The organism is Streptomyces sp. NPDC058291, assembly GCF_042880855.1.
GTDB lineage: Bacteria > Actinomycetota > Actinomycetes > Streptomycetales > Streptomycetaceae > Streptomyces.
In genome coordinates, this window is the sequence record NZ_JBHVYK010000043.1 from 14,260 (window position 1) to 62,704 (window position 48,445).

A 48,445-nucleotide genomic window follows, 5' to 3' on the forward strand; every position below is an offset into this window, starting at 1 on the left:
CCGTCGAGCAGGGGCGCCGCCAGGTCACAGGCGTGGGGGTGGTCCCCCCCCCCCCCGGAGGCGAGTGCGCGGCGGCCGCCCGACCAGACCGGGGGGGGGGGCGCCGCCCCGCCCCCCCCCCGCCGCCGGGTGCCAACGGCGGGCGGTGCGTGCGAGTCACCAGGTGTGCGCGACGTCCACCACGAGGTGGTCGGCCTGGCGCAGCACCCGGAAGGGCAGATGAGCGCGCACGCCGAGTCCGAACTGCGTGACGCCCTCGAAGCTTCCGGCGTAGCGGGTGTCGCGGAAGGTGCGGTACCCGGTGAGGTTCACCCCCGGCAGGGGCTGGGCGACCCGGCCCGGGTAGGTGGAGGCGCCGGTGTCGACGTTGTAGGCGGGGGCGTTGACGCGGACCTCCAGGATCGCGCCGCCGCCGACGGGGATGGGGCGGCCCGAGCCGTCCTGGTAGAGCTGGTCGACGTACCCGACGGAGAAGCCGAGTCGGCTTGCGCTCGCGCCGGGGACGTCGATGACGAACCGGTCGTAGCAGTCGTGGCGGCCGGTGCGCACGTTCGTCACCGGCGTGGTCGTGGCGGCGAGATACGTCTCGCCCAGGCTGCCCCAGCCGGTGGGGCAGACGACGGCGGCGGTGCGTGCGGCGGCGGCCGGTGCGGCCACGGCGGGAGCCACGGACGCGCCGAGCGTGGCGGTGAGAAGGGCGGTGGTCGCCCAGACGGTGCTGCTTCGCATCATGGTGGTCTCCCCCGAGGGGTGTGCGTGTCGGACATCTACTGAGACAACCGGAACGCCCCATAGGTTGCACGGGTTTCCGCCTCGGTGGCCCCGAACGTGTCCGCAGCCCCGGTCGGGGACAACGGATGTCCGGGGCTGCGCACCGCGCCCGGCACGGACGCCTTCTCCTGAGACGACGGTGCGCCGCTACCGGGACGCCGGGGCGACGGAGCTGGTGTTCTCGAACACGGAGGGCGCTGAGGCCGGCGCTGAGGCGCTGCGGGCGGTGGGTCGAAGAACTTGCGCAGGCAGGCGACGGCGGTGTCGCCGTCGCCGGTCATCGCGTAGAGGGAGGCCGCTCCGGTGTAGCTGTAACCGCGGTGGGCGCCGGTCAGCGCGTGCCAGTGCTCGACCGACTTGATGATCAGCTCGCGGTTCTCGGGCTGGTCCCAGTTGACCAGGTACAGCGGATACACCATCAGCAGGTGCGATCGACGACTCGCTCGTCCTGACGGCCGCCGACCGCGGCCCGGCCGCCGGCTCCTTCAAGAACGGCGTCTACCAGCACGGTTCCGGCCGCGCAGAGGCCCGCTTCCGGAACCTCCGCTACTGGACGCGGTGACCGGGAGCACGCCCGTGCGGCGGCCGGGCCCGCCGCTCAGACGTTGCGGCGGTACTGGCCGCCCACCTCGAAGAAGGCGTCGGTGATCTGCTGGAGCGAGCAGACCCGGGCGGCGTCCATGAGGACGGCGAAGACGTTGCGGTCGTTCACCGCCGCGTCCTTCAGGGCGGCCAGCGCCGCGTGCGCCTCGTCCCGGTGACCGGTCTGGAAGTTCCGCACGCGCTCCAGCTGCGAGACCTTCTCCTCCTCGGTCGCGCGCGCCAGTTCGATGACGCCGGGCTCGGCGGTCTCGGCGTGCGGGTTGCGGAAGGTGTTGACGCCGACGATGGGCAGCGTGCCGTCGTGCTTGCGCTGCTCGTAGAGCATCGACTCGTCCTGGATGCGCCCGCGTTGGTAGCCGGTCTCCATCGCGCCGAGGACGCCGCCGCGCTCGCTGATGCGCTCGAACTCCTGCAGGACGGCCTCCTCCACCAGGTCGGTGAGCTCGTCGATGACGAACGAGCCCTGCAGCGGGTTCTCGTTCATCGCCAGGCCCCACTCCCGGTTGATGATCAGCTGGATGGCCAGGGCCCGGCGCACCGACTCCTCGGTGGGCGTGGTCACCGCCTCGTCGTAGGCGTTGGTGTGCAGGCTGTTGCAGTTGTCGTAGATCGCGATGAGCGCCTGGAGGCTGGTGCGGATGTCGTTGAAGTCCATCTCCTGGGCGTGCAGGGAGCGTCCGGAGGTCTGGACGTGGTACTTCAGCTTCTGGCTGCGCTCGTTCGCGCCGTACTTCTCCTTCATCGCGACGGCCCAGACGCGGCGGGCCACCCGGCCGAGGACGGAGTACTCCGGATCCATGCCGTTGGAGAAGAAGAAGGACAGGTTGGGCGCGAAGTCGTCGATGTGCATGCCCCGGGCGAGATAGGCCTCCACATAGGTGAAGCCGTTGGCCAGGGTGAAGGCGAGCTGGCTGATGGGGTTCGCGCCGGCCTCGGCGATGTGGTAGCCGGAGATCGACACCGAGTAGAAGTTGCGGACCTTCTGCGCGATGAACCACTCCTGGATGTCGGCCATCATCCGCAGGCTGAACTCGGTGGAGAACAGGCACGTGTTCTGGCCCTGGTCCTCCTTGAGGATGTCGGCCTGGACCGTGCCGCGCACGCTCGCCAGCGCGCGCGCCCGCAGCTCGGCCGCCTCCTCGGGGGTGGGGGCGCGGCCCTCGGCGGCCCGGAAGGCGTCGACCTGCTGGTCGATGACGGTGTTGAGGAAGAACGCCAGGACGGTCGGGGCGGGGCCGTTGATGGTCATGGAGACGGAGGTCGTGGGCGCGACGAGGTCGAAGCCGTCGTAGAGCGCCTTCATGTCGTCCAGGGTGGCCACCGAGACGCCGGAGGTTCCGACCTTGCCGTAGATGTCGGGTCGTTCGTCGGGGTCGCGGCCGTAGAGGGTGACCGAGTCGAACGCGGTGGACAGACGGGTGGCGGGCTGGCCCTCGGAGAGCAGCTTGAAGCGCCGGTTGGTGCGGAACGGGTCGCCCTCGCCGGCGAACATGCGCGCCGGGTCCTCGCCGTCGCGCTTGAAGGGGAACACGCCGGCGGTGAAGGGGAAGCGGCCGGGCAGGTTCTCCCGGCGCCAGAACCGCACCAGCTCCCCGTGGTCGGTGAAGCGGGGCAGCGCCACGCGCGGGATCTTGTTCCCCGACAGGGACTCGCGGGTCAGCTTGGTGCGGATCTCCTTGTCCCGGACCTTCACCACCTGCTCGTCCCCCGAATAGGACGCCACGACGGCCGGCCACTCGTCGATCTGCTCGCCGATCCGGTGCGGGAGTTCCCCGCGGGCGGTCGCGAGGAGCTCGCGCACACCGGAGGCGTCGGCGCCGGCCGCGGCCAGCTCGGCGCCGACCGTCTCCAGGCGCTGCACCCGGCGAGCCGCCTCGGCCAGCCGGTCGGTCTCGGCGTGATAGGCGCGGATGCTGTCGGTGATCTCGGCGAGGTAGCGCACCCGGTCCGCCGGCACGACCTGCCGGATCCCGGAGGAGTGGCGCACGTCGACCGGCGCGAGCGTGCCCTCCGACAGCGGCAGGCCCTTCTCCGCCAGCGCTGCCTTGAGGTGCTGGTGGAGCGCGGTGACCCCGTCGTCGTTGAAGGTGGCCGCCGAAGTGCCGAACACCGGCATGTCCTCCGGCCGCATGCCGAACGCCTCGCGGTTGCGCACCAGTTGACGGCCCACGTCGCGCATCGCGTCCTTGGCGCCGCGCCGTTCGAACTTGTTGATCGCCACGACGTCGGCGAAGTCGAGCATGTCGATCTTCTCCAGCTGCGAGGCGGCGCCGAACTCCGGCGTCATCACGTACAGCGAGGTGTCGACGAACGGCACGATCGCCGCGTCGCCCTGGCCGATGCCCGGGGTCTCGACGATCACCAGGTCGAACCCGGCCGCCTTGACCACGTCGATCACGTCGGACAGGTGCTCCGGCAGCTCATGGCTGCCGCGGGTGGCCAGGCTGCGGAAGAACACCCGGTTGCCGTCCAGGGAGTTCATCCGGATCCGGTCGCCGAGCAGCGCGCCGCCGCCGCGCCGGCGGGTCGGGTCGACGGCGATCACCGCGATGCGCAGCTTGTCCTGCTGGTCGACCCGGAACCGGCGCACCAGTTCGTCCGTCAGCGACGACTTGCCCGAGCCGCCGGTGCCGGTGATGCCCAGCACCGGGGTGGTCCGCCCCGCCGCGGTGGCCCGCACCCGCTGCATGAACTCCGGCGACAGCTTGCCGAGCTCCGCGCCGGTGATCGCGCGGGCGACGGCGAACCGGTCGCCGGCGAGCACACCGGCCGCGTCGGCCGGCTTGGCGTCCCACAGGTCGAAGTCGCAGTCCCGCACCACCGAGTTGACCATGCCGGCCAGGCCCATCCGCTGCCCGTCCTCCGGCGAGAAGATCGTCACCCCGTTGCCGCGCAGCCGGGTGATCTCGGCGGGGACGATGACGCCGCCCCCGCCGCCCACCACTCGCACGTGGTCGGCCCCCCGCGCGCGCAGCGACTCGACCAGGTACTCGAAGTACTCCACGTGTCCGCCCTGGTAGGACGAGACGGCCACGCCGTGGGCGTCCTCCTCCAGCGCCGCGTCGACGACCTCCTGGACCGAGCGGTTGTGCCCGAGGTGGATCACCTCCGCGCCCTGGGACTGGAAGATCCGCCGCATGATGTTGATCGATGCGTCATGACCGTCGAACAGGGCCGAAGCCGTGACCAGACGGACGGGGTGCACGGGACGGTGCAGGTCGCTCATGGGGCCTTCCCAGGACAGATCACGGTAACGCCGACTGAGAAAATAGTAGGACGTCCTAGTAAATGTGGCGAGTGCGGTGTGATCAGAAGCACAGAGAGGGGAGCGGCAGAGGGGCGGGAGCGCAGACAGCGCAGGGAGCGAAGGGCGGGAGCGGGCGGGACGGAGATGCCCGCCGCCGGGGGCGGTCGAACGACGCCCCCGGGCTCCGGCCTCGGCCGGCCGGGGTGGCGGCCCCGCCGGCCGGGCGGCTCGGAGCTCTCGGATCGGAGCAAGCCGGACTCACGGATCAGGGCGAGCCCGACTCCCGGATCAGAGCTGGCCGGACGCCGAGATGGTGACCTTCGCCGAGGGGGCGCCGCTGCCGGAGCCGAGCGCCTCGATCTTCTTGACCAGGGCCATGCTGTCCTCGTCGGCGACCTCGCCGAACACCACGTGCTTGCCGTCGAGCCAGCCGGTCACGACCGTGGTGATGAAGAACTGCGAGCCGTTGGTGTTCGGGCCCGCGTTGGCCATGGACAGCAGACCGGGACGGTCGTGCTTGAGCTGGAAGTTCTCGTCGGCGAACTTCTCGCCGTAGATGCTCTTGCCGCCGGTGCCGTTGCCCCGGGTGAAGTCGCCGCCCTGGAGCATGAAGGCGGGGATGACCCGGTGGAAGGAGGAGCCGGCGTAGCCGAAGCCCTTCTCGCCGGTGGCCAGCGCGCGGAAGTTCTCCGCCGTCTTGGGCACGACGTCCTCGAACAGGTTGAAGTTGATGCGGCCCGCGGGCTCGTCGTTGATGGTGATGTCGAAGTAAACCTTGATCGTCATACCTCTATCCTGCACGGTCCCCTGCGTGCTGTCGCACCGCGGGGTCCCGTGTCGCCGGCCGACGGCTCCGCCGACGCGCCGCGGACGGGGACACGAGCGGGCCGCGCACCGCGCTGAGCTGCGCGGACGCGGCGGAGGCGGTCAGTCGACCGGCCAGGTGTGCGCCGGGGCGTTGAGATGCATGTAGTCGATGTACTGCCGCGTCATCCGCCGCAGCGCCTCGTGTCGGCCGACGTGGGCGGCGGCGGTGATGCGGTGGAACGTCTCCTTCTGCCAGACGGCGCCGTTACGGCCCGTGACGCAACGTTGCTCGATGACGCCGAGCAACGGCTCCCGCCAGGCCGCGTCCATGCCGGCGCGCTCCAGCCCCTGGTGCGCCAGCGGCAACAGGCGCCGCAGGACGAGCTCGGACACCGGCACCTCGCCCATACCGGGCCAGTACAGCCGCGCCTCGATGCCGTGCCGGGCCGCCGCGTGCAGGTTGTCCTCGGCGGCCTGGAAGGACATGCGCGACCACACCGGCCGTTCCTCCTCCACCAGGGCGCGGGTCATCCCGTAGTAGAAGGCGCCGTTGGCGAGGGTGTCGGCGACGGTCGGGCCGGCCGGCAGACAGCGGTTCTCCACCCTGACGTGCGGCCGGTCGTTCGCGACGGCGTACACCGGGCGGTTCCAGCGGTAGATCGTGCCGTTGTGCAGGGTCAGCTCCGCGAGTTCGGGAACGTCCCCCGCGGCCAGCGTCTCGCGCGGATCCTGCTCGTCGCACAGGGGCAGCAGGGCCGGGAAGTAGCGCAGGTTCTCCTCGAAGAGATCGAAGACGCTGGTGATCCACCGCTCCCCGAACCACACCCGGGGGCGTACGCCCTGCACCTTGATCTCCTGGGGTCGGGTGTCGGTGGCCTGCTCGAACAGCGGGACGCGGGTCTCGTGCCACAGCTCCCGGCCGAACAGGAACGGCGAGTTGGCCGCCAGCGCCACCTGCACGCCGGCGATCGCCTGTGCCGCGTTCCAGTAGGCGGCGAACTCGTCGGGGGAGACCTGGAGATGGAACTGGGTGCTGGTGCACGCGGCCTCGGGGGTGATCGTGTCCGCGTAGGTGCTCAGCCGGTCCACGCCGTCCAGTTCGAGGCGCAGGTCCTCACCCCGGGCGGCGAAGACCTGGTCGTTGAGCAGCCGGTAGCGGGCGTTCTCCGACAGCGCCCCCTCGCCCACGTCCTGCTGCCGCAGGGTGGGCAGGATCCCGATCATGATCAGATGCGCCCCGACCGAGCCGGCGCGCTCTTCGGCGTGATTGAGCGCGGCCCGGATCTCGGACTCCCAGGCGTCCGGCCCGCCCTGGGTCAGGCGGCGCGGCGGAACGTTGATCTCCAGATTGAAGCGGCCCAGCTCGGTGGACCATGCCGGGTCCGCGATCGCCTCCAGGACGTCGGTGTTGCGCATCGCCGGCTCGGCCTCGTCGTCGACGAGGTTCAGCTCGATCTCCAGACCCACCTGCGGCCGCTCGGACTCGAACCGCGACTCGCGCAGCATCTGCGCGAACACGTCGAGGTTCTCCTGCATCTTGATCCGGTACCGGCGGCGGTCCTCGCGGGTGAAGACCAGCGCCGGGACATCTCGTCCCATCGGCCCTCCCGGCTCGCCCGGCGGGGACGCCTCCCGCCTCCAGCGTCGCACCACCGGCCGGCCCTCACCACGCGGGACGCACCCCCGCACGCGGGCGGGAGCGGCCGCGGTCGTCTCAGCCGGGACCGGACGACGGGCCGGTCAGGCGCCGCACCTTCCGCTCGGCGTCCCGGGCCTCCTGCTCGGCCCGGGACACCGCGTCCGCGGCCGCCCGGCGGCCCCGTTCGGCTTCCTGGCGCGCCTGATCCGCCCGGCCGAGGTCCTCGTCCCGGTGACGGAGGTCCTGCTCCGCCTGGCGCAGCCGCCGCTCGGCCGTCGCCTGCCGCTCCCGCGCCCGGTCCTCCCGGTCCTGGGCGCGCCGCAGGTCCGTCTCGGCGTTCGCGTGCTCCGCGCGCAGCTCACCTAGCCTGCGGTCGGCGGCCTCGGCCGCCCGGCGGGCCTCGTCCGCCTGCTCCTGCCGGCGTCGGCGCCGTTCGGCGAGTTCGTCCTCCGCCCGCGACCGCGACGCCTTCGACGGTTTCGGCGGCTTCGGCGAAGGCGACGAACGCGTCGACCGCGGCGGCGGGTGTGCGGCCGCCGCTCCGGCCGGCTCACCGGTCCTCGAGCCGGCGGCGGAGGGGAAGTCCGTCGGCGGGGTCAGGGCGTTTTCCAGGCGGCCCGCGGCCCACCGGTCCGCCGCGTCCTGGTCGGCGAGCACGGCGCGCAGCGTCGCTTCCACGTCCTGCCGTGCCGCGTCCGAGAGCCGGTGCCCGGCCTCGCCGGCCAGCTCGGCGGCCTGCCGGGACAGTGCCGAGACGATGCTCCGGCGCTGCTCGGTCAGCTCCCTGATCCCCTGAGCGTCCAGGGTCCCGTAGGCCTGGCGCAGCGCCCGCCCCAGCTCCAGGAACCGCCTGCTCTCCTGTTGCCGCGCGTGCAGCAGCAGGTTCGCCGCCCAGGCCGCGAGCGTGGGGCGCCGGGCGGCATGGATCCGACGGGCGTCCTGCGCGCGTCCGTCGGTCCGGGCCGCGGCGGCCAGCTCCTCACGTCGGGGAACGAAGGCGGACGGCGGCGTGGCGTAGAGCTCGTCGAGGGCCTCCTCCACGTCGTGCGCCTCGCCGGGCCGCACTCCCTTGCGCGCCATGATCGTCAGCTTCCACCCGGCGGGACCGCCGCGCACCTCGGGCGGCCGGGGCAGCGGTCGGCCGGGCGGTCCAGGTTCTGCTGGACGCCGTCGAAGACGTCCGGAGGCCGCCGCTCGCTTCCCGGTCGTGCTCATGCGGTCCAGTCGACCGGACGACCCGCTTCGATCGTGGCGGCGTCGGAGAGCCGCAGCAACGCACTGCCTGCTCGGGGCCCAGGACCACGCAGTCCCCCCGTACGACGGGGACCGACCTCGGGCGACGCCCCCGGCGCCGCGGCCCGCCGCTCAGCGCATGCGTCGTCGCCCGAGCGGGAGCAGACTGAGGGGATGGCTGGCATGTACACCAAACAGCAGGCGGGCGACGCGCCCGCCGGCCGGGGTGCTCCCTCGCAGTCAGTGGCGCTCGCGGCCATGATGTTCGCGGTGGCGATGACGTTCATCGACCAGACCATCGTGGCGATCGCGGCGCCGGACATCGTCGACGAACTCGGCCTGTCCGCGTCCGGCATGCAGTGGGTCGTCAACGCCTATCTGCTGTCCCTGGCCGCGTTCTTCGCGCTCGGGGGACGCCTGGCCGACCTGTTCGGCCCCCGGCGCGTCGTCGTGGCGGGCACCGCGGTGTTCGTGGTCTCGTCCGTGCTGTGCGGCTGCGTCCCCCGGGGCGACTTCGCCCTGAGCTGGCTCATCGTCTTCCGGGCGACCCAAGGGCTGGGCGCGGCCCTGTTGTTCCCCGCCGCGCTCGCGGTGGTCGTCGCGGTGTTCCCGGTGGAACGGCGCGGGCGCGCGCTGGCCCTGTTCTTCGGCGTCACCGGGGCCCTGACGGCCGTCGGGCCGCTGCTCGGCGGCTGGCTCACCGACTGGACCTGGCGGGCGATCTTCTGGGTCAACGTGCCCGTGGCCGTCGTCGCGCTGATCCTGACCGCGCTCGCCCACGTGTCCGACCGCCGCCGCGACGAGCGTCTGGACGTGCCCGGCGCGGCGCTCATCGCGCTCGGCATGGGCGCGAGCGTGCTGGGTTTCCAGCAGGCCTCGGCGTGGGGCTGGGACAGCGTGTTCACCTGGATCTGCATCGTGGGCGGTCTCGGCGTGCTGTGGCTGTTCTGTCGTTACGAGCTGCGCACCGCCCATCCGCTGGTCAAGCTCGCGGTCTTCCGCGACCGCGCCTTCGTGGTGGACGGGCTCGTGCTGTTCTTCGCCATGCTCGCCTTCGTCCCGCTGTTCTTCTTCGCCTCCGTCTATGCCCAGGTGTCCCTGAGCGCCTCGCCCAACCAGGCCGCCCTGTACCTGCTGTACTTCTTCGTGGGCTTCGCGCTCGCCTCGCAGTGGGGCGGGCGGATCCTGGACAAACGCGGCGCCCGGCCGACCTTGAAGCTGGGCTGCGTGGTCGGCGCCGTCGGCTTCGCGCTCTGGGCGGGGAAGCTGACCGACCTGTCCATGCACGACCAGTGGCCCTATGCGGCCCTCGCGGGGGCCGGCATCGGCTTCATCCTCGCGCCCGCCTCCACGGACGCCGTCAACCGGGCGATCGACGCCTCCTACGGGGAGGTCACCGGCATCACCCAGACGATCCGCAACTACGCCGCCAGCGTCGGGCTGGCCCTGTTCGGCACGGTGCTGACGCACTCGATGACCGACAACGTCAGGAACACGCTCGAATCGCGCGGGGTGCCGTCCGCGGCGGCGGGCGACGCGGCGAAGAGCGTCGCGGAGTCGGTGACCGGCAGCGCCGACGGCCGGCAGCTCAGCGGTGACGGCGCGGTGGCACGGACGCTACGGGAGTCGATGTCCTCGATCCGCATGGACTTCGCCGAGGCCAACCAGTGGGTGTTCTACGCAATGGCCGTCGCTCTGGGCGTCGGCTACCTGTGCGCGCTCCGGCATCCCGGCGGTACGGGGATCGCCGACGAGCCGGCGAAGGAGCCACTCGCTCGCGGCTGAGGCCGACGGCCGGGACGGGCCGGGGCAGCGGACGCACGATCATGGGTGCGGTCGCACGACCACGGGCCCCGCACCCGCTCGGCCGCGTCCGTACGAGTGGCTTCCGCCCGTCGGCGAACCGACCGGGGGCCGACCGGCGTTGGGCAGAACCCACTCGTCATCACCGGAAAGGCCCTTCGATGCGACGTACCGCCCTCCTGGCCGTCTGCGCGCTGGTCAGCGCCGCAGCCATGGGATTCTTCACCACCAGCGCCCTGCGCAGCCGTTGACGGAGCCGACGCACGGGCCGGGGCGGCGGCATTCCCGCTTCCCCGGCCCGGCGCGGGGCCCGGCCGTGCGGGCCGACGGACCGCTCGTGACCCCGAAGACCGGCCGTCGACGCCAGGCGGGCGCGGCGCCGGGCAGGCGCGGCGCCGCGGGCCGTCGACGCCCGGCGGGCGCGGCACCGCGCCTCCCACACCCGCCGCTCGAGGCCCGTCTCAGGCCCGCCCGTCTCAGGCCCGCGTCGGCACGGGGCGTCGGAGCAGGTAGGCGGCCGCGGTCGAGACCAGAACGGCCATGCACGCGATGAACACCAGCCCCGCGCCCTCCAGGCCGAGCGGCTCCGCCAGCAGGCCCACGCCGATCACCGGCAAAGAGATGCCCGTGTACGCCACCACGAAGAGCGCCGAGATCACCGCCGCGCGCCGCTCCGGTGGGGATGCCTCGGCCACCGCGGACAGCGCCCCGCGGAACGCCAGGCCCTGTCCGGCTCCGCCGACGAGCGCGCTCAGCACCACCAGCGGCAGCAGCTCCCACCGCAGCGCGCCCGCGAGCAGCGCCAGCCCGGCCAGCAGCGCGGCGCAGCCCAGGGGCAGCGAACGCCGCACCCCGACCCGGCCGACGGCCGACTGGCCGCCCGTCGAGGCGAAGAACGCCAGCGCGACGATCAGACCGCTCACGGCGTGGTTGCGCACGTCGAGGGACTGGGCGAGGAAGGCGGGGCTGACCGAGGTGAACACGCCGAACAGGGCGAACCCCACGAAGGAGGCGGTCGCCGCCGGGCCGAACACCGGGCGCACCTGCGCGGGCAGAGCCGGTCGCCGCGGCCGTACGCCGCTCACCGGTGCACGGTCGGGCACCGTCTCCGGCAGGCGCGCCACGACGGCGACCGAGCAGGCCACCAGGGCGAGGTGCACCGCGAACGGCAGATACAGCGGCCAGGGGGCGTACTGGGCGAGCAGCCCGGCGAGCAGCGGACCGCAGCCCAGTCCGCCCATGTTGGCGGCCGTCGCCACCAGCGTGGCCCGGGAGGCTCCGCCGCGGGGCGCCAGGTCCATCACGTAAGCCGTGGCCGCCCCCGTGAACAGCCCGGCGGACAGGCCCGACAGCAGCCGGCCCGCGTACAGCCAGCCCAGCCCGGTGGCGCACAGGAAGCAGACGGCGCTCGCCGCGGCGCAGCCCAGACCCCACAACAGCACCGTCCGTCGGCCCACCGTGTCCGAGGCGTTGCCCGCCAGCAGCAGGACGCCGATGACGCCGAAGGCGTACACCGCGTACACGACGGTGACCGTCAGCTCCGAGAAGCCGAACTTGTCCTGGTAGAGACCGTACAGCGGGGTCGGCAACGTGGTGCCGGCCATGCACACGGCGAACACCGCTCCGGCGAGCAGACAGGGAAGCCATCCTCGGCCGTCACGGTCCATGGCGGCGACAGTAGTGCCGCGCCTGCCGCGCGGCGGGCCCGTGCGGACGGCGAGTCGCCGCACGGGACCATGGCCGGCCGCCGCTCAGCCGGTGTGGACCTTGCCGTGCTCGACGACGTAGTGCGCCGGCTCGGAGCAGCCCAGGGACGGGGTGAGCAGCAGGCTCACCGCGATCGGCGCGGGCTCGGCGGCTGAGGTCGAGAACCGGCAGACGGCGCCGCTGCCCGTGAGCGGATACCAGAACCAGCCGTCCACGTCGCCCACCGTCACGCGGTCCGACTCCTTCCAGGCGGCGCCGGTGTGCGTGTACACCTGCAGCCGTACCGACGCGGCGTACTCGTCGTCGGTCGAGCGCAGGGCGGTCAGGGTCACCTTGTAGTCGGAACCGAGGACGGACGAGGCGATCAGGCGGGTCTGCGGGGCCGCGGCCGGCGCGGCCGACGCGGTCGAGACGTCGGCGTCTGCGGCGCCGAGGGTGGCCGTCGCGAGCGTGAGGAGGGCGGCGGCCGCCAGGGCGCGGCGGGCTCGGATGCGAGCGAGACTCATTGGTTCCCCCGTTGGAACGAGTCGGGACAAAGAGCGGTGGTCATCCGCTTTCAGTGACAAAGACACGCAACACGCCCCTTCGGTTGCAGGGGATCGCACCGGAACTCCGGGATGTGACCGCCTCCATTGCACCGAGCTCCCCGACCCGTCAGTCTCGGGCTTCGCACGTTCTTCCGAAGAACTGTTATCCGTCGCTCCCGAGGAGATCCCCGATGCGACGGACAGCAACGTTCGGATTCGACGACAGGGAAGCTGCAATGGGTGAACGGCACACGGTGGACACGACGGCGCTGGTGACCGCCGCGCGCGCGGGCGACCAGGCGGCTCAGGACGCGCTCGTCGGCGAGTACCTCCCGCTCGTCTACAACATCGTGGGCCGGGCCCTGAACGGTTCGGTGGACGTGGACGACGTCGTGCAGGACACCATGCTGCGCGCGCTCGACTCGCTCGGCACGCTGCGGGACCCGGCGAGCTTCCGCTCCTGGCTGGTGGCCATCGCGATGAACCAGGTCCGGGCGCACTGGAACCGGCAGCAGCCGGCCCGGGCCGCCGCCGAGGAGGCCGACGAGGTCGCCGATCCGGGCGCCGACTTCGTCGACCTGACCATCGTGCGACTGCAGCTGTCCGGCCAGCGGCAGGAGACCGCCCGCGCCACGCGCTGGCTGGAGCCGGACGACCGGGGGCTGCTGGCCCTGTGGTGGCTGGAGTGCGCCGGAGAACTGACCCGGACCGAGATCGCCGAGGCGCTCGCCCTGACGCCGCAGCACACGGCCGTCCGCGTCCAGCGGATGAAGGCCCGGCTGGACGCGGCCCGCGTGGTCGTGCGGGCGGTGGACGCGCAGCCGCCGTGCCCGCAGCTGCGCGGCGAGCTCGCCGGCTGGGACGGCCGGCCCTCGGCGCTGTGGCGCAAGCGCATAGCCCGGCACGCGCGCGGGTGCGCACAGTGCTCCGGGCTGTGGAGCGGACTGGTGCCCGCGGAGGGGCTGCTCGCGGGCCTCGCGCTGGTCGCGGCGTCGCCCGCGCTGCTCGCGCGGACGCGCTCGGCCGCCGACACCGTCGCCCTGGCCGGCTCGGCCTCCGCCCTCCCCGACGGCGGACAGGACGTCACCGCCCGGCCGGGCTCGCGCCGTTCGACGGACGGACGGACCGCCTCCCGCACCGCGGCCCGGCGCAGGCGGCGCACCCGGCGACGGGCGGTCGGCGGTGCGATCGTGGCCGCCTGCGTGGCGGGCGGCGGCATCTTCTACTTCGGCCTGCGGCCGCGGGACGGGGCGCAGGACAGCACCGCCGTGCGGCCGGTGGACGACGCGCTCGTCTCCGCCCGGCCCGTCCCCGGCGCCCCCGGCGAGACCTCCCCGTCGCCGTCCCCGTCCCCGACGGCGTCCGCGTCGCCGTCGCCGTCGCCGTCGCCCAAGGCCAGTGCCTCGCCCAGCCCCCGCAGGAGCGCCACCGCGTCCGCGTCTCCCGCGGCGAAGCCGGCCGGTTCGCGGCCGTCCCCCTCCCGGACGGCGACCGTGCGCTCCGCCGGGTCCGATCGCTCGGCCCAGGTGATCGAGCTGGTCAACCAGGAGCGGGCGGCGGCCGGCTGCGGGCCCCTCACCGAGGATCCCCTGTTGCGCAAGGCCGCCCAGGGCCACTCCGACGACATGGCCGCGCGCGGCTACTTCGACCACACCGACCCCGACGGCGCCGACCCCGGGCAGCGGATCACGGCCGCGGGCTACCGCTGGTCCACGTACGGGGAGAACATCGCCATGGGCCAGCAGACGGCCCGGTCGGTGATGACGTCCTGGATGAACAGCCCCGGCCACCGCGCCAACATCCTCAACTGCGACTTCAAGAACATCGGCGTGGGGATCCACGACGGAGCGGGCGGCCCGTGGTGGACCCAGAACTTCGGGGCCAAGCTGTGAGCGCGCGGACTGCCGCACGGTCCGGGCGGTCCGTGCGGTCCGGGCGGGCCGCAGTCGGGCGCCGGGACGTCGCGCGCCGGTAGGGGGTCGGCGTCCGTCGGGCAGGGGCGAGGAAAGTCGGTCTCCGTCGGGCGGGACGGGACGCGTCGCCGATCCGCAGGATCCTTCCCCGTCCGGCTGAGGCGCGGTCCCGACAGGACGGCCTGCCCGGCAGTGCAGGCCCGCCGGCGGTCAACCGCCCGGGGTCAGGTGGGACCCCGGGTCCGTGAGGCGTCCGCTGTTCGCCCGGTCGGTCAACAGGCGGCGTACGGCGGGTGCGGGCATACGGACGACCAGGGGCTCCGGCAGCGTCACCTCCTGCACGGCCGTCGACCCCCGGCCCGACACCCGGTCGGCCACCCGTGCCACGACCCGTACGTCCAGCGTGAACTGCACCAGCACCGCAGGGAACTTGGGCTTGTGCAGCGGCATCGAGCCGGCGGCGTTGGCGGCCGTGTCCGTGGCGCCGCCGGAGCCGTCCACCGCCCCGAGGAACTGGTTCATGCGGAACTCGTCGGCGTTGAGCACGCCCGCGCCGAACAGGCCGCGCGCCGACTTCCCGTGCTCGTTCGCCTGCTGCCCGTCGCCGCCGGTCGGGCGCGGTGCGTCCGGCCCGCTCTGCGTGACCGTCTCGAACGTCATGTTGTCGCCCACGCCCAGCACCCGGCCGTCCCGCAGCCGGGCGTGCAGCGAGGCGTGCAGGTCCTGCCCCGACACGCCGGACGCGTGCACCGGCGGGAGATCCACGCCCGCGGCGGACAGCAACGGCAGCGCCGCGATCAGCCATTCCGTGGAGACGGCCTCCCGCAGCAGATGGAAGGCCGCCTGGCCGCCGGTGCGCAAACGTGCGCCACCGCCCGCCCGCCGCACCGCGTCGTCCACGGCCTGCTGCACCCTCTGCGTACCCTGAAACCCGTTGACCTGCGCCTCCATCGGCAACCGCACCCCGCGCTCCCGCCAGAGGCCGAGCCGGTCCGCGCCGCCCTCGCCGACGTCGACCCCGCGCCGGCCGACCTGCCGGGGCGGCACGGGAGCGAGCCGCGCGAGAGCGCGCAGGTCCGCGGTGAGCACACGGTGGGTGAGGCTGAGGCCCTCCAGCTCGGCCAGGGCCACCCGTCGGTCGCCGTCGAAGATCTCCAGCCTCGCCGCCACGGGGACGGTCATCCGGGCCGACGGCGCGGCCGACGCCTCGGCGACGGTCTTCACACCCGTCTGGGCTCGCCCGACGCTCACCGAGCGTCGAGAGCCGTTCGCCGACACGCCCAGGCCGGCGGCCGCGCCGGCGCTCTTCAACTGCCCCGCGCCGCCTTCGGGTCTGCCGGAACCGGCCAGCACGCCCTCCACGCCACGCGTGTCGCTCTCGTCGTGGGCGGCGGCCTGCTGGGCCGCGGCTGAGGTGATGTACTCCATGTCGCGGCCGTCGGAGGCGGTCCCCGCATACCTGCCCCGACCGGTTCGGCGGACGCTGAAGACCGCCCGGTGCGGCCGCCTGCGACCGTCGAACAGCTCGACGCCCACGCCGCCGTCCATCGCGCTCGACAGCAGACCCGCCGAACCGTCCCGGTCGAGCACCCGCAACAGCCGCTGCACGTTGTCGTTGCGGTCCGTCAGCCGGGTGCGCGGAAGCAGGTCGTCGGCGAGGGGCGCGCCGAGCCTGCCGCGGATCGTCTCCAGCAGCGGCACGAAGTCGGGCAGGTCCTCGATCATGCCGAAGCCCAGCGGCAGTCTGCGGGCCGATCCGGGCACAGGGACCGGCGACCCGCTCTGCGCGGCGCCCCGGGGACTCCTGGCGGCGTTCCCCCGACTCGCCGCGGTCTCCTGTGCGACCGCATGGGTTCCTGCCGTCCGGGAGGGCCGACCGCTTGCCCGGTCGGCCGTCCCGCCGCCCGATGCGGTGGCCGCGTCCTCGCGCCGCTCCTCGCCGGGCACCGTCAGTCCCGCCGCCCGCACCTGGTCCGCGGTGAGCCATACGGCGACGGCCGCCGGCACCGTACGGCCGCCGCGCGTCACGTACGGGCCGCCGCCGGTCACCGTGACCTCGGCGACCATCCGCACCACCAGATCGCACTGGACGAGATGGAGCGGGCTCTTGCGGGACGTGTGGGCGTTGCGTTCGACGGTGCCCACGAGCGTGTGCGCCGTGGTGTCGCCGACGGCCAGGGCGCGCCCGGCCGCGACTCCCTCGGCGACCCGCCACTCGGATCCGTTCTCCGCGCCCGTCAACCCGCCCTGCACCGTGGTCCCATGGCTCCTGCCCTGCTGACCGGTGACCTGGTGGCCGCCCAGGACGAACGTCTCGGTGCCCGCCCCGGTGCCCTGGTGCACGATCCGCGGGGCGGTCAGCGCGAACCGGACGCCGACCGCGCCGTTCAGCTCGGCCAGCCGCCGCGCGTACCGCAGGTCGCTCACCACCCAGCCGGCCGACACGGCCTGCCGCAGCGCCGCCTTCACGGCCTGAGGACTGAGCCGCTCCTCGATCGCGAGCCGGGGCGCGAGCCCTTCCGTCTCCAGCGCCCGGTCCCTGCGCGGCCGTCCCCCGGGGTCCCGCCGGTCCCGCGCCGCGGCCCGTGCCAGCAGGTCGAACGCCAGGTCCCGCACCGGTTGCCCGTCCCCGGCGGTCTCCACCAGCGTCCAGTCGCGCAGACCCCCGCCGCCCAGCTGCGCGGGGGCCAGACCGGCCAGATCGCCGATTCCCGCCGCACCGAAGTCGGCGCGCCCGGGGTGGTGCCGCGCCCGGCGGGAGGCCGTGCCGGTGTCCAGCCGCTGCTTGCCGGCGTCGTCCAGGGTGAACGGGGTCGGGGTGAGCAACCGCACGTCCTGCGCGTCGAGCGGCAGCGTCCCGATGTGCTCGGCCGTCGGCGCGTCCCGGCCGGGCGCGCCCGGCGTGAGCGAGCGGGCCGCCTTGCGCTGACGGCTCGTCATGGTGACGCCCACGCTCAGACTCAGCGCCCCGCCGAACACGCTCGCGTTCTCCGAGCCGTTGGTGAGGACGTCCGTGCGCAGGGTCGGACCGGCCTGTCCGCGCCGGGTCGTCGTACGGCCCTTCTCGGCGCGCGCCGACAGGGTCAGCGCGCCGGGGATCAACCGGAACTGGCCGAGCGCCATTCCGGCCACGGTCCGCGAACTGGCGCGTCCGCTCTGCACGCTGCCGGCGACGCTCGCGTGGGAGCGCACCAGCCAGTCCTCGGTGTCGCCGAGGTAGCCGGTCTCCCGCAGCGCACCGGTCACCCTCAGCTGGACGTCGTGCGTGTGGAAGCGGGACTTGCGGCGCATCCGCACCCGGATGCCCGACGACAGCAACTGGTCCTTGTTGACGCGCAGATTGGTCTCCGACAAAACGGTGACCAGCTCGCGGTAGTTGCGGCGCTGGACCTCGGCTTCCTCCGGGCCGGGCTCGCGCCCGCGCTCCTCGTCGCCGAAGGCGGGCAGGTACCCGGCCAGCCGGGGGTCGGTCGCGAACAGCTGACGCACGGCCCGCATCATGGGCGCCGTGTCCAGCCGGCTGATCGCCACGCTGGACCCCGCCGCGCCGAAGGGCAGATGCCGTACGAGATGCTCGGGGGCCGGACGCTCGTCCCCCTGTTCCCCGCCTGCCGCCCGATCCTCACCGTTCCTGTGCTCGTCCCCCTGGTCCCGGTTCCCCGGCATCCCCGGCGTCCGGCTCGTCCCCTTGCCCTCGGCGTCCGCCGCGGGCCGCAGCGGCCGTTTCACGAACTCGCCCGCCGTCACGCCGTCCGGCAACGGCAGCCCCAACTCCCGCGCCTCGTCTGCGCGCAGCGTGATCCAGACCCGCATGGAGTGGTGCGCCGTGCGGCCGCCGCCCCGGGCCCGGGTCAGGGGCGAGCCGGGGCCGCTGCCCTCGACGGTGAACAGGACCGTGCCCAGATAGAGCACCTTCTCGCCGCGGACCTCCGCGCCCTGCCGGGCGGCCACCGTCTGCTCGGCCACGCTGAACCGCGTCTGGCGCGCGCCGACGACCGGCATCACCGTGCCGCGTACGGCCGCGGCGTTGCCGAGGACGCCGAACCCCGCCGCCGGGCCGACGCCGAAGGCTCCGCCGCGGCCCTTGCCGGCGGTGTTCGTCACCGCGTGCTGGGTCTGCTGGTGGGTGCGCAGCTGCGTCTTGCCGGTGCTCCAGCCGGGAGCCAGCTCGGTGATCGCGGCGCGCATCCGGTAGGTGCCCGAGGTGGTGCCGTCCCGGCTGGTCAGATCTTCGCCGACCACACCCTCGCGCAGCAGCCGGGGCAGGTCCTCCAGCACCGTCGCGGTGGCGGTGGCCTCGTAGAGCCTGGCCCGGCCGGGAGCGCCGGGCCAGGTCAGCGACGGGTGCAGCGCCGAGGCGACCGCGTCGAAGAGCCCGCCGCCGCCCTGGTGCGGGGCACCGGTGTCCGCGACGGCCAGCGGGGCCGTCGAGTCGGCCAGGGACACCGCCCGTGCGGTCGCGGCCGTCACCGGACGCGGTGGCGGGGACGCGCCGGCGGCGACCGGCACCAGATGCTCCACCGGCACCCGCATGGTGAGGGCGCCCGTTCCGCTGAAGCGCTGCGCGGCACGCGCGCCGTCCTCGCTGACGCGCACGTCGTAGCGCACCCGGCGCGGCACCTCGACCGACCCCTTGTCGCTGCGCAACACCCGGGGCTCGGCGACGGTGCGCTGGGTTCGGGAGTCCCGTGACGACTGGAACGGCTGGGCGTTGACCGTGGCCGCCGCTCCCACCCAGACGCCGGGCGCCACCGGGGCCAGGCCGAACGCGGTGAACGTCGCTCCCTTGGACGCGGAGGATCCCGCGCTGTGGGCCACGGCGGTGGCGCTCTGGTGCTGCACGTCCACCTTGGTGGCGGCGCCCTCCGCGTCGAGGCCCGCGGGGGAGAAGACGGGGGGCCGGTCGTCGTCGGCGGGGGCGAGGGCCACGGTCACGTCGTAGCGGTCCGTGCCCCGCACCCCGGTGACGGCGAAGGCCCGGCCGCGCCCGTAGAACGACTCGGGCCGCCCGGCGAGTTCTACGCCGATCTCGGCGACCGCGCCGTCCCGCCGGCCGATCCGCTCGGCGAGGGCGTCCGTGACGAACTCGTGGCCGGTGAGGCCGTACGCCGTCGACAGTCCGGCCGCCTCCAGGTACCGCAGGTACGGCGGGAGTTCGAGAGCGTCCTCGTCGACCTCGGCGACGGCGGCCAACGCCGGCCGGGCCCCGCGGCCGGTCACGGGGAGGCCGGTCCCGAGGGCGAGGGAGCCGCCCGCCCGGCCGGCCGGACCGGCCCCTCTCAGGGCCGCGACGGTGGCCGCGTTGCCCGCGCTCCGCTGCAACCCCAGCAGTGGATGCGGCCCGGTGCCGGGTCCGGCCGCTCGGGGCGTCCGGATCGCCAGGGGGGAGCGCTCCGGGGCACTGCCGTGGCGGTCGTCGCCCGCCTGCTGTCGTTCTCGCACGCGCGTCAGCCTAGGGAGGGCCCGGCGGCCCGGCGGGCGGTGCGCGAAGTGTTCAACTCCCGTACTTCCCGGCGTCGTCGGACCCTCGACGGCGGCCTCGGGACCTTCAGCGGAAGTCGAGGTCGGTCCGCTCGAACACGCAGTGCACGCCGTCCGCCGTGGCGTCGAGCTTCTCGGGCTCGCCGTCGGTCACGCCCCGGAACTTCTGGCAGGGCACGGTCTTGCGGCCGGGGTCGCCCAGCACGGTGACGCCGCTGAGCCGTGCGGTGTCGCCGAAGTTGCTGTTGATCCCCACCAGTTCCCCGCCGGGGGCGGTGGCCGTGACGTTCTCCAGCACCACGTCGCGCCGGAACTGCCGCGCGCAGTTGCCGCAGGAGCGGACCAGTTTGCCGAAGTCGGCCGCCTCGAAGTTCCGCACGGTCAGCGTGCCGGCCCCGTTGAACTGGAACACCTTGTCCGCCGCCCGGGCGGCGCCGCCGCCGGTGACGAGGTACGCGGCGTCGGCGGACTCGCCGAGGAAGGTGGCGGCGTCCTCGCCGACGTCCTCCCAGAACACGTTGTCCAAGGTGCAGCTGCCCAGACAGTGGACGCCGTCGGCGGCGGGCGAGCCGAGGATGACGTTCTTCAGGACGGCGCCGTCGGCGAGTTCGAACAGCGGGCCCTGGCCCTCCTCCTGACCGTCCCCGGCCAGTGCACCCGCTCCCGTGAAGCGGGTCCGCGCCCCGTCGAAGACGCCGGTGACCCGCCGGGTGGCAGTGAGCTGCTCCTCGCCGGCCGCCTGCGGCGCGCCGAGGGTGCGGACGGCCGCCGACGTGCTGCCGGTCTCCGGCAGGTCGGTCGCGAGAGCGGCCTGCGCCGCGATCGCGAGGCTGAGGACGCCGGCCGCGACCGCGGCGATCAGCGGGGTTCTGTTCTGAGACCTGCGGTGCCCGGAGTGGGGAGTGCGAGCTGTCACGTGATCACCGCGCCTTTCCGAAAGCAGTACAGGACTGCATACGGGCACGGCGCCGAGGGTGTTCACGGGCACGGGCACGGGCGGGCCGGAGCCCGGCGGGGCCGGGCGGGGCCGGGCGGGGCCGGGCGACCCCGGGCCCCGAGAGCTGTCCTCGGGGAGGAGGGCCGGGGCGTCCCGGACGGGTGCGCCGTCCCCGGGCCGTGCGAGCCGTGGTCCGGCGTCACACGGGGTGGGCGGCGGCGCGGTCAGTAGGTGTGCAGGGTGAGTCCGTAACGGCTGAGGATCTCGTTCACCGGCTGGAACCACGTCTCTCCGCCGGAGGAGCAGTTGCCCCAGCCGCCGGAGGTGACGCCCTGTGCCTGGTCCCCGCTGATGAACGAGCCGCCGGAGTCGCCTCCTTCGGCGCAGACGCTCGTCTTCGTCATCTGGTGCACCGCGCCCTGGCTGTAGTTGACGGTCTCGTTCTTCGCGAGCACCGTGCCGCAGTGCCAGTGGGTGGTCGACCCGGAGCGGCAGACGGAGGAGCCCACCGGTGCTTCCGCGGAGCCGCGCACCAGCTGGTCGGGGACCGTGCCCCAGCCGAGCACGACCGGCACCGTCCACCAGCCGCTGCCCACGCTGACCCAGGCGTAGTCGTTGTCGGGGAACGACGAGCCGCGGAACTCGCCGACGTAGGAGCCGTCCCAGCCGCGGACGCCCGCGCCGGCGCCGCCGCAGTGGCCGGCGGTGACGAACCCGCCGTAGACGGAGAAGCCGATGGAACAGCGCACGTTGCCGGTGTAGTAGGGGTCGCCGCCGACCGTGCCGGCCGCGAACGTGCGCGGGAGCGCGGCGACGGTCTCGACCGTGACGGGAGCGCTGGTGCGGGCCTGCGCGAGGAACCGCCGGACATCGTTGTCGCCGCGCCGGTCGCGGAGGACCGTGACCACGACGCTGTTCGCCGCCGGATCCACGTGCCAACTCGCCACCCCGGCCGGGGCCGGGAGCCGGTCGAGGCGTGACTTCGCGGCGTCCAGTGTCCGCGCGCTGTGCTCGACGACGCGGACCAGCGCTCCCGCGGAGCCGATCGCCGCGCGGGTGGCCTGGGAGGCCTGCGGGGTGACGGCCACCGTCAGACGGCCGTCGGCGGGGTCGAACCAGGACCCGGCGAAGGCGGTGCCCGCCGTGCGGCGCACCCGGGGGTCGAGCGCGGCGGCGGTCCGCTCGGCCCGCAGCCGGGCGCTCGCCTGACGCTCGGTGAGCCCGAACTGCTGTCGCATGGCCCGCAGCAGCCCGGGGGAGGCGTCGCCGGCGGCGGCAGCGGCGGCCGAGGCGGAGGAGTCGGCGGCGGACGGAGTCGACGCCCCGCCGCTCGCCGCGGCGGGGGAGACGCCCGCGCCGACGAGGCCGCCCAGGGTCAGCAGGGTGGCCAGACAGAGGCGTTCGAGTCCTGTGCGTCTCATGGGGGTTGCCCTTTCGTTCCAGGAGTGGGGTGGAACAGGGGTGGCGCCGATCCGTGAGAGCGCTCTCAGGTGGGGCGCGGCAGAGCCTAATCCGTCGCGAGTGTCAGGTCTATGCCAATGCGGTGCCGGGTTTCGCGCGGCCGCCCGTCCGCCGCCTCGTCGCCGAGCAGGTGTGCGCGGCCGCCCCGTACCCTTTCCGGGTGCCGTCCTCCCCCTCCCGCCTGCAACGCGTCGCCGTCCTCGTGCTCGAAGGAGCCAAGCCGCTCGACGTCGGCATCCCCGCGCAGGTGTTCTCGACCCGCGCGAGCATGCCGTACGAGGTCCGGGTGTGCGGCGCGGCGCCCGGTCTGGTGACGGGCGGCGACGGCCTGTCGTACCACGTGGCCCATGGTCTGGAGGCGCTGGCCTGGGCCGACGTCGTCTTCATCCCGGGCTACCGCCACCCCGACCGCGACGACCCGCCGCGGGCGGTCGTCGAGGCCCTGCGCGCCGCCCATGAACGCGGCGCACGGCTGGCCGCCATCTCCACCGGGGCCTTCGCCCTCGCCGCGACGGGACTGCTCGACGGCAGACGTGCCACGACCCACTGGCACTACACGCGGGCGCTGGCGACCAGGCACCCGCACGTCCGGGTCGACGAGAACGTCCTGTTCGTCGACGAGGGCAGCGTGCTGACCTCGGCCGGCGCCGCCTCGGGCATCGACCTGTGCCTGCACGTCCTGCGGCGCGACCTCGGCGTGGCCGCCTCCAACCACGCGGCAAGGCGGCTGGTCGCGGCCCCCTACCGCAGCGGCGGCCAGGCGCAGTACGTGCCGCGCAGCGTGCCGGAGCCGCTCGGCGAACGCTTCGCCGCCACCCGCGAGTGGGCGCTGCACCACCTCGACGAGCCCCTCACCCTGGAGACCCTGGCCCGGCACGCGGCCGTCTCGGAGCGCACCTTGTCGCGGCGCTTCGTCGAGGACACCGGCTACACACCCATGCAGTGGGTGATGCGCGCCCGCATCGACCGGGCGCGTGAGCTGCTGGAGCGCTCCGAGCGCGGCGTCGAGCAGATCGCGGGCGACGTCGGCCTCGGCACCGGGGCGAACCTGCGGATGCACTTCCAGCAGATCCTCGGCACCACGCCGAGCGAGTACCGGCGCACCTTCACCCGCGGCGAGTAGCCCGGCCCGGCCCCGTGGATTCGCCCCGACGGGCGGTCCGGTGAGCCGCCCGGCACGTGCCTGGCGAGATCCTTGCGAACCATGGCGCTCACGCCCGGGTCGCCGACGGACGCCGCGCGCGAGGCTGGTGGCGAACCGAAGGGACATCACTCATGACTCGCATCGCCATCAACGGATTCGGCCGCATCGGACGCAACGTGCTGCGCGCGCTCCTGGAACGCGACAGCGACCTGGAGATCGTCGCCGTCAACGACCTCACCGAGCCGACCGCGCTCGCGCAGCTGCTCGCCTTCGACTCGACGTCCGGCCGGCTGGGCCGCCCGGTCAGCGTCGACGGCGACGTCCTCGTCGTCGACGGCCGCCGGATCAAGGTCCTCGCCGAGCGGGAGCCGGCGCAGCTGCCGTGGGCGGCGCTGGAGGTCGACATCGTGCTGGAGGCGACCGGCCGGTTCACCTCGGCCAAGGCCGCCCGCGCCCACCTCGACGCGGGTGCGCGCAAGGTGCTCGTCAGCGCCCCCTCGGACGGCGCCGACGTCACGCTCGCGTACGGCGTCAACACCGACGCCTACGACCCCGAGCTGCACACGGTCGTCTCGAACGCGTCCTGCACCACCAACGCGCTCGCCCCGCTGGCCGCCGTCCTGGACGACCTCGCCGGCATCGAGCACGGCTTCATGACGACCGTGCACGCCTACACGCAGGAGCAGAACCTGCAGGACGGCCCGCACCGCGACCCGCGCCGCGCTCGCGCCGCCGGCGTCAACATCGTGCCGACCACGACCGGCGCCGCCAAGGCGATCGGGCTGGTGCTGCCCGGCCTCGACGGCAAGCTGTCCGGCGACTCGATCCGGGTGCCCGTCCCGGTCGGCTCGATCGTGGAGCTCAACACGACCGTCGCGCGCGAGGTGAGCCGTGACGACGTGCTGGCGGCGTACCGCACCGCCGCCGAGGGCCCGCTGGCCGGCGTCCTCGAATACTCGGAGGACCCGCTCGTGTCGTCCGACATCACGGGCAACCCGGCCTCGTCGATCTTCGACTCGGCGCTCACCCGCGTCGAGGGCCGCCACGTCAAGGTCGTCGCCTGGTACGACAACGAGTGGGGCTTCTCCCACCGCGTGATCGACACGCTCGAACTCCTCGCCGCCCGCTGACCGACGCCGGGCCCGGCCGGCCGGACTCGTCGTTCACGAGGGCCGGACGGCCGCCGAGGACGGGATCGGCCGGGCCTTCCGGTGGGCGGCGCCGGCCCGCAGGTCCGCCGCCGGCGCGTCGAGCCACACCTCCATGTCGCTCAGGAGCGGCAGGACCTGCGGCGCGGCCCCGCGGTCGTCGAGGGACGGCGGCGGCGTCAGCCGGACCCGGACGCCGCCCGGCGGGAAGCCGGCCGCGCGGCCGGACGGGAGGGCGCGTGGTCAGTGGTCGAGGAGCGTCTGGCGGGGTGTGCGCAGGTAGACCTCGCGGTACAGCGCGGCGAAGCGGCCCGGGTGGAAGAAGCCCCAGCGGGCCGCGATCTCGGTGACCGTCGTCTCGGTGTCGCGGTCGGCGGCCAGCAGCTCCCGGTGGGCGTGGGAGAGCCGCACGCGGCGGAGATGGGCGAGCGGAGTGCTGTCCAGGTGCCGGCGGAAGGCGTACTGGAGGGCGCGGACGGTGACGTGCCCGGCCGCGGCGATGTCGGCGACGGTGATCGGCTGGTCGGCGTGGTCGTCGATGTAGGCCAGCGCCCGGCGCAGCGCGTCGGGGTGCGCGTCGCGGCGGTCGGCCGCCGTGGGGTCCGTCAGCGCCGTGTTGGGGAACGTGCTCAGCACGCTCGCGGCCAGGTGCTGGGCGGCGGTCGACACCACCAGCGGCTGGTCCGCCATGGCCGGCTCGGTCAGGACGTGGTCGCGGACGTAGCCGATCGCCTCGCGCAGCTGCCGAGCCGCGGCGGGCGAGTGCGGCCGGTGTCCGGTCAGCCTGACCGGCTGCGTCGCGGCGGGCGCGGCGGTGGCGGCCACCTGGTCGAGCAGCGCGGGGTCCAGCATGGTGATGTTGTAGCGGGCGCCGCAGACCCGGCCGGCGTAGGACAGCGTCGGCGGCGCGAAGGACACCACGTCCCCGGGGCCGAAGGAGTCCTCGACCCCCTGGTAGGCGTGATCGCGGATCGTGCCCTCGTGGACCACGCACAGGCAGATCCGGTTCAGCGGGGTGACGGCGTAGCTCATGTCGAAGTCGAGGTCGAGTTCGTCGACGGTGATCGGGCCGAGGCCGCTGCGGCTGATCCGTGCCCGGCTCGCCTCCGGGGTGCTGCTGCCGATGCGCATCTTCGCGTAGGCGCGGCTGAGGAAGTCCTCCGTCCGGTCCAGGTCGTCGCTGTCGAAGGTCAGCGTGTGCATGCCCCCGGATCTCCTCACGCTGCGACGATGTTCCTCGACTCGGACCACGTCTGCCCCGGATCTCCTCCACGAAGCCGGTCCGGCCCGAATACGACCGGATCTTCTTTCGTTGTGCGGACGGCCGCCCCCCGTTTCTTTCGTTTCCGGGATCGCGGCGGGCCGTCCGGTCGCGCAGAGTGGTCGGGACTGCGCCGTGCTCCTGCTGTGTGCCGGCGGTTCTCGTGGGCGTAGGGAGGAGAAGCGACCTCACATGGCGGACAGTGACGAACTCGCACAGAAGGTCGCCGCCCTCGAGCGAGAGGTGGCGCAGCTCCGCGAGGCCCTGGCCTCGCGCGCCGAGATCGACCAGGCGATGGGCGTGGTGGCGGCGGTGTGCCGGCTGAGTCCGGAGCACAGCTGGGACGTGCTCCGGCAGGTCTCCCAGCACACCAACGTCAAACTGCGCGAGATCGCCCAGCACGTCATGCGCTGGGTGGTCACCGGCCGTCTGCCCGACGAGATCCGCCCGGCGATGCGCGCCGCGGTGCTCAGGACCCGCCACCGGTCCCGGCGCGGCGCCGCGCACGGACTCGGATCCGACCTCGAGCGGGGCGCCGAGCGCGACCGCGGCGTCGAACTCGACCGCGACCCGGAGTCCGCCGTTCAGCCGACCGCCGCCCAGGAGGCCTGAGCCGGCCTCGCGGTGACCCGCCCCTGCCGGGGCGCGATCGTGCGGGGACGGCCGCACTCTGACATCCTCGACGCTCGGCGGGATCCCGTTGCGCGACGGGCCGACGGTCCGGCCGGGCGATGAGCGGGGAGAGCGGGGGAACAGTGGGCGAACGAGAGGCCGTCGCCGCGGCCCGGACGGCGTTGACGGTGCGGCGCCGGCCCCCGGCGTCGGCGGGGGCCGCGGTGCTGGTCCTGCACGGGGGCCGCGAACACGGGCGCGAGCCGGCCCGGTCCTGGCACCCGGCGGCCCTGCGGATGCGTCCGGTGCTGCGGGCGGCCCTGGCCGCGACCGACCGCCGGGACGTGCTGCTCGGCGAGGTGCGCTTCCGCTACCGGGGCTGGAACGCGACCGCCGACCCGGTGGCCGACACCGTGCGCGCCCTCGACGAACTGCGTGCCCTGGCGGGTGAGCTGCCCGTGATCCTGGTGGGGCACTCGATGGGGGGCCGGGCGGCGCTGCGGGCGGCCGCCGACCCGTCGGTGCGCGCGGTGGTGGCCCTGGCGCCGTGGTGTCCGCCCGGCGAGCCCGTCGATCATCTCCGCGGCACGCGCGTGGTGGTCCTGCACGGCGACCGCGACCGGGTGACCGACCCCGGGGAGTCCGCCCGGTACGTGCGCCGGGCGCGGCGGGCGCAGGCGCGGGCCGGTCTCGTCCTCGTGCGCGGGGGCGACCACGCGATGCTGCGCCGCGGCGGCGACTGGCACCGCGCAACCGCCTCCGTCGTCGCCCAACTGCTGCGCTTCGGGCCGACGTTGACGGGGCTCGCCGGGGAGGCCTGCGCCTCGGAGGACCCGCTGCGGTGGTGAACCGGGCCGCGTTGCCGCCGCCGCGCGGGCCGTTCGCGGGCCCTCGGTGTCGGCGCTCGCCGCCCCATCGGGGACAATACGATGATGTCGTCGCCCGAGGCTGAGTTGCCGAGCCGTCAGGCGGCGTCCCGCAAACGCCGGTTCGCCCCGTCGGATCGTCGGCCGTGTCCCCAGTCCGTCTCGCCGCGTCGGCCCGTCCGACCGTCCACGAAAGCAGAGCCTCCCCGGTGATTTCCGTTTTCGACGACACGCCCATCTACCACCGCCTCGTCACCGAGCGCGGCGACGTGCCCGCCGATGTGCGCGGCGAGGCCGAGCGCATCAAGCGCGATCTGGACCGGGTCATGAGCGCCCCGTCCTCCTTCGCCCAGGGCGGGCTGCCCGCGCAGCGGTCGTTCTTCTCCTGAGGGGCGGCCGGGCGGGTCGCCCCGTCCGCTCATTCGGCGGCGGCGACGCCCACGCCGACCGCGATGAACAGCCATCCCGTCCCGCGCTCCCAGCGACGCCGCCAGGCAGGGCGCGCCAGCAGCGACCGCAGCCGCGTGGCGACCCGCACCAGCAGCAGCCAGTAGACGACGCCGACGGCGATGTCGAGGCCGCCGAGCAGGAAGATCCGCTCGGTGGGCGAGCCGCCGTGGCGGGTGAACTGGGGCAGGACGCTGAGGAAGAACAGCGCCGCCTTGGGATTGAGGACGTTCGTCAGGAACCCCTGCGCGAAGCTGCCGCGAAGACTGCCGACGACGTCCGCCGACGGGCCGGGATCCGAGCCCCGCTCCGCACCGCGTTCCGCGCCCTGGTGAGCGCCACGTTGCGTGCCGCGTTCCGTGCCGTGTTCCGCGTGGGCTTGCGCGCCGGACCGGGGCGCCGCCGTGTCCGACGCGTCGTGGTCGCCGCCGCTGCGCCGGCTGTCCAGGAGTACCCGGACGCCCAGATACGCGAGATAGGCCGCCCCCGCCAGTTTGACGGCGGTGAAGGCGAACGCCGACCCGGCGGCGAGCACCGACAGGCCCAGGGCCGCGGCGCACATGTGCACGCACAGCCCGGTCTGGGCGCCCAGCGCGGCCGCCCGGCCCAGCGCGGCGCGCCGGGCGGCCGCCCTGACCACGACCAGGAAGTCGGGGCCCGGAACGACGTAGGCCAGCAGCACCACGCCCAGGAAACCCATCAGATCGACCGACACCGTCCCGCTCCGTCCCGTGCGCCCACGCGGGCCCACCACCGGCCTGCCGTGTTCCATCCCGGCGTCGGGTCATGCCCCTCCCGCGCCGATCCGGCGCACGGGGTCTCACCGCCCGCCCGGGCCGTCGCCCGGGTGCGCCGCCGTGCCGTCGGCCCGCCCGCCCCCACCGAGCAACCCGGTGGGCCGGAACGGCTCGGCCGCCTCCAGCCGGGGCAGTTCCCGCCGGGAAAGCCGCAGGACCAGGGGCGGCAGCGCGGCGCGGACGCCCTGCACCAGGCGCAGCCAGGCGGGGACGTAGACGGCGGTGCGCCGGCGCTCGACGGCCGTGGCGAGCCGCCTGGCGACCAGCTCGGGCGCATACACGCGCCGCGCGGGCGCCGGCATGTGGGCGCGCAGCTCACGCAGCACCGCATGACGGTCGGCGTCCCGGATCATGTCGGTGTCGGTCCAGTTCAGATAAGCCACGCCGACGGCGACGCCGTGCTGGGCGACCTCGGCCCGCAGCGCGTGCGCGAAGGCCTCCACCCCGGCCTTGGAGGCGCAGTAGGCGCTCATCAGGGGAGCGGCGCCCATCGAGGCCAGCGAGGCGATCTGCAGGTAGTAGCCGGCCGTCTCCATCAGATCCGGCAGGAAGGTGCGCGCCGTCAGGGCGCTGCCCACCAGGTTCACGTCGATGACCCGCCGCCAGGAGGCCATGTCGGCGAGGGCGAACGGTCCGCCTTCGGCGACTCCCGCGTTGGCGACGACCACCGAGGGCGGCCCCAGCCGCGCGCGGACGGCCGCAGCCGCCCGGCCGAGCGCGTCGGCGTCGGTGACGTCGGCCTCCAGGGCCAGCGCGGGTCCGGGCAGCGACGCCGCCAACTCCCGCAGCGCCTTCTCCTCGTGCCCGATCAGCGCCAGCCGGGCGCCGCGCCGGGCGAGCTCCCGCGCCTGGGCCGCGCCCAGTCCACGCGCGGCCCCCGTGATGACGACGGTGCGGTCCTGCAAGGGACTTGCGTGCACGGGATGCTCCGTTCCTCGACGCTTCTCGACGTTCCTCGAGGGCGGTGACGCCGTTCAGCCGGTGGACGGCCGTTTCGCACCGGTGCGATCGCGGCGGGCCAGGACCCGCTGCACGTGCGCGCGGCCGGGCGGGATGCGGCGACGCAGCGCCGCACGGGCCGCGTTGGCCCCGGGCGCGCCATGGACGCCGCCGCCGGGGTGGGCGCCCGCGGAGGCCAGGTACAGGCCGCGCACGGCCGTCTCCGGACGTCCGCTGCCGGCCAGGGGGCGGAAGAACAGCTGCTGGTGGAGCGCGGTCGTGCCGCCGTTGATGGCGCCGCCGTGCAGGTTGGCGTCGAGGGACTGCAGCGTGGGCGGGGCCAGAATGCGCCGGGCCCGGATCAGGGACCGGAACCCGGGGGCGAACCGCTCGACCTGGCGTTCGACCCGGTCGGCCATCACCTCCTGCTCCCGCGCGTCCCATGCCCCGGTGAGGCCCTCGTCGCCGGCGTCGCCCGTGACGTCCTGCGGGACGTGGGTGTAGGCCCAGGCCGACTCGGTGCCGGCGGGGGAGCGCACGGCGTCGGTCGTCGTCATCTGCCCGAACAGCGCGAAGGGGCGGTCGGGGATCTGGTGCATGGCGATCTGGGCCGCGAACCGGGTGAGCTCGTCGACGCCGTCCGCCAGATGCACGGTTCCGGCGCGCCGGGCCGCCTCGGCCTGCCAGGGCACCGGTCCGTCCAGCGCCCAGTCGACCTTGAAGGTCGCGAAGTCCCACTGGAAGCGCTTCAGGTCGTCCGCCACCTGGGCCGGCAGGTGTTCCGGGTCCAGGAGCGCGCCGTACAGCGCCGGGACCGACACGTCGGCCAGCACGGCGCGGTGGGCTGCGACCGCCTCGCCGTCCGCCGTGCGCACCCCGACGGCCCGCCCGTCCCGGACCACGATCCGGCTCACCCGCTGCCCGCAGCGCAGGCTGCCGCCGCGTGAGCGCAGCCGCCGGACCAGTGCGGCGGTGAGGGCGCCGGAGCCGCCGGTCGGCGCGGGAAAGCCGTAGCTCTGTCCGAGCATCGACATCAGCCAGCCGAAACCGCCGCTGCCCGCGGCCTCCGGGGCGAGGTCGGCGTGCAGGGCGTTGCCGGCCAGCAGCAGCCGGCCGCCCTCGCCGGCGAACTCCTCCTCGCCCATCCGGCGCACCGGCAGGATGAGCGTGCGGGCCATGCGCAGTCCGCCCGCGCCGCGCAGCCGGGCCGCCAGCCGGGCCGTGGCCCGCACCGGCGGGAACGGCGTGAACAGTGCGTCGAGGATGTCGGGTCGCAATTGCTCCCAGACCTCGTGCAGCCGGCGCCAGGCGTCCCCGTCGCCTGGCCGGAAGGCGTCCAGGGACTCGGCGGTGACCGCGATCCTGCGGTCGAGGAGCGCGCAGCGCCCGTCGGTGAGGGGGTGTGCCAGGACGCTGGGCGCGTGGCTCCAGCGCAGGCCGTGCTCGTGCAGCCGCAGCGCGGACAGCACGGGGGAGGAGACGGCGAGCGGGTAGAAGGAGCTGAACAGGTCGTTGACGAACTCGGGGTCGACGCTCCGGTCGTGCCGCACCGCCCCTCCGGGCTCCGACTGCTCCTCGAGGACCTCCACGCTCCAGCCCGCGTCCACCAGGAGGTTCGCCGCGACCAGTCCGTTCGGTCCGGCCCCGATGACCACCGCGTCAGGCATCGCCACCTCCCCGCGCGGACGCGAGCGCCGCCCCGGCGGCCGTACGCCGGCCCGCGTCGGCCGCCTCCCCGGCCCCTGCCCCGGTCCCGGTCCCGGTCCCGGCCTCGCACAGCCGCGCCAGCCGGCCGAGCATCGCCCGGTGCCGGATCTGGAGCAGGGCGTCCACGCCCGCGTTGTGCAGCAGGCCGCCGATGCCCCGCAGCGGGTGCTCGTCCAGGAGCACCAGGCAGTGCTCGCCCCAGGGCCGCAGCTCGAAGGCGATGCGCGCCGTGCCCAGCACGCCCGCCCGTACCTCCAGCTCCAGGACGTCCGGCTCCTCGCAACGCCGCACGACCGTCTCGTTCGTCAGCCGCACGGGCCCCAGCCGGATCTCGTACGCGATCGCCGCGTCCACCTGCGGCCAGTGTCCGCGCGTCCGCCGCGACGACGAGGTGCCGACCACCCACTCCGCGTAGCGGTCGCCGTCGGCGAGCAGCGCCCACACGGCCTCCGGTGTCGCTCTGACCAGTCGATGCCGAACCGCCACCCGTGCCTCCTGCGATCGTTTGCGGACGAGGCTCGCCAAGTGCCCATATCGGCGATCGCCAACCCTGCCGGTGTGTGCGGGGCGGGCGCGGGGGCAGGAGTGGTTCCCGTGGGACGGGCCGTTGTCAGTGCCGTGATGAAGGATGCCCCCAGGTGAGATCAACTCCGGCTCTGCGGGTAGGCGGTCTCATGTCCCCGCCCACGAAAGGTCACCGACGATGCCGCTCACCGCCGACCAGCCGCAGATCCTCGACGTCCGTTCCGCCGCGCGCCTCCCGATGCGTCAGGAGTGGACGGCGCCCGTCGCACCGGGCTCCGTCGTCGCGGTCGTGGCCGGCGTCCCGCGTCCCCGCGAGGCACGGCGGGCGCCCCGTCCGGCCCCCGCGCCGCGCCGCCCCGGAACCGACGTGCTGCGCATCGTCTCCGATCCGCGCACGCCCGTGTTCGTCACCGAACACGCCAACGGGCGCCGGGTCTACGGCTACTGGCGGCCGCTGGACGCCGAGGGCGGGCGCGGGGGCTGCTACGTGGCCCTGCCGGCCGCCGAGTGCGACGAGTTGTACGCGGCCGGGCGGATCACCGTCGGCGAGCCGGTCACGGACCCCGCCAAGACGACCTACCGGGTCCGCCCCGCGCGCACCGCTGCCGCGGCCGCCCGTCCCGCCCCCGCGGCGGCCGCCGCACCGACCGGGCTGCGGCGCCGCGCGCCCCGGGCGGCCTGATCGGCCCGTTCGGGGGTAGTCGGACGCGCAGAAGCGGACGGTCCGCGCGGACGGACCGCGCGGACAGACCAGCGGACGGACCAGGGGAGGAGAACGATGAGCGTCATCCAGCGCATCAAGGACTTCAGCAGGAGCCCCCAGGGGCGGCGCACGATGGAGCAGGTGCGTCGCACGGCGGCCGACCCGCGCCGTCGTGCCCAGGCACGCGACCTGCTCGCACGGCTGCGCACCCGACGCTGACCGAGCCTCGCCGCGAAGCGCACGAACGACGGGACGAAGACGGCTACGAGCCGAAGAAGGGAAGACACGACGAACGAACCCGCCCGCCGTCCCGCTGACGGCGGGCGGCAAACTGTCCCGGCGACTGTCCCGATGAGCCAAACGCGGCCTTCGATCCCATCCCAATGACCGGGACGCCGCCGAGTCTTGAAAGGCCGTCAGGGCTCACAGCCGTTGCTCGGCTGATTCCTGCTTCTGTCATGGACCGTGACCGATGCCCGCACGCGGCGGCTTCCTCGCGGACCTGCGGTGGCGCGACGGCGTGCCCACCTCGGTGCGGCTGCGCAGCGCCGGCGGCCGGACCACGACCGTGGCCCACGCGCGCACGGCCCGCACGGTCCATTTGCGGCCGGGACAGTCCGTCACCCTGAGGGGCTTCTGCCGGGCGTGCGCATGGTCGTCCTCTTCGAAGGCGTCAACGACATCACAGCCCACACCGGGGTGACCGCCCAGGACGTGATCGCCGGTTACCGGGAGATCGTCCGCCGCGTCCACGCGGCGGGCAAGTGCGTCGTCGGCGCCACCGTGGCCCCGTTCAAGGGCCGGTCCGAGTGGGATCCGGCCGCCGAGGCCGTACGCCGGCAGGTCAGCGCGTTCGTCCGCGACGGCGGTGCGTTCGACGCCGTCGCCGACTTCGACCGCGTCCTGCGCAGCCCCTACGATCCGCAGCGGATCCTGCCGGTCTTCGACGGCGGCGACCACCTGCGTCCCGACGGCAAGGGCATGCAGGCGATGGCCGACGCGGTGGACCTCACGGCGCTCGCCTGCGCATGACGGCGGCGTCTCGTCCACCGGCCGGGTCAGGCGCCGCCGGTCTGCGGGCTGAAGCAGGCGGTGACGGTCTTGCCGTGCGGGCAGGGGTGCGCCTCCCAGCTGTCGGCCAGCGCGTCGACGAGGAACATGCCCCGGCCGCCGGTGCGGTCGGTGCTGGGCTCCCGGGGAGCCGGCAGCTCGGCCGAGGAGTCGTGAACCGCGATGTGGAGGCAGCGGCTGTCCCAGGTCATCACGAGCTGCGCGTCGCTGTGCGCGTGATGGTGGGCGTTGGTCACCAGTTCGGAGACGGTCAGCAGCACGGCGTCGGCCGTCTCCGGAGCGCTGGTGGCCCATCCGAGGGTGTCGAGGTGGTGCCGGGCCCAGTCGCGGGCCGTCTTCACCGTGCACTCCAGGGGCAGAGAGCGGGCCCATCCGACTGCCCGCAGCGCTGATCGGTCCATTCCTGATCCCTCCGAGTAACAGTCGCCACCGGCCCTCCGTGTACCCCGGGACGCCGAGGTGACGCCGTGTCCACAGCGGTTCGCCCGAGGGCGTGAGAACCGCCCACCGTGCCGCACCGGCGCCCGAGGTGCCTGCCCGCGGTTTTCCCGGGCATGGTGGAGGCATGATCGTGCTCGCCTTGTTCTTCGCCGTCCTCGGGGCCGCAAGCAACGCGGTGGGCACGGCGTTCCAGCGCAAGGCCGCCTCCACCGTGCCCCAGGGCGGCGGCATACGGCTGCTGCGCGCCCTCGTGCGACGGCCCGCCTGGTCCATCGGCATCGCCGGCGTCGTCGGCGCCGCGGTGTTCCAGGCGCTGGCCCTGGTCAACGGGCCGATGGCTCTCGTGCAGCCCGTGTTCATCCTGGAGCTGCCGTTCGCCCTGCTGGTGGCGGCGCCCCTGCTGCACCGCCGGCTGTCGGCCGAGGCCTGGCGGGCGGTCGCGGGGGCGGTGGCCGGCCTCGTCCTGCTGCTCGCCTCGGCGGCCCCGCACGGCACCCGGCAGCAGGCGGGCATGGAGCGGTGGATCCCGGTCCTGGCGCTCGGCCTGGGCGCGATGGCCACGGCGGTCGCCCTCACCCGGTCGTCCTCGTCGCCGCTGTTCCGGGCCGCCGCGCTGGGCTCGGCCGCGGCGATCGGCAACGCGCTGACCGCCGCCCTGCTGAAGTCGGCCACCGGACGCCTCGCCGACGACGGGCTGCCCGCCTTCCTCACCGCCTGGCAGACCTACGGGTTCGCCCTCACCGGGGTCGCGGCGCTGCTGTTGCTGGAGAACGCGCTGCAGGCCGGACCGCTGACCGCCTCGCAGCCGGCGTTGACCATCGGCGACGCGACGGTGAGCCTCCTGCTGGGCGTCGCCCTCTTCGGCGAGACGATCCGCTCCGGCTGGTGGCTGCTGCCCGAGGCGATCGGCGTGCTCCTCATCATGTGGGGCGTGGTGCGGTTGACCCGGGTGGTGCCCCACTTGTCCGACGTCGTGCACTGAGGGCCGCGCCCGCGCCCCGCCCGGTCACTCCTGATGAGCCACGGCGTCCTTCTGCAGCTGCACCGCCGCCGGCAGGCTCAGTCTCGGCTCCGCCTTGCGCAGGGCTCTCACCGCCGCGATCGAGGACACGTCTCCCGTGAAGCCGACGGAGGCCAGCCGGGCGCGCACCCAGTCGGCGCGCAGCCGGGCCTCGGTGGCCGCGGCGGTGGCGCCCACGAGCGCGACGGCCCGCTCCAGGCCCGGGCGTTCCCCGGGGGAGGCCTCGGCCAGCGCCTCCCGCAACGCCGCCGTGACCACGTCCGCGTCCCGCACGACCAGCACGAAGTTGTGCTTCTTGTCGAGTCCCGTGAATCCTGTCATGTGGATCATCGTGGCTCCCGGGTTCCGGGCCTGCCAAGCGACTTGAGGAGTCTCAGAGGCTTGGTCCGTTCCGGCGGGCGAGCCGGGCGCACGGCGGGGTAGGCGGGAGGGAGCAGACGACGAAGGGAACGTCATGACGACCTATGTGATCACCGTGCCCGGCACCTTCACCGCCGGGATCGGGGACGACGAGCGCACACGGCTGAGCCGGGCCCTGCGGCCCGCCGATCCGCATCACACGCGGATGGGCGACGCGCAGGACCTCGACCCCCTCACCGTGAACGAGGACGACACGTTCACCATCCGGCTCGCCGTCGAAGCGGACAGCGTTCCGGACGCGGAGCAGGACGCCCGCAGGTTCGCGGACTCCGCGCTGCAGGCCGCGGGTCTCGACGCGAGCGACGCGCCGCTCGGGCCGGCGGTGGTCACCGGGATCGACTCCGAGCTGTGAGCCACTCCCCGTCTCGGGCCGGCCGTGAGCTGTGAGCCGTGCCCGCTCCGGGCCGGCCGTGAGCTGTGAGCCGTGCCCGCTCCGGGCCGGCCGTGAGCCGTGAGCCGCAGCCCGTCGGGGGCGGCTCGGGGTCAGCGGCCGCCCCGCCCGTGGGCCAGGCGCTGCCAGACCGCGCCCGCCATGGCCTCCTCGCCCTTGGCGTTGGGGTGTGCGGGGGCGGCGGGCGAGGCGGGCTGCAGCGGCTCGATCCACCGGTCCGCCGGGGACGTGCACATGTCGTGGCCGACGGTCGGACCGTAGGTGTCGACGTACTCCGCGCGGTTCCAGGCGGCCACCAGGCGGAGCATCAGGTTGAGGCGCTTGCCGGTGTCGCGCAGATAGGCGAAGTCCCCCGCCGCGAACGGCACCGACGGCGCGCAGCCGCTGCCGTCGTCGGGCAGGAGGTCGGGGTATCCGACCAGCAGCACCCGGGCGCGGGGAGCCCGCTCGTGCACGGCGCGCAGCACCCGCGCGATCTTGGGGGCGGTCCGCGCGATCGTCACGGTGAGCTCGTCCACGCCCGAAGCGCCGTAGTGCCGTCGGCACGGATCGCCGGTCGGGTCCTGCGAGGCCACCTGGGCGCAGGTGGCGATGATGGAGCCGAAGCCGACGTCGTTGCCGCCGATCTGGACGGTCACGAGGCCGCTGTGGCGGTTGACCGCGTCGAGCTGGGGCCCGTTGCTCCCTTGCGGCTTCCACATGTTCTCGGTGGTCGCCCCGCCGCAGCTGACGTCCCGGAACGCGGCGGGGCGCAGCCGCGCGGCGACGAGGGACGGGTAGTTGTGGTCGGACCGGGCGCAGGCGGCGTCGACCTGGCGGGGGATGAGGGGCCCGGAGGTGTAGGAGTCGCCGAGCGCCGAGTAGCGGACCGAGCCGCCCGCTCCGTGCGCCGCGACCGGCGTCGCGGAGGCGGCCACGAGAGCACACCCGCCCAGCGCCGAGAGGAGGGTGACGCCCCGTCGGCGTCGGCCGGCCGGTCTGCCCGTGCCTGGTTCGCGTTGCATCGAGTCTTCCCCCTCGCAGCCCGTGTGCCGCCGACGAAGCCGTCCCGGACGGTGGTTGTCGGCGTTCGACCGGGCTTGTATACCGCCTGGTCGGTCTCCGGTGCCAGACTCGGGACCGATCCTGTTCGCTCCGGGAAGGGGAACCGGCGTGCCCGAGGCATGGCAGTGGGACCCGACGCTGTTCGCCGGAAGCGCGGCCTATTACCAGCGTGGCCGGCTTCCGTACGCCGCGGGCTTCCCCGAGGCGCTGGCCACGGCCCTCGGGCTGGACGGCCGGGGCCGGCTCCTCGACGTGGGCTGCGGCCCGGGCGTCGTCCTGCTGGCCATGGCGCGCTTCTTCCACGAGGCGGTCGGCGTCGACCCCGACCAGGACATGCTCGCCGAGGCCGGGCGGCAGGCCGCCCGCCGTGGCGTGCGCAACGCCCGCCTGGTCGCCGCGCGCGCCGAGGAACTCCCCGCGGGGCTCGGGCGGTTCAGGGTCGTGGTGTTCGCCCAGTCCTTCCACTGGACGGACCGCGAGCGCGCCGCGGCGGCCGTGCTGGACATGCTGGAGCCGGGCGGCGCGCTCGTCCACGTCGGCGAGCTCCAGGACCCGCCCGCCGAACCGGCGCCGCCGCCGCGGCCCGCGCCCCCCTACGAGGACGTCGCCGCACTGGTGCGCCGGTACCTGGGACCGGTGCGCCGGGCCGGGCAGGGCACCCTCGTCGCGGGCACGCCGAACGGGGAGGGCCTGGTCCTGGCCCGGGCCGGGTTCGAGCACGTCGGCCGACTGGTCGTGCCGGCCGGGCAGGTGGTCGAGCGCACCGTGGACGACCTGGTCGCGTGGGCGTTCTCCCGGTCCGCCAGCGCGCCGCACCTGTTCGGCGACCGGCGCGGGGACTTCGAGCGGGACCTGCGGGCGCTGCTGGACCGGGCGGCGCCGGACGGCCGTTTCGCGGAGCGCCTCCCGGCGACCGACGTCATGATCTGGCGGCGGCCGCCGACGACTTGACCGTCCCGGACCCGACGACCCGTCGAGCGGCCGCCGGCGACGGGGCTCCGGCCGTAATCCGTTTGACCCGGCCGCGGGGCGACGGCTGCACTGTGGCGGGGCGCCCGAGCCGCGGCGCCCGCACCCACGGGGAGGCGGCGCCGGCCATGCAGATCCGTTCCACCACCGACCAGGACCTCGACGTCTTCGTCGACACGCTCCATGCCGCGTTCGGCCGCTTCCCGGAGACGCCGACCGGGGGCGGCGGGGTGTGGTGGTCGGCGCTGGAGATGGACCGGGGCCTGCTCGCCCTGACCGAGGACGGGCGGCCCGTCGGCACCGCCGGTGCGTACTCCTTCGAGCTCACCCTGCCCGGTGAGACCATCGCCCCCTGCGCCGGAGTGACCGCCGTCGGCGTCCTGCCCTCGCACCGGCGCCGCGGCGTGCTCAGCGCCCTGATGCGGCATCAGCTCGCCGAGCTGCGCTCGCGCGGGGAGTTCCTCTCCGTGCTGCTGGCCTCCGAGGCCCTGATCTACCGCAGGTTCGGCTACGGACCGGCGACCTACACCCAGCGGCTGACGGTGCCGCGCCACCGGGCCGCCCTCGCCCCGCCCCGTGCGCGAGGCGCGGCCGGCGCCCCGGCGGACGGCGCGGACGGCGGCGCCGTCGAGCTGCTGCGGCGCTCCGAGTGCGGCGAGATCCTGGAAGAGGTCTACGACCGGTACCGTCGCGCCCAGCCCGGCGCGCTGTCCCGGCCGCACCGCTGGTGGGCCTCGGGCGCGGGGCAACCCCCGGTCTCTTCGGCGCCGCGCTACGTCGCCCTGCACCGGGACGCCGACGGCGTCCCGGACGGGTACGCCGCCTACACCCTCGGCGAGGCCGAGACCCTCACCGTCGACGAGACCGTCGCCGTCGACGACGCCGTGCACACGGCACTGGTCCGGTTCGTCCTCGGACACGACCTGGTCACCGAGGTCGTGATCAAGCACGTCCCGCCCCTGCATCCGCTGCGCTGGCAGTTCGCGGACTTCCGGGCCGGCGAGGTCAGCGGCGACACGGACTGGCTCTGGGTGCGGCTGCTGGACGTCCCGCGCGCGCTGACGGCGCGCGGCTGGTGTGCGGACGGCGAGCTCGTCCTCGACGTCGACGACCCCTTCCTCGACGAGCGGGGCCGCTACCTGCTGAGCGTCCGGGACGGCAAGGCCGACTGCGTCGCCACGGACCGGGCGCCCGACCTGTCCCTGGACGTGAGCGACCTGGGCTCCGTCTACCTCGGCGGCACCGCGCCGAGCACGCTGGTGCGCGCCGGGCACATCCGGGCCCACCGCCCGGGCGCACCCGCCCTCGCCGACGCCCTGTTCCGCTCCGACCGCGCCCCGCACTGCCTGCACTGGTTCTGACGAGACGGTGCGCCCGCCCGCCGGCGGGTCCCGCGGGTCAGGGCAGACGGGGCAGGACGTCCCGGGCGGAATGGCTGAGGAGGCGAAGGTCGCTGGTGAACCGGTCGAGGTCCTCGGCCGGCAGCGGCGCGACGAAGTACCGCTCGATGTTCTCCAGGTGCACCCGGGCCGCGCGGACGGTCGTCTCCTCGCCCAGCGGGGTGAGCCGCACCAGCTTCGCGCGCCGGTCGTCGGGGGAGTCCGCGCGGGTCACGAGTCCGGCCGCCGCCATGCGGTCCACGAGCCGGGTGGCGCCGCCCGTGGTCAGCACCTGCTCCTGGGCGATGGCCCGCATGGAAAGGCCCGGCGCGCCCGCCCGGCCGAGGATCAGCAGCACCTCGAACGTCAGATGGCTGATCCCGCACTCCTCTTCCAGGGCCCGCCCCAGGATGTACTCCAGCCGGTTGGCCGCCCCCTGGAGACGTCCGAACGCCAGGATCAGCTCATGATCCGCGGCCTCCTTCGCCGTTCCGATCCCCGCCTGCTCGCTCACGGACTCGCCGCCCCTCTCCGTCTCCCGGCCATCACCGTACCGATCATGCCCGGAAGGCGCGGGGCGACGGCGGACAGGGTGGCCGGGCGCCGCGGCGCGAGACGGCGGGAGGGGCGGGGTTCACGTCGCGTGAGAGGGGGCGGGCCGGCTTTTCACGACGGCGACGCGGTCACGCCGGCCGGGTCCGCCGCGCCGGTGCGGGCCTCCAGGGCGCGCAGCACGGCCGCCATGTCCTGGCCGCCGTGCCCCTGGGCGACCGTCTCGCCGTACAGGGCGTGGCAGACGTCCAGGAGCGGGGAGGCGAGGCCGGCCTCGCGGGCGGCCTCCGCGATCAGCCGGTTGTTCTTCAGGACGTCCGCGGCCGCCGCCTGCACACCGAAGTCCCGCGCCAGCAGCTTGGCCCCCTTGGTCCGCGAGACGGCGCTGGCCATCGGGCCCGCGTCCAGCACGTCGCGCAGCAGACCTCGGTCGAGTCCGTGCCGCTCGGCGAAATGGAACGCCTCGGCCAGTCCGGTCACCAGCGTGATCAGGAACAGGTTCACCGAGAACTTCATCAGCAGCGCGCCCGGAACCCGACCGCAGCCGAAGGTCTCCCGGCACAGCGGGGCGAGCAGCGGCCGCACGGCCGCCACGGCGTCGTCGTCGCCCGCGAGCATCCCGACCAGTTCACCCTGTTCGGCCGGGACGCGGGACCCGGAGACGGGGGCCTCGACGTAGCGGCCGCCCGCGGCCCGCACGTCGTCCTGCAGACCGGCCGAGTACTCGGCGGACGTGGTGCCCATGTGCACCACCGTGCGTCCGGCGACGCGGGCGGCGAAGTCGCGGGCGCCGCGCCCCAGCACGTCGTCGACCGCCCGCTCGTCGGCCAGCATGAGGATCACGGTCCCGGCCCGGCCGAACACCTCGTCCGGGCTCGCCGCGACCTCGGCCCCCAGGGCACGCAGCGGCTCGCACCGCTCGGGCGTGCGGTTCCACACCACCAGCGGCGTTCCGGCCCGGGCGAGGTTGCGGGCCATGGGCTGTCCCATGACTCCCAGTCCGACGAAACCGACGTGCACGAGGCACCGCCCTTCCCGGCTCGCGCCACCGGCCCACGGCAGCGGCCAGGGCAGCGGCCACGGCAACGGTCATGGGTGGCGGCTCACGGCGGAGCACCGCGCGGCCGCAGCGGGCGGCGCACCCGACTATGACGACGGTCATAGTAGCCCACTCTATGACCGTCGTCATAGAGTGGGCCGGGTCGGGAGCGGCAGACGCGGTCGGTGGAGGTCGAACATGGCGGTGTCCGAGCGGGGGCCGCGCGAGCGGATGGTGTTCAGCGCCGCCCAGCTGATCCGGCGCGACGGGGTCGCCGCCACCGGCATGCGGGAGGTCGCCGCCCACGCGGGCGCGCCGCGCGGTTCGCTGCAGCACTACTTTCCCGGCGGCAAGGAACAACTCGTCAACGAGGCGGTGGGCTGGGCCGGCCGGTACGCGGGCAACCGCGTCTCCCGCTTCCTCGCCGCGCTTCCCGAGCCGACCCCGGCGGCGCTGTTCGCCGCGATGGTGCGGCAGTGGACCGACGAGTACGAGGCCGCCGGCTTCGCGGGAGGCTGCCCGGTCGCCGCCGCCACGGTGGACCGCGCGCAGGCCGCCGACTCCACCCGGGAGGCGACGGCCACCGCGTTCGCCGCCTGGACCGCACCGGTGGCCCGCGCGCTGACGGATCTCGGCGTCCCCGGGGAGCGGGCCGGCGCCCTCGCCACGCTCATGATCAGCGCGCTGGAGGGAGCGATCCTGATCGCCCGTGCGGAGCGCGACGTCCGCGCCCTGACGACGGTGGCCCACGAACTGGGCCCGCTCCTCGACGCGGCGGTGCGCGAGCGCCCCTGACCGCCCGGACCGGGGCGCGTCGGGCCGGGGCGGATGTCAGAGCCCGGCCACGAACGTGCCCAGCCGGTCGAGCCCCTCGCGCAGTTCGCCCGCCGACGCCGCGTACGACAGACGGACGTGCGTCTGCGCCGAGTGCACGCCGAAGTCCCGGCCCGGCGTCAGGGCGACGTGCGCCTCCCGCAGCGCCCGTTCGCAGAACTGCCACGAGGTGAGTCCCGTGCGGCTGACGTCGAAGTAGACGTAGAAGGCGCCGTCGGGCGGCACGGGCACCGGCAGACCGATGCGCGCCAGGCCGTCGAGGAGGAGCGCCCGCCGCTCCGCGAACTCCGCACGGCGGGCTTCGCACACCGCGAGGGACTCGGCGGTGAAGCAGGCCAGCGCGGCATGCTGGGCAGGGGCGGACGCGCAGAGGAAGTAGTTCTGTGCCAGACGTTCCATCGCGGGCACGAGCGACTCGGGGACGACACACCAGCCCAGCCGCCAGCCCGTCATGCCGAAGTACTTCGAGAAACTGTTGACGACGACGGCGTCGGGGTCGAACGACAGCGCGCTGCGCGGGGGCCGGCCCCGCTCGTCCGGGTCGCTGAGGTCCAGATAGATCTCGTCGACGAGGCGCCACGCGTCGCGCTCCCGGGCGACGTCGCAGATCGCCGCGAGTTCCGCGGCCGGAACCGACGTGCCCGTGGGGTTGGACGGGGTGGCGACCATGACACCGCGCGTGCGATCCGTCCAGCTCGCCCGGACCGAGGCGTCGTCCAGCTGGAACCGGCTCCCGGCGGTGGCGGGGACCAGGACGACGCGGGCGCCGAAGCTTTCGGCGATCTGCCGGTTGCAGGGATACGACGGGTCGCCGATGAGGACCTCGTCACCGGGATCGACCAGCGCGGCGGCGGTCAGCACCAGCGCGGCCGAGGCCCCCGCGGTCACGACGATCCGGGCCGGATCGACCTCGACCTCGTGCCGCTGCGCGTAGAACCCGGCGATCGCCTGCCGCAGCGCGGGCAGACCGAGGGCCTCGGTATAGGCCATGGGCCGGCCGTCCATGGCCTCGCGCATCGCGCTCAGGACGGCCGGTGGCGCGCCGAAGTCGGGTTCGCCGAGGCTGAGTTTGACGACGTGACGCCCCTGGGCCTCCAGCGCGGCGGCCTGCTTGCCGAACTCCATGGCGTAGAACGGAGCGACGGCCCCGGCCCGTTGCGAGATCCGGGGGCCGCTCATGCCGCGGCCTGGGGCTTCGGGTCCTGCTGCGTCCGCTCCTGCACGGTTCTCCTTCGGCTCGGGCCTGTGGCTCAGCCGATTATCGACCGCGGCAAGGAGCGTCCCTCACCAGGCCCGGCCCGGCCCGTCGTCCGCCTCCGCGGCGGGCGGGATGTTCTGGTTGGCGCGGAAGAAGTTGTCCGGGTCGTAGGCGCGCTTGACCTCGGCCAGCCGGTCGTAGTGCCCGCGGTAGGTGGTCCGCACCCGCTCCGGGCTCTCCTGCGCCCCCAGGAAGTTGACGTAGGAACCGCCCATGGAATGCTCGTGCAGGTCGGCCCAGTAGTCGACGCACCACTGCCGGATCAGTTCGGCGTTGGCCGGGTCGGGGTCGATCCCCCCGATCACGCAGGACCACACGGCGTCCCGGTAGGCCCAGGCGGTGTCGTCCCGGCCGACCCGGTGCGCCGCCCCGTCGACCGGGTACAGGTGCATCGTCGACAGATCGGTGGGGATGCCCTCGCCGTACCGTCCGTGCACCTCGATCGCGGCGTCGGAGACCGAGTCGAAGAAGTCGCCGCGCCAGTACCACTGCAGCCCCGCCGGGAGCAGGGCGTCGAACATGGTCTGGAACGCCGGGTAGGGCATCGGCGCGGTGAAGTGGAAGGCCGGGGGCGCCGGATCGTTGACCACGGCGAGCACCTCCTCCAGCCGCCCGGCCGCCAGGTCCCCGGTGTAGCACCACACCACGGCGCACATCTTGTGCCCGTGGATCGGCTCCGGGAACGGCGGCCCGGGGGGTACGACCAGCATCGCGAAGAAGCCGCTGAGCTCGTCCGGCGCGGCGGGCAGGAACTCGCGGTACCAGCGGAGCACCTCCGTGGCCCGGTCCACCGGCCACAGCGTCACCGCGACGCCGACCGTGTCCACGGGATGCAGCCGGAACGTGAACGACGTGACCACGCCGAAGTTCCCGCCCCCGCCGCGCAGCGCCCAGAAGAGATCCGGGTGCTCCTTCTCCGAAGCGGTGACGAACGAGCCGTCGGCGAGGACGACGTCGGCCGACAGCAGACTGTCGATGGTCAGGCCGTACCTGCGGGTCAGATGGCCGTGGCCGCCGCCCAGCGTCAGACCGCCGACGCCGGTCGTCGACATGATGCCGGTCGGCACGGCCAGACCGAAGGCGTGCGCGGCGTGGTCCAGGTCGCCGAGCTGACTGCCGCCTCCCACCTGCGCGGTCGCGGCCTCCGGGTCGACGCGCACCCAGCGCATCGGCGACAGGTCCAGCGTGAGCCCGCCGTCGATCAGGCACAGGCCCGGCCCGCTGTGCCCGCCGCCGCGCACCGCGAGGTCCGTCCCGGTGTCCTGCGCGAAGGAGAGCGCGGCCCGCACGTCCCCGACGTCGACGCACCGGGCCACGGCGGCCGGACGCCGGTCGATCATGGCGTTGTACACGGTGCGCGCCTCGTCGTACCCCGCGTCCCCGGGCGCGAACACCGGTCCTCGCAGTGCCGCGCGCAGGCTTTCCAGCGCCGCTCCGTTGTCGCCGCCCATGTCGAACACCCCTGACGATGGTGGTCGCGCACGGTCGACCGCACGATGTCCGGGAGGTCTCGGGCGGGCGGCGCGACGTCCATGCGCACCTCGGACTGTTGCCGACGGCCGAGGCCGGGGCCTTCGCCGCCAGTCCCAGTGTCCGTCCGGCACGGGCCCGCCGCATGTCGGTGAGCGGTCCGGCGGCGCGGGAGGTCACGGGGCGTCCTCGTCCAGGAGCAGCCGCAGCGGGACGCCCGTCCAGTCCGCGGTGCCGACCGCCTCGACCAGCCACGGCCGGCTCACCGGCGGCCTCGGCGCCAGCAGGGCCCTGCCGAAACCCTCGCCCGACGAGGCCAGCCGGGCGGGCCCGCTCACGTCGGCGAGTCGGCGCCTCATACCCCCCGATTGTCCTCTTCCAGGGCGAGCCGTGCCTGCGGTGTCCTGCGGTGGCCCGGTGGAGGGTGGGCGGCGTCCGCGTCGGTCTGCGGCTCAGAGGTTCGCCGCGTGGTCGGGGACGTAGGTCTGCAGATCCCGCGGCGTGCGCTGGTATCCGGTCGACGCCGGTCGCTCCGGCAGCTCCAGCACGGGCGGCGGGACCTCGCGGTACGGCATGGACGACAGCAGATGGGCGATCATGTTCAGCCGGGCCCGGCGCTTGTCGTCGCTCTCGACGACGTGCCAGGGCGCCTCGGAGATGTCGGTGTGCACCATCATCTCGTCCTTGGCCCGGGAGTACGCCTCCCAGTGGGTGATCGACTCCAGGTCCATCGGCGAGAGCTTCCAGCGTCGCAGCGGGTCCTCGAGACGGCGCCGGAAGCGGTCCTGCTGTTCGGTGTCGCTCACCGAGAACCAGTACTTGCGCAGCAGCACCCCGTCCTCGACCAGCATCCGTTCGAAGATCGGGCACTGGCGCAGGAAACGCTGGTGCTCCTCCTTGGTGCAGAAGCCCATGACGTGCTCGACCCCGGCGCGGTTGTACCAGGACCGGTCGAAGAGGACGATCTCCCCGGCCGCGGGCAGATGCCCGACGTACCGCTGGAAATACCACTGGGTGCGCTCGCGCTCGGTCGGCTTGGGAAGCGCCGCGATGCTCGCCACACGGGGGTTGAGGTGCTCGGCGACCCGCTTGATGGTGCCGCCCTTGCCGGCCGCGTCCCGCCCCTCGAAGACGATGACCACCCGAGCGCCCGAGGCCCGCACCCACTCCTGCAGCTTCACCAACTCCGTCTGCAGCCGCAGCAGTTCCTTCTCGTACCGCTTGCGCGGCAGAGTCGCCGCCTTCTTGCCGGACATGCCGCCTCCACCATCCGACGACCCGCGCCCCGACGTCTTGCGGAGCTCGCGTCTGCGTCCGAGATCGAACACCAGGACGCCACCGTACTGACCGGCGAGGAGCCGCGCACCCCGGCACGCGTCGGCGGGCCGCAACCCGCGGCGGGCGGCGCACCGCCGCCCAGGGGCGCGATGGCCAGGCCCGCCGTCCCGTCGGCCACTTCGCCCGCGGCGCCCCGGGACATCGTCGAGAAGAGCATCCGCATGGAGGGCTTCCTGGTGAGCAACCACCTGGGACTGCAGGACGAGTGGTACGGGTTCGCCGTGCCGCACCTGCAGAGCGGCCGGCTCCGGCTGGACGAGACGGTGGTCGACGGCTTCGAGCACATCGTGGACGCGTTCCTGGGCATGCTGCGCGGCGAGAACATCGGCAAGATCATCGTGCGGGACCGCTCGCAGGCCGACCGGCGGGCCGACTCCCGCTCACCCGCCTCGTGTACGGGGCCGGATGCGGGCCGGCCGCCCTTTTGCTCACTCGGGACGGGTGCGGTTCGGCGGGGTCATGACCCAGCGGATGGCGCGGGTCAGCACCTGCCCGGTGGGGCGGACCGCGAGGCCCTCGACCACCGGTATCCGGGGCAGCCACAGCATGCGACGGGCCCAGGAGGGGAGCAGTGCGACGGCGTTCGCGGCGAGACCGCCGTAGAAGGGCCGCACGGCGAGCGGCACCGGGGGGTGCAGGAGCAGGAAGCGGGCGGTGGCCCGCGCCTCGGGGGTGGCCCTGAGTTCGGGCCGGTAGGCGGCCAGGCGCTCGGACAGCTCGCGCCGGTCGCGCGGCGGGTCGACGACCCCCAGCGCCTTCGCCACCCGCGCGGTGTCGGCGACGTACGCGTCGTAGCCGGCGGCGTCCAGCGGAGCGGCGCCGTAGCGTTCGTGTGCCCGCAGGAAGCTGTCCGTCTCGGCCGCGTGCACCCACCCGAGCAGGTGGGGATCGGCCGCGTGGTACGGCACGCCCTCGGCCGTCGTCCCGCGGATCCGCTCGTGGATGCCGCGGACGTGGTCGACCGCGCGCTGGGCGTCCTCGGCGGTGCCGTACGTCGTGACGGCCAGGAAGGTGCTGGTGCGCTGGAGTCGGCCCCACGGGTCCCCGCGGAAGCCGGAGTGCCCGGCGACCGCCGCCATGGCGAGCGGATGCAGGGACTGCAGGAGCAGGGCGCTCAGGCCGCCGATGAACATCGAGGCGTCGCCGTGGACGGTGCGGACCGGGCGGTCCGGCCCGAACCACCGCGGGCCCGGCGTGTCATGGATGCGGGCGCGGTTCGCCGGTCCGTCGGGCCCGGCGACTCGGTGGAACAGGGCTTGTCCCAGCTGTTCGCGGACGGTGGTCAGCACGGTCGGCCTCCCCTCTCCTGCTCCCCCCTCCTGCCGACGGGTACCTCCCGCCGGCTTCTCCTGCTGCCCGGCTTCTTCCCGCTCGGGTCTTCCGCTGTCCGGGCCCTCGGGTCTTACGGGTCTTCGCCTGTCGGGTCGTCCCCTGTCCAGTGTCCGCGATGCCCGCGCGAACAGGGACGTCCGCGGGCCGCCGCCCTCGGGGCCCCTGTCCACCGGGCTCCGGCCCTCGTCCGGGCCCCTGTCCACCGGGCTCCGGCCCTCGGGGCGCGCGGACGCCCCGGTCGGCGACTCAGGGACCCGGTGTCCTTCTGGGGGCACGCCGCTGATCGCCGCTGCTGCGGCGGAGCGCCTCGGTGTGGCGGGCGACGTCGTCGACGCGGGCCGCGAGGTCGGGGTGGCCGGACGCCAGATACGTCCGGGTGCCCGCCAGGGGTCCGACGAGGGCGGCGGCGTCGTCCTCGGCCAGGGCCGCGCCGAGTTCGGCCAAGGGGGTGCGGGCGGCGGCGGGGAGGTCGGCGAGCGCGGTGATCTGGCCGGCCAGCCGGCGCAGGTCCGCCGCGTTGGCGCGGGCCCAGGCGGTGACGGTTCGGTCGGCGGCGCGGCGGTCGCGCGTGGCCTGGACCCGTTCCTCGCTCGTGGACCCGGGGTTGCCGGGCCGTACGCGCAGATAGCGGCGTTCGGCGGCCTGGCGGCTGGAGACGCCGAGCGGCTGGGCCAGGTCCGCCCAGCTGGCTCCCGCCTCGCGGGCTTCTTCGATCAGCCCCGGTTCCCAGGCGGCGAGCTGATCGCGTACTTCGCGGAGCATCAGCAGCGCGGCGAGCGCCTGCTCCGAGCCGGTACGGGGGGACGCTTCCGGCCGCACCCCGCCCGGCTGTCCGCCCTCGGCCGAGGTCCGCGCGGTGTGCAGGGCCTCATGGATGGTGTGGAGCGCCGCGGCGGCCAGGAAGGACGTCGGCGTCAGATCACGGGCGCGGGGGACGGGCTGATCGTCGGTGGTCATGGAGCCTCCAGCGCGCTGTCATCGTGTCGATGACATCCAACTTGTCATCACTTCGATGACATGTTACAACGATGGCAGGTGAACCGCATTGGCAGCTACGTGCCTGACCCGAACACTGGAGGTGTCTCCCGATGTTGATGCGCACCGACCCGTTCCGTGAGCTCGACCGACTCACCCAGCAGCTCCTGCACACGCCCGGCACCTGGTCGCGCCCGTCGCCCATGCCGATGGACGCCTACCGTGAGGGCGAGGAGTACGTGATCGCCCTCGACCTGCCCGGCGTCTCGCCGGAGGCGATCGACGTCGACGTCGAGCGGAACATGCTGACCGTCAAGGCCGAACGGCGGCCCGTCACCAAGGCGGACGACGTGCAGATGGAGCTCTCCGAGCGGCCCCTCGGCGTCTTCTCCCGCCAGGTCGTGCTGGCCGACACCCTGGACACCGAGCGCATCAGGGCGGACTACGACGCCGGTGTGCTCACCCTGCGCATCCCGATCGCCGAGCGCGCCAAGCCCCGCAAGGTCGCCATCGGCGGCGGCTCCGCGCACAAGGAGATCAGCGGCTGAGGGATCGTGCGGGCAGCGCCGCCCCCCTCACCCCATTACCTTTTTGGTTGCCCCGCAATGGGGCGCCCGGCCTTCGGAGTTGGCA

General features: G+C 74.3%; 41 protein-coding genes and 4 pseudogenes. 18 read left to right on the forward strand and 27 right to left on the reverse strand.

The features are described from left to right. Positions 1-156: 156 nt before the first annotated feature. A complete protein-coding gene (locus ACFVYK_RS21790) occupies positions 157-732 on the reverse strand; it encodes a hypothetical protein (protein ID WP_389776412.1) in 576 nt (191 codons plus the stop codon). Positions 733-977: 245 nt separating this feature from the next. Beyond that, a pseudogene (locus ACFVYK_RS21795) lies at positions 978-1,202 on the reverse strand (Tat pathway signal sequence domain protein); the annotation flags it as partial. A gap of 2 nt (positions 1,203-1,204) precedes the next feature. Here ACFVYK_RS21795 and ACFVYK_RS21800 point away from each other — a divergent pair. After that, positions 1,205-1,333 (forward strand): annotated as a pseudogene (locus ACFVYK_RS21800) (cinnamyl alcohol dehydrogenase); the annotation flags it as partial. A gap of 36 nt (positions 1,334-1,369) precedes the next feature. Here the strand turns inward: ACFVYK_RS21800 and icmF are convergent. From icmF to ACFVYK_RS21820, 4 genes are all read right to left on the reverse strand, one after another. Next, positions 1,370-4,600: a fused isobutyryl-CoA mutase/GTPase IcmF gene (gene icmF, locus ACFVYK_RS21805; RefSeq protein ID WP_389776415.1), complete on the reverse strand. Its 3,231-nt coding sequence runs from the start codon at positions 4,598-4,600 to the stop codon at positions 1,370-1,372. Positions 4,601-4,909: 309 nt separating this feature from the next. After that, positions 4,910-5,407 (reverse strand): peptidylprolyl isomerase, encoded by a 498-nt coding sequence (locus ACFVYK_RS21810; RefSeq protein ID WP_389776417.1) that lies wholly within the window; start codon positions 5,405-5,407, stop codon positions 4,910-4,912. A 141-nt stretch (positions 5,408-5,548) separates the two neighbouring features. Then, on the reverse strand, positions 5,549-7,027 hold the full coding sequence (locus ACFVYK_RS21815) for a glutamate-cysteine ligase family protein (protein ID WP_389776420.1): 1,479 nt from the start codon (positions 7,025-7,027) through the stop codon (positions 5,549-5,551). A gap of 115 nt (positions 7,028-7,142) precedes the next feature. Then, entirely contained in the window at positions 7,143-8,147 is a 1,005-nt protein-coding gene (locus ACFVYK_RS21820; RefSeq protein ID WP_389776423.1) for a hypothetical protein, read from the reverse strand. Between the two features lie 336 nt (positions 8,148-8,483). Here ACFVYK_RS21820 and ACFVYK_RS21825 point away from each other — a divergent pair, with 336 nt between their 5' ends. Next, positions 8,484-10,085, forward strand: coding sequence for an MFS transporter (locus ACFVYK_RS21825; RefSeq protein WP_389776517.1), 1,602 nt, complete (start codon positions 8,484-8,486; stop codon positions 10,083-10,085). 494 nt (positions 10,086-10,579) lie between these two features. Here ACFVYK_RS21825 and ACFVYK_RS21830 read toward each other — a convergent pair whose 3' ends face one another. Both ACFVYK_RS21830 and ACFVYK_RS21835 read right to left on the reverse strand, forming a co-directional pair. Further along, positions 10,580-11,770: an MFS transporter gene (locus ACFVYK_RS21830; protein WP_389776425.1), complete on the reverse strand. Its 1,191-nt coding sequence runs from the start codon at positions 11,768-11,770 to the stop codon at positions 10,580-10,582. Positions 11,771-11,854: 84 nt separating this feature from the next. Continuing rightward, entirely contained in the window at positions 11,855-12,316 is a 462-nt protein-coding gene (locus ACFVYK_RS21835) for a hypothetical protein (RefSeq protein ID WP_389776427.1), read from the reverse strand. Positions 12,317-12,573: 257 nt separating this feature from the next. On the opposite strand from ACFVYK_RS21835, the gene ACFVYK_RS21840 reads away from it, so the two are divergent. Beyond that, positions 12,574-14,229, forward strand: a complete 1,656-nt coding sequence (locus ACFVYK_RS21840; RefSeq protein ID WP_389776430.1) for a sigma-70 family RNA polymerase sigma factor — start codon at positions 12,574-12,576, stop codon at positions 14,227-14,229. A gap of 231 nt (positions 14,230-14,460) precedes the next feature. Here ACFVYK_RS21840 and ACFVYK_RS21845 read toward each other — a convergent pair whose 3' ends face one another. From ACFVYK_RS21845 to ACFVYK_RS21855, 3 genes are all read right to left on the reverse strand, one after another. Continuing rightward, positions 14,461-19,692, reverse strand: coding sequence for a hypothetical protein (locus ACFVYK_RS21845; RefSeq protein WP_389776433.1), 5,232 nt, complete (start codon positions 19,690-19,692; stop codon positions 14,461-14,463). Positions 19,693-19,798: 106 nt separating this feature from the next. Then, positions 19,799-20,647 (reverse strand): pectate lyase, encoded by an 849-nt coding sequence (locus tag ACFVYK_RS21850; protein WP_389776436.1) that lies wholly within the window; start codon positions 20,645-20,647, stop codon positions 19,799-19,801. Between the two features lie 245 nt (positions 20,648-20,892). Beyond that, the gene (locus ACFVYK_RS21855) at positions 20,893-22,089 is read right to left on the reverse strand and encodes an alpha-lytic protease prodomain-containing protein (protein WP_389776438.1); all 1,197 of its coding nucleotides are present in this window, start codon (positions 22,087-22,089) and stop codon (positions 20,893-20,895) included. Between the two features lie 200 nt (positions 22,090-22,289). Between ACFVYK_RS21855 and ACFVYK_RS21860 the strand changes: the two genes are divergently transcribed. Beyond that, on the forward strand, positions 22,290-23,252 hold the full coding sequence (locus ACFVYK_RS21860) for a GlxA family transcriptional regulator (RefSeq protein WP_389776441.1): 963 nt from the start codon (positions 22,290-22,292) through the stop codon (positions 23,250-23,252). A 152-nt stretch (positions 23,253-23,404) separates the two neighbouring features. Continuing rightward, the gene (gene gap, locus ACFVYK_RS21865) at positions 23,405-24,403 is read left to right on the forward strand and encodes a type I glyceraldehyde-3-phosphate dehydrogenase (protein WP_389776444.1); all 999 of its coding nucleotides are present in this window, start codon (positions 23,405-23,407) and stop codon (positions 24,401-24,403) included. A 261-nt stretch (positions 24,404-24,664) separates the two neighbouring features. On the opposite strand, the gene ACFVYK_RS21870 is transcribed toward gap, so the two are convergent. Further along, entirely contained in the window at positions 24,665-25,624 is a 960-nt protein-coding gene (locus ACFVYK_RS21870; RefSeq protein WP_389776447.1) for a helix-turn-helix transcriptional regulator, read from the reverse strand. Between the two features lie 250 nt (positions 25,625-25,874). On the opposite strand from ACFVYK_RS21870, the gene ACFVYK_RS21875 reads away from it, so the two are divergent. The 3 genes from ACFVYK_RS21875 (at position 25,875) to ACFVYK_RS21885 (ending at position 27,549) form a co-directional block, all read left to right on the forward strand. Beyond that, positions 25,875-26,294: an ANTAR domain-containing protein gene (locus tag ACFVYK_RS21875; RefSeq protein ID WP_389776448.1), complete on the forward strand. Its 420-nt coding sequence runs from the start codon at positions 25,875-25,877 to the stop codon at positions 26,292-26,294. Positions 26,295-26,437: 143 nt separating this feature from the next. Further along, positions 26,438-27,142, forward strand: coding sequence for an alpha/beta fold hydrolase (locus tag ACFVYK_RS21880; protein WP_389776451.1), 705 nt, complete (start codon positions 26,438-26,440; stop codon positions 27,140-27,142). 227 nt (positions 27,143-27,369) lie between these two features. Further along, on the forward strand, positions 27,370-27,549 hold the full coding sequence (locus ACFVYK_RS21885) for a hypothetical protein (RefSeq protein WP_389776453.1): 180 nt from the start codon (positions 27,370-27,372) through the stop codon (positions 27,547-27,549). A 29-nt stretch (positions 27,550-27,578) separates the two neighbouring features. Here ACFVYK_RS21885 and ACFVYK_RS21890 read toward each other — a convergent pair whose 3' ends face one another. The 4 genes from ACFVYK_RS21890 to ACFVYK_RS21905 all read right to left on the reverse strand — a co-directional run bounded on the left by ACFVYK_RS21890 (position 27,579) and on the right by ACFVYK_RS21905 (position 31,536). Continuing rightward, positions 27,579-28,322, reverse strand: coding sequence for a LysE family translocator (locus ACFVYK_RS21890; protein ID WP_389776455.1), 744 nt, complete (start codon positions 28,320-28,322; stop codon positions 27,579-27,581). A gap of 105 nt (positions 28,323-28,427) precedes the next feature. Then, entirely contained in the window at positions 28,428-29,324 is an 897-nt protein-coding gene (locus ACFVYK_RS21895) for an SDR family oxidoreductase (protein ID WP_389776458.1), read from the reverse strand. Between the two features lie 54 nt (positions 29,325-29,378). Next, on the reverse strand, positions 29,379-31,010 hold the full coding sequence (locus ACFVYK_RS21900; RefSeq protein ID WP_389776461.1) for a phytoene desaturase family protein: 1,632 nt from the start codon (positions 31,008-31,010) through the stop codon (positions 29,379-29,381). Then, positions 31,003-31,536, reverse strand: coding sequence for an SRPBCC family protein (locus ACFVYK_RS21905; protein ID WP_389776463.1), 534 nt, complete (start codon positions 31,534-31,536; stop codon positions 31,003-31,005). Before ACFVYK_RS21905 ends, ACFVYK_RS21900 begins: the two co-directional genes overlap by 8 nt. A 217-nt stretch (positions 31,537-31,753) precedes the next feature. Between ACFVYK_RS21905 and ACFVYK_RS21910 the strand changes: the two genes are divergently transcribed. From ACFVYK_RS21910 to ACFVYK_RS21920, 3 genes and pseudogenes are all read left to right on the forward strand, one after another. Beyond that, positions 31,754-32,257 (forward strand): hypothetical protein, encoded by a 504-nt coding sequence (locus ACFVYK_RS21910; RefSeq protein WP_389776465.1) that lies wholly within the window; start codon positions 31,754-31,756, stop codon positions 32,255-32,257. 96 nt (positions 32,258-32,353) lie between these two features. Then, positions 32,354-32,497, forward strand: a complete 144-nt coding sequence (locus ACFVYK_RS21915; RefSeq protein ID WP_389776468.1) for a hypothetical protein — start codon at positions 32,354-32,356, stop codon at positions 32,495-32,497. A 420-nt stretch (positions 32,498-32,917) separates the two neighbouring features. Next, a pseudogene (locus ACFVYK_RS21920) lies at positions 32,918-33,310 on the forward strand (GDSL-type esterase/lipase family protein); the annotation flags it as partial. Positions 33,311-33,336: 26 nt separating this feature from the next. On the opposite strand, the gene ACFVYK_RS21925 reads toward ACFVYK_RS21920, so the two are convergent. Next, positions 33,337-33,750, reverse strand: coding sequence for an ATP-binding protein (locus tag ACFVYK_RS21925; RefSeq protein ID WP_389776471.1), 414 nt, complete (start codon positions 33,748-33,750; stop codon positions 33,337-33,339). 164 nt (positions 33,751-33,914) lie between these two features. Between ACFVYK_RS21925 and ACFVYK_RS21930 the strand changes: the two genes are divergently transcribed. Beyond that, the gene (locus ACFVYK_RS21930; protein ID WP_389776473.1) at positions 33,915-34,772 is read left to right on the forward strand and encodes a DMT family transporter; all 858 of its coding nucleotides are present in this window, start codon (positions 33,915-33,917) and stop codon (positions 34,770-34,772) included. Between the two features lie 24 nt (positions 34,773-34,796). Here ACFVYK_RS21930 and ACFVYK_RS21935 read toward each other — a convergent pair whose 3' ends face one another. After that, positions 34,797-35,132 carry a hypothetical protein gene (locus ACFVYK_RS21935; protein WP_389776476.1) on the reverse strand — a complete coding sequence of 112 codons (336 nt, stop codon included), beginning with the start codon at positions 35,130-35,132 and terminating at the stop codon, positions 34,797-34,799. Between the two features lie 133 nt (positions 35,133-35,265). Between ACFVYK_RS21935 and ACFVYK_RS21940 the strand changes: the two genes are divergently transcribed. Further along, on the forward strand, positions 35,266-35,583 hold the full coding sequence (locus tag ACFVYK_RS21940; RefSeq protein WP_389776479.1) for a hypothetical protein: 318 nt from the start codon (positions 35,266-35,268) through the stop codon (positions 35,581-35,583). A gap of 131 nt (positions 35,584-35,714) precedes the next feature. Here ACFVYK_RS21940 and ACFVYK_RS21945 read toward each other — a convergent pair whose 3' ends face one another. Continuing rightward, complete coding sequence (locus tag ACFVYK_RS21945; RefSeq protein WP_389776482.1) at positions 35,715-36,626, reverse strand: SGNH/GDSL hydrolase family protein; 912 nt, start codon at positions 36,624-36,626, stop codon at positions 35,715-35,717. A 148-nt stretch (positions 36,627-36,774) separates the two neighbouring features. Here ACFVYK_RS21945 and ACFVYK_RS21950 point away from each other — a divergent pair, with 148 nt between their 5' ends. After that, positions 36,775-37,617, forward strand: coding sequence for a class I SAM-dependent methyltransferase (locus tag ACFVYK_RS21950; RefSeq protein ID WP_389776484.1), 843 nt, complete (start codon positions 36,775-36,777; stop codon positions 37,615-37,617). 146 nt (positions 37,618-37,763) lie between these two features. Then, positions 37,764-38,996, forward strand: a complete 1,233-nt coding sequence (locus ACFVYK_RS21955) for a GNAT family N-acetyltransferase (RefSeq protein WP_389776487.1) — start codon at positions 37,764-37,766, stop codon at positions 38,994-38,996. 37 nt (positions 38,997-39,033) lie between these two features. Here ACFVYK_RS21955 and ACFVYK_RS21960 read toward each other — a convergent pair whose 3' ends face one another. Together ACFVYK_RS21960 and ACFVYK_RS21965 are read right to left on the reverse strand one after the other, a co-directional pair. After that, positions 39,034-39,528, reverse strand: a complete 495-nt coding sequence (locus tag ACFVYK_RS21960) for a MarR family winged helix-turn-helix transcriptional regulator (RefSeq protein WP_389776490.1) — start codon at positions 39,526-39,528, stop codon at positions 39,034-39,036. A gap of 152 nt (positions 39,529-39,680) precedes the next feature. After that, the gene (locus ACFVYK_RS21965) at positions 39,681-40,586 is read right to left on the reverse strand and encodes an NAD(P)-dependent oxidoreductase (RefSeq protein ID WP_389776493.1); all 906 of its coding nucleotides are present in this window, start codon (positions 40,584-40,586) and stop codon (positions 39,681-39,683) included. A gap of 217 nt (positions 40,587-40,803) precedes the next feature. On the opposite strand from ACFVYK_RS21965, the gene ACFVYK_RS21970 reads away from it, so the two are divergent. Next, complete coding sequence (locus ACFVYK_RS21970) at positions 40,804-41,400, forward strand: TetR/AcrR family transcriptional regulator (protein ID WP_389776496.1); 597 nt, start codon at positions 40,804-40,806, stop codon at positions 41,398-41,400. A 36-nt stretch (positions 41,401-41,436) separates the two neighbouring features. On the opposite strand, the gene ACFVYK_RS21975 is transcribed toward ACFVYK_RS21970, so the two are convergent. The 4 genes from ACFVYK_RS21975 to ppk2 all read right to left on the reverse strand — a co-directional run bounded on the left by ACFVYK_RS21975 (position 41,437) and on the right by ppk2 (position 45,423). Further along, the gene (locus ACFVYK_RS21975) at positions 41,437-42,618 is read right to left on the reverse strand and encodes a pyridoxal phosphate-dependent aminotransferase (protein ID WP_389776498.1); all 1,182 of its coding nucleotides are present in this window, start codon (positions 42,616-42,618) and stop codon (positions 41,437-41,439) included. Between the two features lie 105 nt (positions 42,619-42,723). Continuing rightward, a complete protein-coding gene (locus ACFVYK_RS21980) occupies positions 42,724-44,148 on the reverse strand; it encodes an FAD-binding oxidoreductase (RefSeq protein ID WP_389776500.1) in 1,425 nt (474 codons plus the stop codon). Between the two features lie 195 nt (positions 44,149-44,343). Then, positions 44,344-44,526, reverse strand: coding sequence for a hypothetical protein (locus tag ACFVYK_RS21985; RefSeq protein ID WP_389776502.1), 183 nt, complete (start codon positions 44,524-44,526; stop codon positions 44,344-44,346). A 93-nt stretch (positions 44,527-44,619) separates the two neighbouring features. Further along, positions 44,620-45,423: a polyphosphate kinase 2 gene (gene ppk2 / locus ACFVYK_RS21990; RefSeq protein WP_389776505.1), complete on the reverse strand. Its 804-nt coding sequence runs from the start codon at positions 45,421-45,423 to the stop codon at positions 44,620-44,622. Between the two features lie 216 nt (positions 45,424-45,639). Between ppk2 and ACFVYK_RS21995 the strand changes: the two are divergent. Next, positions 45,640-45,849: pseudogene (locus ACFVYK_RS21995) on the forward strand (NADP-dependent oxidoreductase); the annotation flags it as partial. 84 nt (positions 45,850-45,933) lie between these two features. Here ACFVYK_RS21995 and ACFVYK_RS22000 read toward each other — a convergent pair. Both ACFVYK_RS22000 and ACFVYK_RS22005 read right to left on the reverse strand, forming a co-directional pair. Beyond that, a complete protein-coding gene (locus tag ACFVYK_RS22000) occupies positions 45,934-46,794 on the reverse strand; it encodes an oxygenase MpaB family protein (RefSeq protein WP_389776507.1) in 861 nt (286 codons plus the stop codon). Positions 46,795-47,083: 289 nt separating this feature from the next. Continuing rightward, positions 47,084-47,794: a type III effector protein gene (locus tag ACFVYK_RS22005; protein ID WP_389776510.1), complete on the reverse strand. Its 711-nt coding sequence runs from the start codon at positions 47,792-47,794 to the stop codon at positions 47,084-47,086. A gap of 131 nt (positions 47,795-47,925) precedes the next feature. Between ACFVYK_RS22005 and ACFVYK_RS22010 the strand changes: the two genes are divergently transcribed. Continuing rightward, a complete protein-coding gene (locus ACFVYK_RS22010; protein WP_389776513.1) occupies positions 47,926-48,360 on the forward strand; it encodes an Hsp20/alpha crystallin family protein in 435 nt (144 codons plus the stop codon). Positions 48,361-48,445: the final 85 nt, after the last annotated feature.

What these genes read in the sequence shown, in the direction of transcription:
- ACFVYK_RS21790 (WP_389776412.1), bottom strand. Translation starts at nt 732, where the DNA reads ATGATGCGAAGCAGCACCGTCTGGGCGACCACCGCCCTTCTCACCGCC.
- icmF (WP_389776415.1), bottom strand. Translation starts at nt 4,600, where the DNA reads ATGAGCGACCTGCACCGTCCCGTGCACCCCGTCCGTCTGGTCACGGCT.
- ACFVYK_RS21810 (WP_389776417.1), bottom strand. Translation starts at nt 5,407, where the DNA reads ATGACGATCAAGGTTTACTTCGACATCACCATCAACGACGAGCCCGCG.
- ACFVYK_RS21815 (WP_389776420.1), bottom strand. Translation starts at nt 7,027, where the DNA reads ATGGGACGAGATGTCCCGGCGCTGGTCTTCACCCGCGAGGACCGCCGC.
- ACFVYK_RS21820 (WP_389776423.1), bottom strand. Translation starts at nt 8,147, where the DNA reads ATGGCGCGCAAGGGAGTGCGGCCCGGCGAGGCGCACGACGTGGAGGAG.
- ACFVYK_RS21825 (WP_389776517.1), top strand. Translation starts at nt 8,484, where the DNA reads ATGTACACCAAACAGCAGGCGGGCGACGCGCCCGCCGGCCGGGGTGCT.
- ACFVYK_RS21830 (WP_389776425.1), bottom strand. Translation starts at nt 11,770, where the DNA reads ATGGACCGTGACGGCCGAGGATGGCTTCCCTGTCTGCTCGCCGGAGCG.
- ACFVYK_RS21835 (WP_389776427.1), bottom strand. Translation starts at nt 12,316, where the DNA reads ATGAGTCTCGCTCGCATCCGAGCCCGCCGCGCCCTGGCGGCCGCCGCC.
- ACFVYK_RS21840 (WP_389776430.1), top strand. Translation starts at nt 12,574, where the DNA reads ATGGGTGAACGGCACACGGTGGACACGACGGCGCTGGTGACCGCCGCG.
- ACFVYK_RS21855 (WP_389776438.1), bottom strand. Translation starts at nt 22,089, where the DNA reads ATGAGACGCACAGGACTCGAACGCCTCTGTCTGGCCACCCTGCTGACC.
- gap (WP_389776444.1), top strand. Translation starts at nt 23,405, where the DNA reads ATGACTCGCATCGCCATCAACGGATTCGGCCGCATCGGACGCAACGTG.
- ACFVYK_RS21870 (WP_389776447.1), bottom strand. Translation starts at nt 25,624, where the DNA reads ATGCACACGCTGACCTTCGACAGCGACGACCTGGACCGGACGGAGGAC.
- ACFVYK_RS21875 (WP_389776448.1), top strand. Translation starts at nt 25,875, where the DNA reads ATGGCGGACAGTGACGAACTCGCACAGAAGGTCGCCGCCCTCGAGCGA.
- ACFVYK_RS21900 (WP_389776461.1), bottom strand. Translation starts at nt 31,010, where the DNA reads ATGCCTGACGCGGTGGTCATCGGGGCCGGACCGAACGGACTGGTCGCG.
- ACFVYK_RS21910 (WP_389776465.1), top strand. Translation starts at nt 31,754, where the DNA reads ATGCCGCTCACCGCCGACCAGCCGCAGATCCTCGACGTCCGTTCCGCC.
- ACFVYK_RS21915 (WP_389776468.1), top strand. Translation starts at nt 32,354, where the DNA reads ATGAGCGTCATCCAGCGCATCAAGGACTTCAGCAGGAGCCCCCAGGGG.
- ACFVYK_RS21925 (WP_389776471.1), bottom strand. Translation starts at nt 33,750, where the DNA reads ATGGACCGATCAGCGCTGCGGGCAGTCGGATGGGCCCGCTCTCTGCCC.
- ACFVYK_RS21930 (WP_389776473.1), top strand. Translation starts at nt 33,915, where the DNA reads ATGATCGTGCTCGCCTTGTTCTTCGCCGTCCTCGGGGCCGCAAGCAAC.
- ACFVYK_RS21935 (WP_389776476.1), bottom strand. Translation starts at nt 35,132, where the DNA reads ATGACAGGATTCACGGGACTCGACAAGAAGCACAACTTCGTGCTGGTC.
- ACFVYK_RS21940 (WP_389776479.1), top strand. Translation starts at nt 35,266, where the DNA reads ATGACGACCTATGTGATCACCGTGCCCGGCACCTTCACCGCCGGGATC.
- ACFVYK_RS21945 (WP_389776482.1), bottom strand. Translation starts at nt 36,626, where the DNA reads ATGCAACGCGAACCAGGCACGGGCAGACCGGCCGGCCGACGCCGACGG.
- ACFVYK_RS21955 (WP_389776487.1), top strand. Translation starts at nt 37,764, where the DNA reads ATGCAGATCCGTTCCACCACCGACCAGGACCTCGACGTCTTCGTCGAC.
- ACFVYK_RS21970 (WP_389776496.1), top strand. Translation starts at nt 40,804, where the DNA reads ATGGCGGTGTCCGAGCGGGGGCCGCGCGAGCGGATGGTGTTCAGCGCC.
- ACFVYK_RS21975 (WP_389776498.1), bottom strand. Translation starts at nt 42,618, where the DNA reads ATGAGCGGCCCCCGGATCTCGCAACGGGCCGGGGCCGTCGCTCCGTTC.
- ACFVYK_RS21980 (WP_389776500.1), bottom strand. Translation starts at nt 44,148, where the DNA reads ATGGGCGGCGACAACGGAGCGGCGCTGGAAAGCCTGCGCGCGGCACTG.
- ACFVYK_RS21985 (WP_389776502.1), bottom strand. Translation starts at nt 44,526, where the DNA reads ATGAGGCGCCGACTCGCCGACGTGAGCGGGCCCGCCCGGCTGGCCTCG.
- ppk2 (WP_389776505.1), bottom strand. Translation starts at nt 45,423, where the DNA reads ATGTCCGGCAAGAAGGCGGCGACTCTGCCGCGCAAGCGGTACGAGAAG.
- ACFVYK_RS22005 (WP_389776510.1), bottom strand. Translation starts at nt 47,794, where the DNA reads ATGACCACCGACGATCAGCCCGTCCCCCGCGCCCGTGATCTGACGCCG.
- ACFVYK_RS22010 (WP_389776513.1), top strand. Translation starts at nt 47,926, where the DNA reads ATGTTGATGCGCACCGACCCGTTCCGTGAGCTCGACCGACTCACCCAG.